Origin of the sequence: Streptomyces sp. NPDC007095, from assembly GCF_040634475.1 — a bacterium.
Lineage (GTDB): Bacteria > Actinomycetota > Actinomycetes > Streptomycetales > Streptomycetaceae > Streptomyces.
In genome coordinates, this window is sequence record NZ_JBEYFS010000058.1 from 1 (window position 1) to 56150 (window position 56150).

A 56150-nucleotide genomic window follows, 5' to 3' on the forward strand; every position below is an offset into this window, starting at 1 on the left:
CCGCCTCGGCATCCCCGAAGACATCCCCGCCTGGCACGAAGTCCTCAACACCGACGCCGCCCGCTACGGCGGCAGCGACGTCCACAACCCCCACCCCGTCAAACCCGAACCCCACCCCGCCCACGCCCACCCCACCAGCCTTCGCCTGACCCTGCCTCCCCTGGCCACGATCTGGCTCCGCCCCGCCTGACGCCTCCGGTGACCACGGCGTCGACGGTCGCGCGTCGGTGATGCCCGCGCGGGGCGGGGCGAGGAAGGTGAGCGCCTCGCCCCGCCCGGTGGTCAGACCGTCGCCGCCCGCAGCGCCTCGGGCAGCTCGCCCTCGTACACGATCCCGAGCGCCTGCGTCGCCCGCGTCAGCGCCACGTACAGGTCGCTCGTGCCGTACCGCGCCGGTTCGACCACGAGGACGGAGTCGAATTCCAGCCCCTTGGCCTGGCGGGGGTCGAGGAGGACGACCGTCCGGGTCAGGTCGGGCTCCTCCCCCGCCGTCACGTCCTCCAGCCGGGCCGCGAGCGAGGTGTGCAGTTCGCGGGGCGCGATCACCGCGAGCCGTCCCTCGGCGGGGGTCAGTTCGGCGACGGCCTTCGCGACGGTGCCGGGCAGGTCGTCCCCGGCGGCGCGCGCCCACGGCCGTACGCCCGTCGAACGCACCGAACGCGGCGGCTCGAAGTCCGGGTGCCGCGCACGCAGGACGCCCGCCGCCACGTCCATGATCTCGGACGGGGTGCGGTAGTTGACGGCGAGGCGCTTGTGCTCCCAGCGGTCCTCGACATAGGGGGTGAGGATCTCCGACCAGGATCCCACTCCGGCCGCCTCCGCGGTCTGCGCGGGGTCGCCGACCAGAGTCATCGAGCGGGTCGGGCTGCGCCGCATCAGCAGGCGCCAGGCCATCGGCGAGAGCTCCTGCGCCTCGTCGACGATGATGTGGCCGAACGCCCAGGTCCGGTCGGCCGCCGCGCGTTCGGCGGCGCTGCGGTGGTCCTCCTCCTCGTGCCGCTCGGCCATCCGCTCGGCGTCGATGATGTTGTGCGCGGACAGGACCTCGGAGTCCTCCTCGTCCTTGTCCTCGAACTCGTAGGTACGGGAGGCGTAGGACACGTCCAGCACACCCTGCGCGTACGCCACCTGGGCGCGGCGTTCCTGGTCGGCGAGGGCGCGGGCCACGCGGTCGTCCTCGCCGAGCAGTTCGGCGGCCTCGTCGAGGAGGGGGACGTCGGCGATGGTCCAGGCCCCGTCGACCGGGCGGCGGATCGCGGCCGCGTCCTCGTCCGGGACGTAACCCTCGGGGTCCGCGAGGAAGTCGGCGACCAGGCTCTGCGGGGTCAGCCGCGGCCACAGCTGGTCGATGGCCGACCAGACCTCGGGGTTCTCGGCGAGGTCGTCGCGGATCTGGGTGATGTCGCTCGGGTCGAGCAGATTCGAACCGTCGAAGGGGTCGGTGCCGATGCGCTCGGCCAGCATGTCGGTGAGCGTGTTGAGGATGTGGCCCTCGAAGTACTCGCGGGCCACGTTGTGCGGCAGCTTCGCCTCACGGGTGCGCTCGCGGGCGACCTGGACCAGCCCGGCGTCGAGCATCAGGATGTCCCGGTCGTGCTCGATCGCGATGACGGGATCGGGCAGCACCTGGCGGCCCTGGACCACGGCGGCGAGCACCTCGGCCATGTCGGCGCGGCCCTTCACCGCGGCGGCCCGCGGGGTGTCGCCGGCGGTCGCCCTGACGCCGGGGAACAGTTCGCCGACGGTCGCGAGGAGCACGCCCGTCTCGCCGAGCGAGGGCAGTACCTCGCCGATGTAACCGAGGAAGGCGGGGTTCGGGCCGACGATCAGGACGGCGCGCTTCGCCAGCAGTTCCCGGTACTCGTACAACAGGTACGCGGCCCTGTGCAGCGCCACGGCCGTCTTTCCGGTGCCGGGGCCGCCCTCGACGACCAGCACGCCCTTGTGCGGGGCGCGGATGATCCGGTCCTGTTCGGCCTGGATGGTCTGCACGATGTCGCTCATGCGCCCGGTGCGCGCCGAGTTCAGCGCGGCCAGCAGTACGGCGTCGCCGGTCGGGTCCTCGTGGCCGGTGCGCTCGTGGTCGCCGAGGTCGAGGATCTCGTCGTGCAGGTCGGTCACCCGGCGGCCGTCGGTGGTGATGTGCCGGCGGCGGCGCAGGTCCATCGGCGTGTGGCCGGTGGCGAGGTAGAAGGGGCGGGCGACCGGGGCCCGCCAGTCGATGAGGATGGGCGTGTGCTCGGTGTCGTCGGCGCGGATGCCGATACGGCCGATGTGATGGGTGACACCGGAGGTGAGGTCGATCCGGCCGAAGCAGAGCGATCCGTCCACGGCGTTCAGCGCGGCGAGCAGGCCCGAGCGCTCGGCGACGAGCACGTCCCTTTCGAGCCTGGCCTGCATGGGTGTGTTGCCCTGCGCGAGCGCGTCGCCGACGGAGGCCTCGGTGTCGCCCCGCAGCACGTCCACGCGTGCGTACAACCCGTCGATGAATTCCTGCTCGTGGAGCAATTCATCGTCGGGAAATCCTGTGGTGCCCTCTGCGTTTGCGCCCCTGTTTGACAATTCCGCTCCCGGCCGGATATACTGTGCCCAGTGAACTTCTCCGCGACCCAATTCTTCTGAAGTCGCGAATCATTCAATATACGCAAAGCAATCCCCCGAGCGCAATTGCCCGGGGGATTTCTTGTCGTTGCGCTGTATATCGGCGAGGTCCGAGCCCGCCGGACAGTCAGAGCACGTCGGACAGCTCCTCCAGCAGCCGGCGCTTCGGACGGGCGCCCACCATCGACTTCACCGGCTCACCACCGCGGAACACCATGAACGTGGGCATCGACAGCACCCGGTAGGCGTTCGTCGTCAGCGGGTTGGTGTCCACGTCCAGCTGGACCACCTTGAGCCGCTCGCCCTCCTCCGCCGCCAGCGCGCTCAGCACCGGCCCCATCTGCCGGCACGGCGGGCACCAGTCGGCCGTGAACTCCACCAGCACCGGGAGCTCGGCGCCGATCACCTCCGTCTCGAAGTCCGCGTCCGTCACCGAAGCCACGCCTGCCACCTTGATCACCGTGTCCGCCCTTCCAGTTCGCATACGGGTTCCGGGCCGCCCGGAACCTCCGCCTCGGCCGCCAGCTCGTCACGCGCCCGCTCGGCCCGCGCCAGCTGCGCGCCGACCTCGGCCCGTACGACCCGCAACTCGTCGATCAGCGCGTCCAGCTCACCCAGCTTGCGCCGGTAGACCGCGAGCGAGGCCGGACAGGAGTCGCCCTGCGGGTGTCCCGCCCGCAGACACTCCACGAAGGGCCGGGTCTCCTCCAGGTCGAACCCGAAGTCCTGCAGCGTCCTGATCTGCCGCAGCAGCCGCAGGTCGTGCTCGTCGTACGTCCGGTACCCGTTCTCGCCCCGCCGCGCGGGCAGCAGCCCCCGCGACTCGTAGTACCGAAGAGTCCGCGTGGTGGTCCCGGCCCGCGCCGCCAGCTCGCCGATTCGCATGCCCCGACGGTATTCCTTGACGCCGACGTCAAGGCAAGGGCGGCAATGGCTTTCGCTCCACCGGTGAGGACAGCACGATCGAGGTCGTCGTGCGCCCCAGCGCGGAGGTCTGTTCCAGGACGTCCTCCAAGTGGATCGTGTCCGCGACGGCGACCTTGAGGATCCAGCAGTCCTCGCCGACGACGTGGTGGACCTCGATGATCTCCGGGCGGGAGATCAGCTCCAGGGTCCTGGGGTGGCGCAGGGTGTAGCCGCCGTGCGGGTTGACGCGGACGAAGGCCTGGATGCCGTAGCCGAGGAGGGGCGGTGAGACATGGGCGCCGTAGCCGGAGACGGCTCCCGTGGACTCCAGCCGTCGCACGCGTTCGGCGACGGCCGCCGGGCTCAGCCGGACGCGCCGGCCCAGCTCGCTGAGCTTGATCCGGCCGTCGCTCTGCAGCAGTTCCAGGATCTGCCGGTCCAGCGAGTCGAAGGCCACCGAACTTGCCCGGGGACGAGCCCGGCCACAACGAGCGGCTCGTGGCCCGCGCCCTGGCTTCGTACGGCGGCGACACGGCGGACGTCCTGGTGGCCACGAAAGGGGGCGCGGGCGACCGGCCGACGGCGGCTGGACGGTGAACGGCTCCCCGCGCCACCTCAAGGCGGCGGCCGAGGCCTCCCTGAAGCGGCTCGGCGTGGCGGCGATCGGCCTCAACCAGTTCCACAGGCCCGACCCCGCCGTCCCCTTCGAGGACTCGGTCGGCGCCCTGCGCGAACTCCTCGACGAGGGCAAGGTCCGGCTGGTCGGCCTCTCCAACACGGACACCGACCAGGTCCACCGGGCCCGCGCGGTCCTCGGCGACCGGCTGGTCTCCGTCCAGAACCAGTACTCCCCCGCGGTACGCGACAGCGACCCCGAGCTCCGCCTCTGCGCCGAGCTGGGCCTCGCCTTCATGCCGTGGAGCCCCCTGGGCGGCATCTCCCGCAGCTCCCTGGACGGCTCCTCGAAACCGGCACCCGAGGGCTTCGCCGCCTTCCACGAAGTGGCCCGCGAGCGCGGTGTCAGCCCCCAACGGATCTGCCTGGCCCGGCTGCTGTCGCTCTCCCCCACCGTGCTCCCGATCCCGGGCTCCGGCCGCCCGGAGACGATCCGCGACCCGGCGGCCGCGGCGGACCTGGTGCTGAGCGCGGAGGAGCTGGCACGGCTGGGCCACTGGACGGCGGACGCGTAGCACCCGTGGTCAGGCGTGCGCGGCCACGCCCGCCGATTCCTCGACCTCCAGGAGCGACGCACTGTGCCGCTCCTCTTCGAACGCCTTGCGTCCGCCGCGCAGCCCGAAGAGGCGTTTGGCGAGGGCGATGTAGAGGACGGCGAGGATGTTGAGGACCAGGGTGGCGATCTTCAAGTAGCTGACGTGCTCGGTGAGTTCGTAGATCTCCAGGGGCAGGAAGGCGGCGGTGGCGACCACCGTCAGATACTCCGCCCAGCGCTTGGCGTACCAGAGGCCGCCCGCCTCGACGAGTTCGATCAGCGCGTACGCGAGGAGCAGTACGGCGACGAGAACGAGCGTGGAGTGCTTGTAGCCGAATGCCTTCTGGACGGAGCCGACCACAGGCGAGTGGTCCAGGTCGTAGTGGAAATGCCTGAAGACAGGCCGGAAGGCATTCAGGTACTCGTTGAAAAGACGGCGGACCGCGTCCTGGCTATTGCTAAATTTCCATACCGCTACGGACACAAGCACGATGAACACCCCGCGCACGGCCCGTTCGATCGCCAGGAAGCGCAGGATGAACAGATCGCGCAGCACCTTGCCGCGCGGCACCAGGGGTGCGTCCTGCGCGGGGCCCGAGCCATGTGGTTCGTCCAGCACGAAGTCGCCGCAGCGCAGACAGCGCCAGGCCTCGCCGAGGCTCGTCTCGGCACGCAGCCGCCGGCGCAGTTCCGGCTCGTCGGGCGCGTACGTCACATGGCCTTTGCGCGCACACGTCCGCCGGTCCCAGTCGATCTTCATACTCCGTGTCCTCCGCAGAACATGCCGCGCCGTGCCGGTCAGTCCGGCACGGCACGGTAGTGCATGTTCTACGAGACGGAGGCCCGAGGGTCACGGTTCCGAGGCGGGCGAGGATGCGCTCAGCGCGTCGCCGCGCCGGTGAGCTCCCGTTGTTCCTGTGCCACCTGCTCCGGGGCCTCCCCCGGGTGCGCACCGCCCCTTCGGGGCAGCAGGACGGCGACCAGCACGGTCCCCACTCCCAGGATCACCGCGCCGATCAGGCTGGTGTGCGCCACCGCGTCCGAGAAGGACGAGCCGACGGCGTCCGCCATTTGCTGCGCCCCGTGGGCGAGCTGGTCGGCCTGCGCCTTCAGCTGCGCGGCCTTCTCGGCGTTCCCCGCGTGCCCCGCCCGCGCGGCCTGGTCGCCGAGCTGCCGGGCCTTGTCACCGATGCCCTGGGCGACCGCGTAGCCCGCGCCGACCGAGTCCTGTGCCGTGGACAGGGCGCCCGCCGGGAGCTTGCTGCCCGCGGTGGCGTCCGAGAGGTGCGAGGAGTACGAACTCGCCAGCACGGAACCGAGGATCGCGATGCCGAGTGAGCCGCCGAGCTCCAGCGAGGTGTCGTTGACGGCGCCGCCGACGCCGAGTTCGGCCTCGAGGAACGCGCCCATGATGGCGTCCGTGCAGGGCGAGAGCGCGAGCCCGATCGCGAGGCCCAGGATGGTGAGGGGCAGCACGAAATCGCCGTACGAGGATGCCGAGTCGACCCGGGTGAGCAGCGCGAGCGCCGCGGTGCCGCCGACCATGCCCGCGGTGACCGTGATCTTCATGCCGATGCGCGGGGTGAGGTACCCGGTGAGCGCCGAGCCGACGAACACGGCCCCGGCGAGCGGCAGCATCCGCACCCCGGTGTCCAGCGCGTCGTAGCCGAGGACGAACTGGAGATGCTGGGTGAGGTAGTAGAAGGCGCCGAAGACGGCCAGGAAGAAGAGGGCGACGGCGAGGTTGGAGCCGGCGAACCGGCGGTGGGCGAAGCGGCGTACGTCGACGACCGGGCGCGGGTGGCGCAGCTCCCACACCACGAAGGCCACAAGGCCGGCACCCGCGACGACCGCGGCGGTCACCGCTTTGACGCCCCACCCGAAGTGCGGCCCCTCGATGATCATGTAGACAAGCGATCCGATCCAGACCACGGACAGCAGGCCGCCGACGTGGTCGATGCGGTGGTGGTGCGCGGCCTTGGACGGCGGCACGAGGACGAGGGCGCCGACGATCGCGAGCGCGGCGATGGGCACGTTGATCAGGAACGTGGACGACCAGCCGTGGTGCTCCAGCAGCGCACCGGCGACCAGTGGCCCGGCCGCGATGGCGAGTCCGGCGGTGGCGGTCCACAGGGTGATCGCCTTCGCCCGCTCCTCGCGCGGGAAGGTCGCGGCAAGCAGGGAGAGCGTCGCGGGCATGATCAGGGCGGCGCCGACGCCCATCACGGCACGGGCCGCGACGACCCCGGTGGAGCTGTCGACGAGCGAGCCCGCGACCGCGCCCCCACCGAAGACGACGAGCCCCAGGATGAGGGCGCCGCGCCGGCTGTACTTGTCGCCGATCGCGCCGAGCAGCAGCATCAGCGCGGCGTACGGGACGGTGTAGCCGTCGATGACCCACTGCAGGTCCGCGCTGGACAGGCCCAGGTCCTGGGTCATGTCGGGGGCCGCGACCGTGAGGGCGGTGTTCGCCATCACGATGATCAGCAGGCTCAGACAGAGCACCAGCAGCGCCCACCAGCGCCGGGCGTAGGGCCGGCCCGTCCCCTCGACCGGTTCGTTCATGACGAGACGCATGACCACGGTCGCCCTTTCTCTCGCACTTCTTGCACACCGACGTGCAATTGCTCAACCATGTGCAATGTACTTCCATGCACACTGATGTGCAAATGAAGGAGGTGGAGCCCTTGTGGAGGGCACGAGTGATCACCTCGCGCGGCTCCGGGGGCGTGCAGAATGGCAGCCATGACCACGGGTAGTGCCAGCCGCGCGGATGCGAACCGCCGCCGCATCCTCGACGTCGCGCTCGCCGAGCTGCTGCGCGACCCTGACGCGTCCATGGACCAGATCGCACGGGCCGCCGGCGTCGTACGGCGCACGGTGTACGGGCACTTCTCGAGCCGCGAGGTGCTGATCAGCACGTTGACCGACGGCGCGGTGGAGGCGGTGGCCGCGGCGCACGCGGCGGGCCGGGGAAGCGGCCAGGACCCGGCGGAATCGCTGGTCCGCTCGACGCTCGCCGTCTGGGAGATCGCCGACCGCTACCGGCTGCTGGTCGCCCTCGCCCAGCGCAGCGTCACGGTCCAGGGCATCCGCGAGCGGCTGACGCCGGTGCGCGAGGCCTGCGCGGAGCTGTTGCGGCGCGGCCTCGACCAGGGCGTGTTCGAGTCCGCGCTGCCGGCGCCCGCACTGGCGTACGTGCACGAGCAGATGCTGTTCGCCCTCATGGAGGCGGTGAACGACGGCCTGCTGGCACCGGAAGAGGCGGGCCGCTCCGCCGCGATCACCATGCTGACCGCGGCGGGCGTACCCGCCTCCAGAGCCACCGAACTGGTGACCAAACTGAGCGATTGAGCTGTTGGGGTTCTTCTTCGCACTTCTCCGGTAAAACACCGGGCGGCCAGGTCTACGGGGGGAGAACCTGGCCGCCCGGCGGCTTGGGGGGACTCATGAGCCCCGTACGGGACCGCGCCCGTCAGGGGCGCGAGGAACTGCGCGACAAGCCACGATCCACACGCGGCCTCCGAACGACCCGCAGCCCCTCTTCCAGCGAAGCGCTTACGCCTTCGCCAGCTCCTTCTCCCCGCCCTGCTCGGGGACCTCCGCGGCGACGTCCGAGACGTCATCCTCGTCGTTGTCCAGCAGAGTCTTCTCGTCGAACGGCAGCTCGCCGGCGAGAACCCGGTTCACCCGCTCCTTGTCGACCTCACCGGTCCACGTACCGATCAGCAGCGTGGCGACCGCGTTGCCCGCGAAGTTGGTGACCGCACGCGCCTCGCTCATGAAGCGGTCGATACCGATGATCAGACCGACACCGTCCACCAGCGCGGGCTTGTGCGACTGCAGACCACTGGCCAGGACGGCGATACCGGAGCCGGAGACACCCGCCGCGCCCTTCGAGGCGACCATCATGAAGAGCAGCAGGCCGATCTGCTGACCGATGCTCATCGGCTGGTCCATCGCGTCGGCGATGAACAGCGAGGCCATGGTCAGGTAGATCATCGTGCCGTCGAGGTTGAAGGAGTAGCCGGTCGGCACGGTGATGCCGACGACCGGGCGGCTGACACCCAGGTGCTCCATCTTGGCGATGAGCCGCGGCAGCGCGGACTCGGACGACGAGGTGGAGACGATCAGCAGGAACTCCCGGCCGAGGTACTTCAGCAGCTGGAAGAGGCTGACCTTGGCGACGAGCTTCGTCAGCGTGCCGAGCACGATGACGATGAAGAGCGCACAGGTGATGTAGAAGCCGAGCATGATCGTGCCCAGCGCCTTCAGCGCGTCCATGCCGGTCTCGCCGATCACGGCGGCCATGGCGCCGAAGGCACCGACGGGCGCGGCCCACATGATCATGCCGAGGATGCGGAAGACCAGCTTCTGGATGTGCTCGACACCCTTGAGCACCGGCTGTCCCGCACGGCCCATGGCCTGCAGTGCGAAGCCCACGAGGAGGGCGATCAGCAGGGTCTGGAGCACCTGGCCCTCGGTGAAGGCCGAGACGAACGTGGTCGGGATGATCCCGAGGATGAAGTCGACGGGGCCCTCGGCGGCGGCCTGGGCCTGCGTGTGCCCGACGCCCTTCACGGCCTCGGTCAGGTGCATCCCGCTGCCCGGGTGGATGATGTTGCCGACGACCAGGCCGATGGCCAGCGCCACGAAGGACATACAGATGAAGTAGCCGAGCGCTAGACCGCCGACCTTGCCGACCTTGGCGGCCTTGCGTACCGAGCCGACGCCGAGCACGATCGTGCAGAAGATGATCGGGGAGATCATCATCTTGATCAGGCTCACGAAGCCCGTGCCGATCGGCTTGAGCTCCTTGGCGAAGTCCGGTGCGGCGAACCCGACGGCGATGCCGAGCACAACCGCGATGATCACCGCGATGTACAGATAGTGGGTGCGGTCCCGCTTGGCGGCGGGTGCGGCAGGTGCCGTTTGGGTGCTGGCCACGGCTGCCCTCCTTGACGACGTCATCGGCATCATCCGGCGTGCGGCTCACGTCCGGCGGAACCCGGTGTGCGGCATGCTCCTGGGGGATCCCAGGGTGCGGCTCACTCGGGGGGATCCCGGGGTGCGGCTCACTCCGGGCGATGCGGTGACTATCTCCCGCCCTGTGAGGGCGGTCACCCTTCCGTTCATTTAGTACATCGAAACAGCGATCCGGCACGCCTCACACACTGGCGTGCCAGTTTCTGAGCATGGGGGATCATGTGAAGCGGGCGTTCAAGTACCGCTTCTATCCGAACGACGCGCAGGCGGCTCAACTGACGCGCACGTTCGGTTGTGTGCGCAAGGTCTACAACCTGGCCCTGCAGGCCCGCACCACAGCCTGGTTCACCGAGCACCGCCGGATCAACTACGTCCAGACTTCCGCGCTGCTGACCGATTGGAAGAAGACCGAGGAGTACGCCTTCCTGACCGAAGTCTCGTCGGTTCCGCTGCAGCAGACGCTGCGGCACTTGCAGGGCGCCTTCACCAACTTCTTCGAGAGGCGCTCCGCCTACCCGCGCTTCAAGTCCCTCAAGAAGTCGCGCAAGTCCGCGGAGTACACCCGCTCGGCTTTCACCTACCGCGATGGCCGGCTGACCTTGGCGAAGATGCAGGAGCCACTGGACATCGCCTGGTCCAGGCCGCTGCCCGAGGGGCAGGTGCCCTCGACAGTGACGGTGTCGCAGGACGGTGCGGGGCGCTGGTTCGTCTCCAGGCTCTGCGAAGACGCCTCAGTGAAGGCACTCCCGGCCGTCAGTGCGGCAGTGGGCGTCGATGTCGGCGTCACCTCGCTGGTGGCCCTTTCGACCGGAGAAAAGGTCACCAACCCGAAGTTCGAGAAGAGGGACCGGGCCAGGCTTTCCCGCGCCCAGCGAGAGCTGTCCCGCAAGGCGGAGGGTTCCAGCAACCGCAGCAAGGCGCGTGCCCGGGTCGCCGGCATCCATGCCCGGATCGCCGACCGGCGCCGGGACTTCCTGCACAAACTGTCCACGCGTCTCGTTCGTGAGAACCAAACGATCGTGATCGAGGACCTCACCGTCCGGAACATGCTGAAAAACCGCACACTGGCCCGTGCGATTTCCGACGCATCCTGGACCGAATTGCGCTCCATGCTCGAGTACAAGACCCAGTGGTACGGCCGCGACCTGATCGCGGTGGACCGCTGGTACCCGTCGAGCAGGACCTGCTCGACCTGTGGCCATCTGGTCGCGAAGCTGCCGTTGAACATCCGGGAATGGACCTGTGCCGCGTGCGGGACTGTCCACGACCGCGACGAGAACGCGGCGAAGAACATTTTGGCCGCCGGGCTGGCGGTGTCGGCCTGTGGAGCCGGTGTAAGACCTCAGCGGAGAACCTCCGGGCGGGCTGTCGGCGCTGAAACAGGAATGCTCCGAAGGAGCACCGCTTAGCGGTGCAGAGTCGGAGATTCCCCCCTGCCTGAAGGGGGGAGAGGCCAATTAGTTCACACTTATATGAACTTCGAACCATCGACGGCGGCGGACGACGGACGTACGGAATACAGGACTCCGAGTGACAGGCAAGGGCAAGGCACACTGATTCCATGCGCCTTCCCCACGTCCCGCGACCCCGCAGCCTGGCCGGCCAGCTCTTCGCCATGCAGGCCGTGCTCATCGCGGTGCTCGTCGCCGGTTACGCGCTGTTCAGCTACGTCAGCGACCGCAGCCAGGCCCAGGACGCGGCGGGCCGCCAGGCCATGGCCGTGGCCCGTTCGATCGCCGACGCGCCCTCCGTCCGCGATGCCATCCGCACCACGAACCCCACCAAGGATCTCCAGCCGTACGCGCTCCAGGTGCAGCGGGACACCGGCGTGGACTTCGTGACGATCATGAACCCGCAGGGCATCCGCTGGACCCATCCCGACGAGACGCTGATAGGCAAGCACTTCCTCGGGCACATCGGACCCGCCCTGCACGGCAAGTCCTTCACCGAGACATACACGGGCAGCCTCGGGGCGTCCGTCCGCGCCGTCACCCCGATCCTGGACAACGGCCGCATCGTCGGCCTGGTCAGCGCGGGCATCAAGGTCGAGGCGATCACGCAGCGCGTGCAGGAGCAGGTGACCGCCCTCGTCGGCGTCGCAGGCAGCGCACTCGTGCTCGGCGGCATCGGCACGTACGTCATCAACGCCCGGCTGCGCCGCTCCACGCACGGCCTGAACGCGGCCGAGCTGAGCCGAATGCACGACTACCACCAGGCCGCGCTGCACGCCGTGCGCGAGGGGCTGCTGATGCTGGACGGGCAGTACAGGGTGGCGCTGATGAACGACGGCGGGCGGGAGCTGCTGGGGGTGACGGGCGAGGTCGTCGGACACTCCGTGGCCGACCTCGGGCTGCCCGCACCGCTCACCGGCGCCCTGCTGTCGGCGGAGCCACGGGTGGACGAGGTGCATCTGACGGCGTCGCGCGTGCTGGTCGTGAACACCTCACCGGTGTCCGGCGGCGAGCGGCGCGGCACGGTGGTCACTCTGCGTGATGTGACCGAACTCCAGTCCCTGATGGGCGAGTTGGACTCCGAGCGCGGCTTCACCCAGGCGCTGCGCTCACAGGCGCACGAGGCCGCGAACCGGCTGCACACGGTCGTCTCGCTGATCGAGCTCGGGCGCGCCGAGGAGGCCGTCGAGTTCGCCACCGCCGAGCTCGAACTCGCCCAGACGCTCACCGACGAGGTGATCTCGGCGGTCAGCGAGCCGGTCCTCGCCGCCCTGCTGCTGGGCAAGGCGGCCCAGGCGAACGAGCGGGGCGTGGAACTGGTGGTGTCGGAGGAGAGCGGTATCGACGACGGGCTGCTCCAGACCGGCCTGCCGGCCCGTGACCTGGTGACCGTGCTGGGCAATCTGATCGACAACGCGATGGACGCGGCGCAGGGGACGGTGGGGGCACGGGTGACCGTCACGGCCTTCACGGACGACTCCGGCCTGGTCCTGCGGGTCGCCGACACGGGCGCGGGAGTCGACCCCGCCCACGCGGAGGCCGTCTTCCAGCGCGGCTGGTCCACCAAACCGGCGGGGCCCGGCGGCCGGGGCCTCGGGCTGGCCCTCGTACGTCAGGCCGTGAGCCGTCACGACGGCACGCTGACGGTGGCGGAGGCGCGCGGGGGCGGGGCGGAGTTCGAGGCGCGGCTGCCGTTGCCTACGGTTACCCCGGGCGCCCCCGCCGAACCCGTGCCGGGGGCCGCCGGAGAACCGGCCCCGGCCACCGCCGAAGGGGCCACCACCGAAGGGGCCGCCGCCGAGCCCGAGTCCGCCCAGCACGCCCTGCCTGGAGGCGACGTATGACCGCCGACCCCATCCGCGTACTCGTCGTCGAGGACGACCCGGTCGCCGCCGACGCGCACGTCATGTACGTGGGCCGGGTGCCCGGCTTCACGGCGGTCGGCAAGGCGCACACCGGAGCGGAGGCGCGGCGCGCGCTGGACCGTACGCCGGTGGACCTGCTGCTGCTCGACCTGCACCTGCCGGACGTGCACGGACTGCAGCTCGCCCGCTCCCTGCGCGCCGCCGGCTATCACGCGGACGTGATCGCGGTGACGTCCGCGCGGGACCTCGCGGTCGTACGGGAAGGGGTCTCGCTCGGGGTCGTCCAGTACGTCCTGAAGCCCTTCACGTTCGCCACCCTGCGCGACCGCCTCGTCCGGTACGCCGAGTTCCACGCGGCGGTGGGCGAGGCGAGCGGCCAGGACGAGGTTGACCGCGCCCTGGCCACCCTGCGCGCCCCGAGCCCGGCCGCCCTCCCCAAGGGCCTCAGCGCGCCGACCCTGGAGCGGGTCACCCGGGCGCTGCGGGACAGCGCCGAGGGCCTGACGGCGGCCGGGGTCGCGGAGTCGGTCGGCATCTCCCGGATCACGGCCCGGCGCTACCTGGAGCACCTGGTGGACGCGGGACGGGCGGCGCGCGCTCCGCAGTACGGGCAGGTGGGGCGGCCGGAGTTGCAGTACCGGTGGGTCAAGGGCTGATCGCGCGGGGCGTCAGCCGTTCGGCAGGATCACGGCGCGGCCCTTCACCTTCCCGGCGTGCAGCCGCTCGTACGCGAGGGGTGCCTCGTCGAGGGAGTACGTCTCGGTGTGCACGGAGACGGCGCCGGTGCGGGCGAGGTCGAGGACCTCGATCAGCTCGCCGCGGGAGCCCCAGTAGGGGGCGTGGACCGACACCTCGAAGGGCAGCGCGCCGAAGCCGACGGGCAGGGCACCCCCGCCGATCCCGACGATGCTGATCTCGCCCTCCACCGCGGCGAGCGCCCCCGCGGTCCGCACGGTCGGCTCCGCGCCGACGAAGTCGAACACGGCCTGGGCACCGATGCCGCCGGTGAGTTCCCGTACCTTCGCCGCGGCCCCGGCGTCGGACAGGACGGTCTCGTGCGCCCCGACGCTCCGGGCGAGCGTGAGCTTGTCCTCGCTGACGTCGAGGGCGACCACCCGCGCCGCGGTCATCGCCCGCAGCAACTGGATGGCGACATGACCGAGTCCGCCCGTACCGATGACGACGGCGGTGGAACCGGGCAGCAGCTTGGGCAGTGCACGCTTGATCGCGTGGTACGGGGTCAGCCCGGCGTCCGTGAGGGGCACGGCGGCGACCGGGTCGAGACCGTCGAGCGGTACGAGGTGACGGGCGTCGTCGACGATCAGGTACTCGGCCATCGCACCGGGCGCGCCGAGCCCCGGCGGGCGGATGCCGAGCTCGTCGGCGCGCAGACAGTAGTTCTCCTTGCCCTCGGCGCACTTGGCGCAGAGGCCGCAGCCCCACGGCCCGTACACGGCGACCGGATCGCCTTCCTTCAGCCCGCTCACCCCGTCGCCGAGCGCGGCGACCGTGCCCGCGCCCTCGTGCCCCAGGGTCAGCGGCAGCGCGTAGGGGAAATTCTCGGCGGGCCAGCTCATCACGGCGATGTCCGAGTGGCAGACGCCCGCCGCGGAGACCTTCAACAGGACCTGTCCGGGGCCGGGTTCGGGATCGGGGACGGTGACGACCTCGGGGGCGGCGCCGATGGTGCGGTACTGGAGTGCCTTCATTCTTCCAACTCCTTCGAAGGGGTCCGCTGGTGGCTCAGACGGCCGTGTAGGCGCCGTCGACCAGGTGGTAGCTGCCGTGGACGAAGGAGGCACGCTCGGAGAGCAGGAAGGTGATCAGCTCGGCGACCTCCTCGGGGCGGCCGAGGCGGCCGGCCGGGTGCAGCGCGACCAGGCCGTCGTACTGGGCCTGCTCCATCTCCTTCAGCAGTGGGGTGTCGATGAAGCCGGGGCCGACCGCGTTGACGCGGATGCCCTTCGGGGCGTACTCGGCGGCGGCGGTCTTCGTCAGTCCCACCACGCCGTGCTTGGCGGCGACGTACGCGGACGAGCCTGCCGAGGCGACCGAGCCGAGGATCGAGGAGACGTTGACGATCGCGCCGCCCGTGCCCGCCGCCTCGATGGCCGGGAGCTCGTAGCGCAGGGAGTGGAAGACACCGTCGAGGTTCGTGCGCACCACACGGTTGTAGGCGTCGATGTCGTACGCGCCGGTGGGCACGACCGGTCCGCCGACGCCCGCGTTGTTCACGGCGAGGTGCAGGCCTCCGAAGGTGTCGACGGCGAAGGCGACGGCCGCCTCGACGGACTCGGGCCGGGTGACGTCGACCGCGACGGCGGCGGCGTGGATGCCCTCGGCCCGGAGTTCGGCGGCGGCCTTCTCGGCGCCCTCGGCGTTGTGGTCGGCGATGACGACGCCCGCGCCGCCGGCCCCGAGGCGGCGGGCGGTGGCGAGGCCGATGCCGGAGGCGGCGCCGGTGACGAGGGCGGCCTTGCCGGAGAACTCGGTGGAGCAGTCGGGGACGAGGGCGCTGGGGGTGGTGAGGGCCATGTCGCTGATCACTTTCCTGATTCGGGGGTGGCGCGGTGGGAGGCCGCGAGGGCGGCCTCTCCCATCAGGGCGTCGTAGGCCTGCTCCACGAGAGCGGCGAGGTCGACGGCGTCCGGGTCGTGGTGGTCGTCGGAACGGTCGCCGGGGTCCACGCCGGAACGGCCGCCGGGGTCCACGCCGAAACGGCCGCCGGGGTCCACGCCGAAACGGCCGCCGGGGTCCACGCCGGAACGGCCGCCGGGGTCCACGTCGGGGTGGTCCGCCTGTCTGCCGCGTGCCCAGGCGCGCAGCGCGGCGGTGAGGACGCCCGCGGCGGCGTCGACGACGACGGCCGGGCGCAGATCGCGGACGTCGTCGACGGCGAGCCGGTCGGCGATGATGCGGACCGACTCCTCCTGGGCGTCGACCCGGATGCGCTCGTACGCGGCGAACAACGCGGGTTCGGTGTCGACGAGGGCGAGCAGCGCGCGCATGCGCGGCCGTATGTGCGAGGCCGGGTTCTCCCGGTCGGCGAGCCAGTCGGCGACGGCCCTGCGGTAGGCGAGGAGCGGGGGTTCGTCGGCGGGCCGGGCCCGCAGGAGGGCGTTGATGCGGTCCCCGTCGCCGCGGACGAAGTCGAGGGCGGCGTCCTCCTTGCCCACGAAGTGGCGGCTGAAGGTGCGGCGGGTGACGTCGGCGCGGTCGGCGACGGCCCCGACGGTGACGTCCGCGAGGCCGCGCTCCAGGATCAGGTCGAGCGCGGCGGCGGCCAGTGCGTTGCGGGTCTGCCGGGCCTTGCGCTGCCGACGGTCCTCGGCTCCGTCCTGAGCCGGGACGGGGCCGGGAAAGGTGTCCTCGTTGACCTTCATGCTCCCGACCGTACCCCACAGATGTCCCAGTGGGACATGAGACCCGGTGAGACTCATGTCCCACTGGGACATCACGGGCCCATCTCGGTGAACGCCGCAAGGTCACGAGCCGCTGCAAGGTCATTGACGTGGACTAGTCCACGCTCTTACGTTCACCGGGCAGACAACTCGGCCACCAATGACGTCGGCCAGTAGGAGGTCGTGCCCGTGCGCCCCACCGCCGCCCCGCTACTCCTCGCCACTCTGCTCACCGCGACCGCGCTCAGCGCCTGCGGATCGGGCTCCGGAAGCGATCCGGACACCGTGAAGGTCTCCTTCAAGCAGTCCACGGACAACTCGATCCGCGTCATGGACACCTACTTGGGGGAGATGAAGAAGGAGTTCGAGAAGGCCAACCCCGGCAAGAAGGTCGAACTCGTCCCGATCAAGGCCCCGGACTCCGAGTACTACACCAAGCTCCAGCAGATGCTGAGATCTCCCAAGACGGCTCCCGACCTGGTCTACGAGGACACCTTCCTCATCAACTCGGACATCACGAGCGGGTACTTGAAGCCCCTCGACCCCTACCTCGACAAGTGGCCGGACTGGAACCAGTTCATCGACACGGCGAAGTCGGCCGCGAAGGCACAGGACGGGAAGACGTACGGCGTCCCGGACGGCACGGACACCCGGGGCCTCTGGTTCGACAAGGGCATCTTCAAGAAGGCGGGCCTGCCCGCCGACTGGCAGCCGAAGACATGGGACGAGGTGCTGGCCGCCGCACGCACCATCAAGGCGAAGGTCCCCGGCGTCACCCCGCTCAACGTCTACACGGGCAAGCCGGCGGGCGAGGCGGCCACCATGCAGGGCTTCGAGATGCTGCTGTACGGGACGGGTGACGGAGCGTCGGACCCCCTGTACGACACGGCGTCGAAGAAGTGGATCGCGGGCAGCCAGGCCTTCAAGGACGCGCTCACCTTCGTGCACACGGTCTACAAGGAGAAGCTGGGCCCCGACGTCTCGGACGCCCTGGACCCGAACTTCCCCACGAACGTCCGCGGTGAACTGATGCCCAAGGGCAAGCTCGGCATCAACCTGGACGGCAGCTGGCTCCCGCAGGACTGGCTGAAGGGCGCGGGGCACGAGTGGCCCGAGTGGTCGCAGAAACTCGGCCTCGCCTACATGCCGACGCAATCCGGCCAGGCCCCCGGCAGGGTGAGCATGTCCGGCGGCTGGACCTGGTCGATCCCCGCCAAGGCGTCCAACCCGGACCTCGCCTTCAAGTTCATCGAGACGATGCAGACCAAGGCGAACGCGCAGAAGTGGTACATAGCCAACTCCGGCATCGCGGTGCGCAAGGACGTGGCCTCCGACCCCGGATACGTGAAGGCGCAGCCCGGCATCAAGTTCTTCACGGACCTGGTCGCGAGCACGCACTACCGCCCCGCGTACCCGGCCTATCCCAAGGTCTCGACGGCCGTCCAGGAGGCCATGGAGGGCGTGACGACGGGTGACAGCTCGGTCGACAAGGCGGCGAGCGCGTACGACGAGGAACTGAAGACGGCCACCGACAACCAGGTGATCAGGAAGTGAGGCTGCGCCGCACCCTGACCCGCGCCCTCCCCCTCACCCCCGCCGTCGCCCTCCTGCTCCTCTTCCTGGCGGGCCCGATCGCGTACTGCGCGTACATCGCCTTCACCGACCTCCAGCTCACCGGCCAGGCGCACTCGTCCTTCGTCGGCTTCGAGAACTTCCGGGCGGCGTTCAAGGACGACGCGTTCCTGAACGCGGTCTGGCTGACGCTGGTGTTCACGGTCCTGTCGTCACTGGTCGGCCAGAACACACTGGGCCTGGCGCTGGCTTCGCTGATGCAGCGGGCGTCGAAGCCGGTGCGGACGGTCGTGGGCGGGATCGTGATCACGGCGTGGGTGCTGCCGGAGGTGGTGGCGGGGTTCCTGCTGTACGCGTTCTTCCGACGGGAAGGCACGCTGAACGCGATCCTGGACCGGCTCCACCTCCCCACCCAGAACTGGCTGTTCACGCTGCCGATCCTGGCGGTGTCGTTCGCGAACGTCTGGCGGGGGACGGCCTTCTCCATGCTGGTGTACTCGGCGGCCCTGAACGAGATACCGAAGGAGATCACCGAGGCGGCGGAGGTGGACGGGGCGGGTGGCTGGCGCCGTATGTGGCACATCACGCTGCCGATGATCCGCCGCTCGATCGGCACGAACCTGATGCTCAACACCCTTCAGACGCTGTCGGTGTTCGGGCTGATCTGGGTGATGACGAGGGGCGGCCCGGGGAACAGGAGCCAGACGCTGCCGCTCTTCATGTACGAGCAGGCCTTCCAGAAGAGCATGATCGGATACGGCACCGCGGTGGCGCTGCTCCTGCTGGTGGTCGGCTCGCTGTTCTCGCTGGTGTACATGCGGCTGCTGCGGACGGAGGTGTGACATGCCGGTCCGTACGACACTGAGGTCCCGCCGCACCGGCCGCCGGCTGGCCGCCGACGCGGGCCTGCTGGCGGTGGCCGCCGCCTTCGCCCTCCCCCTCGCCTGGGTGGTCCTGTCGGCCCTCGACCCGCACGCGGGCCTCAGGGTGAAGGTTCCGGACGGCCTCACGCTGGACAACTTCGACGCGGTCCTGAAACCGGACATCACCTACACACCGCTGCTCAACAGTCTGATCCTGTGCGGGGGCGGGACGCTGCTCACGGTGGTGTGCGCGGCGCTGGCCGCGTATCCGTTGTCGCGGTTCCGCTCGCGCCTGAACCGCCCCTTCCTGCTGACAATCCTCTTCGCGACGTGCCTGCCGATCACGGCGATCATGGTCCCGGTGTACGCGTTGTTCGTACGGGTGAACCTCATCGACACCGTGCAGGGCACCATCTTCTTCTTCGCCGCGTCCCAACTCCCCTTTGCCATCTGGCTGATGAAGAACTTCATGGACGGCGTGCCGAAGGAACTGGAGGAGGCGGCGTGGACGGACGGGGCGTCGTCGCTCCAGTCCCTGGTACGGATCGTGCTGCCACTGATGGGGCCGGGGGTCGCGGTGGTGACGGTCTTCTCGTTCGTGATGATGTGGGGGAACTTCTTCGTCCCGTTCATGCTCCTGCTGACACCGGACCAGATGCCGGCGTCCGTGAGCATCAACGACTTCTTCGGAAATCGGGGGACGGTGGTCTACGGGCAGCTGGCCGCGTTCTCGGTCATCTACTCGACGCCCGTGATCCTGCTGTACGTGCTGGTGTCCAGGCGGCTGGGCGGGGGGTTCGCGTTGGGCGGCGCCGTCAAGGGGTGAGAGCCGGGCCGGTCCCGCCGGGGTGCCTGGTGACCGCGACGGGAAGGGGCGGCGAGGGCAACACCGTATGTTCGTACGATCCGTGATTGTGGCCGAACAGACCGTAGTCACCACCGCCCCGGCCCCATATTTTGTGCGCGTGCAGCGACCGCAAGCCCATCAGCCCACTCCGCCCTTCAACGCTCCGGCCGCCCGCAGACTGCGGGCTGCCCTCGGCATGGGCCCCGAGCACGTCGCGTACGGAATGCGAGCCTCGTACGGGCTGCCGTACGTCACCCCCGACCTCGTCGCGGCCTGGGAGAGAGGTACGACCACCCCCAGCGGTCCCGAACTCACCGCGCTGGCGGGCGTGTTGTGGTGCTCACCGGGTGAACTCATCGGCGCACCAAGGACGTTGCGTGAGCACCGGGTGTCACGCGGGCTGGCCCAGGAGGACATCGCCCGTACCGTCGGCCTCGAACTCCTCGCCTACCAGCGGATGGAGGAGGCCGACGAGTGGCGCGGCAACGACCGGCAGTCGGTCGCCCTCGCCGACACCCTCGAACTGTCGCTGCGGGACTTCATCACCGTCACCGGACGCGACGGCAAGCTGGCCGAGCTGCTGCGCAGCGCGGTGACGACGCGCTGGCAGGCGTACGTCCGTCCGCTCGGGAAGATGATCCCGCTGGACCGGCGCCTCCTGGAGGACGTCCTCCAGGAGATGCACACCGAGTACCAGGGGCAGATGGTCGTCACGCTCAGCTGGAGCGGCGGAGCGGCCGCCGCAGACGCCGACGACTCCGGCCGCGACTTCCTCGACCGGATCGTCGACCACTTCTGGGCGATGCTCCAGAGAAGTACGTGCTGAGTCCGCTCGAACCGAACCCGTACGACCCCAGGCCGTACGACGACCCGGCCGTACGGCCTAGGTGCTGTCGTCAAATTCCCGTCGTCCGCCCGGAGTGGCGGGCCCTGTGGCGTCAGGTGCGTGCTCTCGGCGTGCCGGGCACAGGCCTTCGTACTGGACGTACTTGGGTCTGTGCCTGGTGCGGTGAGAGTGCGTGCATGGCGTCGCGGGGCAGACGGGAATTTGACGACAGGGCCTAGAACACCGACTCCGCCTCGTCCATCCGGTCCTTCGGCACCGTCTTCAGCTCCGTGACCGCCTCCGCCAGCGGCACCATCAGCACATCCGTGCCGCGCAGCGCCGTCATCCGCCCGAAGTCGCCCCGGTGCGCCGCCTCCACCGCGTGCCAGCCGAACCGCGTGGCGAGCACCCGGTCGTACGCGGTCGGGGTGCCGCCCCGCTGCACATGGCCGAGGATGACCGGCTTGGCCTCCTTGCCGAGGCGCCGCTCCAGCTCGTACGCCAGCGCCGTACCGATGCCCTGGAAGCGCTCGTGGCCGAACTGGTCGATGGCGCCGTGGCCGTAGTCCATGGTGCCCTCGACGGGGTGGGCGCCCTCGGCGACGCAGATGACCGCGAACTTCTTGCCGCGGGCGAAGCGCTCCTCGACCATCGCCATCACGTCGTTCGGGTCGAAGGGGCGCTCGGGCAGGCAGATGCCGTGGGCGCCGGCCGCCATGCCGGACTCCAGGGCGATCCAGCCCGCGTGCCGGCCCATGACCTCGACGACCATCACGCGCTGGTGGGACTCGGCGGTGGTCTTGAGGCGGTCCATGGCCTCCGTGGCCACACCTACCGCGGTGTCGAATCCGAAGGTGCGGTCCGTCGACGAGATGTCGTTGTCGATCGTCTTCGGGACACCGACCACCGGCAGCCCCGCGTCCGACAGCATCCGGGCGGCCGTCAGCGTGCCCTCGCCGCCGATCGGGATCAGCACGTCGATGCCGAACTCGCGGGCCATGTCCTGCGCGTTCTCGCAGGCCTCGCGGAGCCGGTCGCGCTGCAGTCGCGAGGAGCCGAGAATGGTGCCGCCACGGGCGAGGATGCCGCTGACCGCGTTGAGGTCGAGGGTGCGGTAGCGGCCGTCGAGCAAGCCCGCGTAGCCGTCCTCGAAACCGATGACCTCGTCCCCGAAATTGGTGACCGCTCGGTGCACGACCGACCGGATCACGGCGTTCAGGCCCGGGCAGTCGCCGCCTGCGGTGAGAACTCCGATACGCATCGTGCTGTGTCTCCTGCTCGCTGCTGGTACGTGTGAGCCGGTCCGATTGTTTCATGAGCCGAAGGGCACCGACGATTCCTTCCTCCCCACCAGGCCGTTTGTCCTGGCGGGCGCCCTATCTACCCTCAGAGGTATTGTCAAGAGGGTTCCGCTCACCCCAGTGGGCCATTTTTCCGAGCCCCGAAACCACCCAGCGCCGCAACGGATGGAGAGCACGCGTGACCCGCAGCGTCTACGTGACCGGGATCGACCGCGGCGACGGCCGCCAGGTCGTCGAGCTGGGGGTCATGGAGCTCCTGACTCGGCAGGTCGACCGGGTGGGCGTCTTCCGTCCACTCGTCCACGACGGCCCGGACCGGCTCTTCGAGCTGCTGCGCGCCCGCTACCGGCTGTCCCAGGACCCGGCGAGCGTGTACGGAATGGACTACCACGAGGCGTCCACGCTCCAGGCCGAGCAGGGCGCGGACGAGCTGGTCTCCACCCTCGTCGACCGGTTCCACCTCGTCGCCCGCGACTACGACGTCGTCCTCGTCCTGGGCACCGACTTCGCCGACACCCAGTTCCCGGACGAGCTGGCGCTGAACGCGCGGCTCGCGAACGAGTTCGGCGCCTCCGTGATCCCCGTGGTCGGCGGACGCGGGCAGACCGCCGAGTCCGTGCGCGCCGAGACGCGCAACGCCTACCGCGCGTACGACGGTCTGGGCTGCGACGTCCTCGCCATGGTCGTGAACCGGGTGGCCCCGGCCGACCGCGCCGAGATCAGCGAGCGGATCGACCACCGTCTGCCCGTCCCCTGTTACGTCCTGCCCGACGAGCCCGCCCTCTCCGCGCCCACCGTCGCGCAGATCACCCATGCCCTCGGTGGCAAGGTGCTCCTCGGCGACGACGCGGGCCTCGCCCGGGACGCGCTCGACTTCGTCTTCGGCGGCGCGATGCTGCCGACCTTCCTGAACGCCCTGACCCCGGGATGTCTCGTGGTCACCCCGGGCGACCGCGCCGACCTGGTCGTCGGCTCGCTCGCCGCGCACAGCGCCGGTACCCCGCCCATAGCCGGCGTGCTCCTCACCCTGAACGAGCGGCCCAGCGACGAGGTCCTCACCCTCGCGGCCCGTCTCGCCCCCGGCACCCCGGTGATCTCGGTGGCCGGGAACTCCTTCCCCACCGCGGCCGAACTCTTCTCCCTGGAGGGGAAGTTGAACGCCGCCACCCCCCGCAAGGCGGAGACCGCCCTCGGCCTCTTCGAGCGGTACGTCGACACCAGCGACCTCCTCAGGCGTGTCTCCGCGCCGAGCAGCGACCGCCTCACCCCGATGATGTTCGAGCACAAGCTCCTCGAACAGGCCCGTTCCGACAAGCGCCGCGTCGTGCTCCCCGAGGGCACCGAGGCCCGCGTCCTGCACGCCGCCGAGGTGCTGCTGCGCCGTGGCGTGTGCGAGCTGACGCTGCTCGGTCCTGTCGACCAGATCCGCAAGAAGGCCGCCGACCTCGGCATCGACCTGGGCGGCTGCCAGCTGATCGACCCGGTCACCTCCGAGCTGCGCGAGCGCTTCGCCGAGAAGTACGCCGTCCTGCGCGCCCACAAGGGCGTCACCGTCGAGCTGGCGTACGACGTCGTCGCCGACGTGAACTACTTCGGGACGCTGATGGTGCAGGAGGGGCTCGCCGACGGAATGGTCTCCGGCTCCGTGCACTCCACCGCCGCGACCATCCGGCCCGCCTTCGAGATCATCAAGACCAAGCCGGACACCAAGATCGTCTCGTCCGTCTTCTTCATGTGCCTCGCCGACAAGGTCCTCGTCTACGGCGACTGCGCCGTGAACCCCGACCCGAACGCCGAGCAGCTCTGCGACATCGCCATCCAGTCGGCCGCCACCGCCGAGCAGTTCGGCGTGGAGCCCCGGATCGCGATGCTGTCGTACTCGACGGGTACGTCGGGGTCGGGTGCCGACGTCGACAAGGTGCGCGAGGCCACCGACCTGGTGCGACTGCGTCGCGACGACCTGAAGATCGAGGGGCCGATCCAGTACGACGCCGCGGTCGAGCCGACCGTCGCGGCGACCAAGCTGCCGGAATCCGAGGTCGCCGGGCAGGCCTCCGTGCTGATCTTCCCCGACCTCAACACCGGCAACAACACCTACAAGGCCGTACAGCGCTCGGCCGGCGCGATCGCCGTAGGCCCGGTCCTGCAGGGTCTGCGCAAGCCCGTCAACGACCTGTCCCGCGGCGCGCTGGTACAGGACATTGTCAACACGGTCGCGATCACGGCGATCCAGGCCCAGACTCCGAGCAGGGCATGACCACCACCGTCCTCCACCCAGAAGGCACCCCCGCAGTGACCGCCACCCGCGTCCTCGTCCTCAACTCCGGCTCCTCGTCGGTGAAGTACCAGCTGCTCGACATGCGCGACAGCAGCCGTCTCGCCATGGGCCTCGTCGAGCGCATCGGCGAGGGCACCTCCCGGCTGAAGCACACGGCGCTCACCACGGGCGAGACCCGCGAGACGATCGGCCCCATCGCCGACCACGCCGCCGCGCTCAAGGCCGTCGCCGAGGAGCTGGCCAAGGACGGCCTCGGCCTGGACTCCCCCGAACTGGCCGCGATCGGCCACCGGGTGGTGCACGGCGGGAAGCAGTTCACCGAGCCCACGATCGTCGACGAGGCCGTGCTCGCCGAGATCGAGCGGCTGATCCCGGTCGCCCCGCTGCACAACCCGGCGAATCTGATCGGTATCCGTACGGCCCGGGCGCTGCGCCCCGACCTGCCGCAGGTCGCCGTCTTCGACACCGCCTTCCACACGACGATGCCGGAGTCGGCGGCGCGCTACGCGATCGACGTGAAGACCGCCGACGAGTACCGCATCCGGCGCTACGGCTTCCACGGCACCTCGCACGCGTATGTGTCCCGGGCGACGGCCGAGCTCCTGGGCAAGGCCCCCGAGGACGTGAACGTCATCGTGCTGCACCTCGGCAACGGCGCGTCCGCCTCCGCCGTACGGGGCGGCCGATGCGTGGACACCTCCATGGGGCTCACGCCGCTGGAGGGACTGGTCATGGGTACGCGGTCGGGCGACGTGGATCCCGCGGTCATCTTCCATTTGACGCGTGTTGGCGGGATGTCCACGGACGAGATCGACACTTTGCTGAACAAGAAGAGCGGCCTGATCGGTCTGTGCGGCGACAACGACATGCGGGAGATCCGTCGCCGTGTCGACGAGGGTGACGAGCAGGCGCGGCTCGCCTTCGACATCTACATCCACCGCCTGAAGAAGTACATCGGCGCCTACTACGCGGTACTGGGCCGGGTGGACGCGATCGCCTTCACCGCCGGAGTGGGCGAGAACGCCGCTCCGGTGCGCGAGGCCGCGGTGGCCGGCCTGGAGGAACTCGGCCTGGCGGTCGACGCCGACCTGAACGCGGCTCGAGGGGACGGGCCCAGACTCGTCTCCCCCGAGGGCGCACGGGTCGCGGTCGCCGTGGTGCCGACCGACGAGGAACTGGAGATCGCCACGCAGACCTACGCACTCGTGGGCGCGTCCCACGACCTCATCTGAGCGGCACCACGCCACCTCGAACGGGCGGCACCGTGCCACCTCACCTGAGCGGCAGCGCGCCCCTTTGTATCTTCCGCCAGACGGAATATTCCGTAGCGAAACAAACCGATAGGATCGCCCTATGCGCCGTTCGAAAATCGTCTGTACTCTCGGCCCCGCGGTCGACTCCCACGAGCAGCTCGTCGCGCTGATCGAAGCCGGCATGAACGTGGCCCGCTTCAACTTCAGCCACGGCACGCAGGCCGAGCACCAGGGCCGCTACGACCGGGTCCGGGCCGCCGCGGCCGAGACCGGCAAGGCCGTCGGTGTCCTCGCCGACCTGCAGGGCCCGAAGATCCGCCTGGAGACCTTCGCCGAGGGACCCGTCGAGCTGGTGCGCGGTGACGAGTTCACCATCACCACCGAGGACGTGCCCGGCGACAAGCACATCTGCGGCACGACCTACAAGGGCCTGCCCGGTGACGTCTCCAAGGGCGACCCGATCCTCATCAACGACGGCAACGTCGAGCTGAAGGTCGTCGAGGTCGACGGTGCCCGGGTCAAGACGGTCGTCATCGAGGGTGGTGTGATCTCGGACCACAAGGGCATCAACCTGCCCGGCACGGCCGTGAACGTGCCGGCGCTGTCCGAGAAGGACGTCGAGGACCTGCGCTTCGCGCTGCAGATGGGCTGCGACATGGTCGCCCTGTCCTTCGTGCGTGACGCGGGCGACGTGAACGACGTGCACAAGGTGATGGACGAGGAGGGCCGCCGGGTCCCCGTCATCGCCAAGGTCGAGAAGCCGCAGGCGGTCGAGAACATGGAGGCCGTCGTCGCGGCGTTCGACGCCGTCATGGTGGCCCGTGGTGACCTGGCCGTCGAGTACCCGCTCGAGAAGGTCCCGATGGTGCAGAAGCGCCTCGTGGAACTGTGCCGCCGCAACGCCAAGCCGGTGATCGTCGCGACCCAGATGATGGAGTCGATGATCACCAACTCCCGCCCGACCCGCGCGGAGGCCTCCGACGTCGCCAACGCGATCCTCGACGGCGCGGACGCGGTCATGCTGTCGGCCGAGTCGAGCGTGGGCGCGTACCCGATCGAGACGGTCAAGACGATGTCGAAGATCGTCGTGGCGGCGGAGGAAGAGCTCCTCTCCAAGGGTCTGCAGCCCCTGGTCCCCGGCAAGAAGCCGCGCACGCAGGGTGGTTCGGTCGCCCGCGCCGCCTGCGAGATCGCCGACTTCCTCGGCGGCAAGGGCCTGGTCGCCTTCACCAAGTCCGGTGACACCGCCCGCCGGCTCTCCCGCTACCGCGCGACCCAGCCGATCCTGGCCTTCACCACCGACGAGGGCACCCGCAACCAGCTCGCGCTGAGCTGGGGCGTCGAGTCGCACGTCGTGCCGTTCGTGAAGAGCACCGACGAGATGGTCGACCTCGTCGACCACGAGCTCCAGAAGCTCAAGCGGTTCAACGACGGCGACATCGTCGTGATGACCGCCGGCTCGCCCCCCGGCGTCCCCGGCACCACCAACATGGTCCGGGTGCACCACCTGGGCGAGAGCGGCCGCACCGCCTGACCCGCGGCCCCCGTACGCCACTGAGGGCGCCTCCTGCGACAGGGGGCGCCCTCGGTGTTCGATGATCACGGGCGGTTCACGGCAGCACGCCGGCCAACCGCTGATACGCCTCGAACTCGCTCCACCGCGGATGATCCGCAAGGAGCGGGGCCAGGGCGCGCGGGGGCGCGAGCAGCCGCCGGATCATCCGGAGCGAGCGCATCTGCGCACGCTCCAGCTCACGCCACCGCGGGGCGAGCCCGGCTGCCTCCTGCGGGCTCATCGGCATGGCGTCCAGCGCTCGTTCGAGCACGGGTCCGGGACCGAACAAGGGGACGCCCTCACGCGGACCCGCCTGCTCCAGCAGCCAGGACCTGAGCCAAAGGTCGCGCAACAGCCATTCGTTGTGCTGTGTGCCGGTCGCGCGCCCGGCGGCCGCCAGCAGGGCCGGCCAGGCCTCGGCGATCGCCCGCCACTGCTCGTCGGTCACCCCGGCCGGGTCCGCCTGGATGCGGGCGGCGAACTGCTGAGCCGCGGCCGTCCACTGGCTCACGGTCCCATCGGCGCCGTCCGTGCCCGACGCCGACCAGCGACGCGCGTGCGCGTCCAGGTCGAGCCGGTCCAGCCCGTCGAAGAGGCCATTCGTCAGAACATCACCCCCGCTGCCGAGAACGCTTCCCTGCCGAGCTGTTGCGCTCCGTTCAGGACTGTGGCCCGGCCCTCCGCGTGAGCGGAGGAACCGGGCCACAGTCCTGTGTGCGGCTCCCGAACGGGTCTTGGTCGTGACCGGCCGTCAGCCGGTCACGTACTGGTGCAGCCCGGGTATGGTCAGCGTGCCGCCGAACTGGCCCGCCTGTACGACCTTCACCTTGGTGAAGTAGATCAGCGGTATGTTCAGCGGCGGCGGGTTGTCCGGGCTGAACGTGATCGGGATCAGGCCGAGCAGGTTGCCGGAGATGCTTTCGGTGTACATCACCGTCTTGCCGTCACGGATGGTGGACGTCGTACCGCTGCCGGCCTGCACGTGGTACGTCTTGCCGGACTGCGTGTCGTTCACCGTCTGGTGCAGGTCGCCGATGTCGGTGCCGTCGGAGATGACGTACTTCAGGACCTTCTTGACGGTGCCGTTGGCGGTCTTCACCTTCACGATGCCCTGGTAGTCCGCGCCCTTGAGGAGCAGCGAACTGGCGTTCAGGTACCAGGGGTCGTCGGGCAGGGTCACCGGGTTGTCGACGCCGCCCTCGGCGTCGGTGGCGACCGGGCAGTCCGCCGCGCTGGTGGTGGAGCTCGCGGACGGGCTGGGGGACGAGGTGGCCGCGACGGTCGCGTCCTTGAGCGCCTTGGTGGTGTCCTCGGCCGCCTTGGTCGCCGTGTCGGTCGTGTCCTTCACGGTGTTCTTGACCGTGTCGGCGACCTTGCCGGTGGTGTCCTTGACCGTGTCGGACGTGGTCTTGTCGCCGGTGTCCTTGGTCGCGCTCGCCGAGGCGGACGCGGAGGCCGACGGCGTGGGGCTCGCGGTGGTGCTCGCCGTGGAGTCGCTGCCGCCGGTGAAGATACCCGTGATCGCGTCGCCGATGGTGCCCAGCAGGTCGCCCCCGCCGCTCGCGGACGCCGACGGGGTCGCCGTCGCCGCGGTGCCGCCGCCACTGCTCTGCGCCGACTTGCTCGCGGACGGCGTCGGCGTGGACCCGGCCTTGTCGTCGGAACCTGAATCCGACGAAGAGGTCTTGTCCGGCGACGAGGACGCGCTGGCCGAGGGGGTCGGCTCCGGCTTGTCGGTGGACGCGGAGGCGCTCGCCGAGGAAGAGGAGGACGCCGAAGGGGTCGGGCTGGCCGACGTGTCCTTGCCGTCCACGGCCTCGACGCACTTCTGGTACTCGTCGGCCGTCAGGCTCTTGGCGGGCGAGTGGTCGTCGGCCTGGGCGAGTGTCGGCGTGAACCCCATCCCCATGAGGACCGCGGTCGGCATCGCCGCGATGGCGACGGCCTTGCCCGCGGGCACGTGGAACCTGGTGAACAGCGGCTTCCTCGGGGCCGCGTGGCGCGGCCCGGTTCTCACCCGGGACTCGTCCACCTCGGTCCCGCGGATCACCTCGTCAGCCGGCACTGTGCCTCCCGTTCGCCCCGTAGGCGGAGCTCATTCCTGACAGGTCCTTCGGCTCGCCCGACTCGTCGGCGACCGCGGGGCCCGCGCTGTCGGCACCGTGCTGGATGCCCGTGGACTCCGGGCTCTGCGGCAGGTGCGGGGTGTTCGGGGTGGTGCCGAGGGCGTCCGGGGCGCCGCCCTCACTCTTGTGCGCCGGCGCACCCTGTTCCTCGCCGGGCTCACCAGGAACCCAGGAGACCGCCATCGCGCCGCCGGTCATGGCGAAGAGGAAGCCGATGAGGAAGCCACCGAGGTTGGACACCGGAATGGAGACCAGCGCGAGCAGGATCGCGGCGACCCCGGCGAAGGTCCGTACGTGCTTCTGGAACCAGAGACTGATGCCCAGGACCCAGAGCAGCACGCCGATGATCAGGGAGCCGGCGCCGGCGGTGGTGGACATCGCCAGCGTCAGATGGCCGATCTGGAGGTTCGCGTACGGGAAGTAGGCGATGGGGAAGCCGCCGAGCAGGATGAACAAGCCGGCCCAGAACGGGCGATCGCCCCTCCAGGTACGGAAGTTCCGCCGGAAGACTTGGAGATAGTGCTCGCTCTGCCCGGGTGACTCGGCGCTCATGGAAACGGCTCCCTGGAACGGCTTTACTGTGTGACGTACGCGCTTGAGTAGTTCACGTACTGCGGGAAAAGGTGGGGCGGGCGGGGCAGCTGCCGGCTCCCCCGCCCGCCCCTGGAGTGCCTAGTAGCACTCCTTGACGCCCTTGGACAGCGACATCTTCAGGCCGCTGAGCTTGAACGTACCGGCGGTGGTCGCCCACGCCGTCTGCTTCACATCGGTCAGGTCGGCCGAGTCGGCCTGCTGGGCGAATCCGTACGGGTTCGCCTGGTCACCCTTGGCAATGCCGGGACCCTTGCTGGCGTCCTTGGCCGCAACACCGATGTCGATGTTGTGGAACACCGCGTCGGCCTGCAGGTCCTCGACGTCGATGTACAGGTTCTCGGCCTGGACCGGCGTGCCACCGCCGCCCGCCTTCAGGACCAGACTGACCGATCCGAGCAGCGGGATGTTCGGGGTGACCACGGACTGGCACATGTTGGTGATCGACGCGGACTTGAACGCCGAGACCGCGACGGGGTGAGCCGTCTTCTGACCGTCGAGGGTGTACCCCGAGTCGATGGCTCCGTACTGCGAGAAGCCTTCTCCGTGGAGCGAGTCCGCCGTCACCTTGAACGACTGACCCGAAACACTGAACGACGCGGCGAGAGCGCCCTGCGCGAGGGCGACACCTATCGCTGCCGTGGCGGCCACGCTGGGCACCATCACGACCGCGAACCGCTTCCATCTGGTCCCGCCACGCACCTGGGACTCCATATTTCCTCCTTCTCGGACGTACATCTCCTGGTCCTGACTGACCCAATGTCGGCGGCTCAGCCGGGCAGGGATGGGAGAAGTGCTACGTCCTCGGGAAGGAGAGCGCCCGTACTCGTCGAGCGCCAACTGCGCCCGACATCACCGGCGATCACCCCCGAGCGACAACCACTGGTCGCGCCTGACACGCATCACGCACAACCTGCTGGACAGGCTCCGCCGAACGGCAGAGACCCCCCTGTCCAAGGGCCGGCGCCACTGCCGCCGCCCCTACTCGGTGGGGACCCTGAAAACCCCTTGACCCGATTGGTTGTCGGGGTAGGGGGAATGGACCGAGCGTCGCCGATCGTGGTGCATTCTCGCCGCCCGCACAAGGGGGTTCGTTACTGGCTAGTAACGGCCGGATAACCGAACAACGACCCGGCGGTATCGGTCGACAACTCTGGGTGGCACCAAGGGGGACGCCAAAACAGTTGATCCATGGACAGAATCCGACAGATCAACGCCCCTGACTTACTCCAAGTAACAGCGGCCGCGTTTACCAAGTTTTGGTAAAGCGCGGCCACCTGCCGCTCTCTCGGCAAATCTTTCACCTGGGCATCACACGCCCCGGCGTTTAGGAACAGGTCAGCACACCGGGCGGAACCCGGTCCGGGAGTCGATCAGAACAGCGCTCTCGCCAGCGCCCGGCGCGCCGCGATCACCCGCGGATCGTCGCCGCCCACGACCTCGAAGAGCTCCAACAGCCTCAGCCGTACGGCATCCCGGTCGTCACCCGCCGTGCGCTGCACCGTGTCGATGAGCCGCCCGAACGCGTCTTCGACGTGCCCGCCCACCAGGTCGAGGTCCGCGGCCGCGATCTGCGCCGGTACGTCCTTGGGCTTCTCGGCCGCGTCCTTGCGCACCTGGAGCGGGTCGGCGCCCTGCACTCGCTGCAACAACTCGGCCTGCGCGAGGCCGAGCCTGGCCTCCGTGTTGCCCGGGTCGTCGCTCAGCACGTTCTTGTAGGCCTGTACGGCACCCCCGAAGTCACCCGCGTCCAGGGCCTGTACGGCGGCCTCCAGGAGCGCGTCGTAGGGCCCTGCCGGCACCTCGTGCACCGCCGGGGCGCTGCCGGGCTCGGCGTCGGGGTCGACGGTCAGGCCGGTGAGGCCGAAGCGCTGCTCGGCGACCTCGACGAGCTGGTCGAGGGTCCCGCGGATCTGCGCCTCTCCGGCCGCACCCTGGAAGAGCGGCAGTGCCTGCCCCGCCACGACGGCGAACACGGCCGGGATCCCCTGGATCCCGAACTGCTGCATCAACATCTGGTTGGCGTCGACGTCGACCTTGGCAAGGACGAACCGTCCGTTGTACTCGACGGCCAGCCGTTCGAGCACCGGGCTCAGTTGCTTACAGGGCTCGCACCACTCGGCCCAGAAGTCGATGACGACCGGAACCTCGGTGGACCGCTGAAGGACATCGCGCTCGAATCCCGCTTCGTCGACATCGATGACGAGGCCGGCGGGAGACACGGCCCCGCCTCCGCCGCCCTGCCTGGCCGCTTCGGCGCGCGCCTGCTCCGCCTTCGCCTTGGCCTCCTGGGCCGCCTTCACCGCGGCGAGGTCGACGACTCCGCTCATGGACATGTTCCGTGGCTGCATGAGTACATCCTCCCCCTTCCTCGCGCACGTGTGAAAAGCGCTGTGAAAGCCGGGCCGCTTTACGACGCGACCCGACTCGATCCGTGCTGTCGGGCACCGGGTCCCCACCCGGCGCCAGTGGTTGCCACCCGTCCACGAGTCACCGTGTACGAGCTTTCGCTACGGCTCGTAGCGTAACTGTCCGGCGGCTCCCCTGTCCGCCATACCCCGGTGATCTCCCTCACGACTTCACACAACCGCCTGATTTGGCCGCCCGGGGCGGCGGATAGGGTCCTGACATGCAGAGTCGCACCACCACCCCCCGCACGGGACGCCCGCGCAGCGCTGCCGCGGACGCCGCGATCCTGAAGGCGACGCGGGCGGCTCTGGTCGAACTGGGCTGGTCCAAACTGACGTTGGGGGACGTGGCGACGCGGGCCGGGGTCGCCAAGACGACCCTCTACCGTCGCTGGGCGGGCAAGAACGAGCTCGTGGTCGACGCGGTGGCCGTCCTCTTCGACGAACTGGAACTCCCCGACCGCGGGAGCCTCGCCGCCGACATCGAGGGCGTGGTGCTTCAGTTCGCGGCACTCCTGAACCGTCCCGAGACCGCGACGGCCCTGATGGCGGTGGTGGCCGAGTCAACCCGTGACGAGCCGCTGCGCGAACGCATCCGCACGTCCATCGTCGACCGCCAGAAGCGGCTCGTCGTGGAGGGGCGGGCCCGCGCCACCGCGCGCGGCGAGCTCCCTGCGGAGTCCGACCCCGAGGTCGCCGCGCGTACGGCGGACCTCATCTTCGACGTGGTCGCCGGGGCGGTGGTGCATCGCACTCTCGTCAGCGCGGAGCCGGCGGACGAGGAGTGGGTCCGCGCGTTCACCCAAATGCTTCTCCTGGGCCTGACCGGCACGACACCCACCACCTGACCCGACTCTCCTCGCCGTCAAACGCCGGACGGGCCGAGGCTTTCAGGGGCGCGGGGAACTGCGCGACAGGCCCCCACGCACCCGCGGACAAAGGACTCCGCCCGGCCGGGGCGTCCGGGGCGGAGCCCCGGGGAGTCAGAAGCCTGCCGGCTCCGTGTACACGCCCCACTCGTCCCGGAGCACGTCGCAGATCTCGCCGAGCGTGGCCTCGGCCCGCACCGCATCCAGCATGGGCACGATCATGTTCGACCCGTCCCGCGCGGCGGCAAGCATCGCGTCCAGCGCGGCCCGTACGCGCGCGTCGTCGCGCCCGTCCCGCCGCACTCCCAACTCCCTTACCTGCTCCCGCTCCACTTCGTGACTGACCCGCAGGATCTCCAGATCCCCGGTCACGGACCCGTGATGGACGTTCACGCCCACCACGCGCTTGTCACCTTTCTCCAACGACCGCTGGTACTGGAACGCCGACTCGGCGATCTCCCCGGTGAACCAGCCGTCCTCGATGCCCCGAAGGATGCCGGAGGTGATGGGACCGATCGGGTGCTGCCCGTCGGGATGCGCCCGCAGCCCCCGCTCCTTGATCTGCTCGAAGATCTTCTCCGCGTCGGCCTCGATCCGGTCGGTGAGCTGCTCGACGTACCAGGAACCGCCCAGTGGGTCGGCGACGTTGGCGACGCCGGTCTCCTCCATCAGCACCTGCTGCGTCCGCAGGGCGATCTCCGCGGCCTGCTCGGACGGCAGCGCGAGCGTCTCGTCCAGCGCGTTGGTGTGGAGGGAGTTCGTGCCGCCGAGAACCGCCGCGAGCGCCTCCACCGCCGTACGGACGACGTTGTTGTACGGCTGCTGCGCCGTCAGCGAGACACCCGCGGTCTGGGTGTGGAAGCGCAGCCACTGCGCCTTCTCCGACTTCGCGCCGTACACGTCCCGCATCCACCGCGCCCAGATCCGCCGCGCCGCCCGGAACTTGGCGATCTCCTCGAAGAAGTCGAGGTGCGCGTCGAAGAAGAAGGAGAGGCCGGGGGCGAAGACGTCCACGTCCAGGCCGCGCGAGAGCCCCAGTTCGACGTAGCCGAACCCGTCCGCGAGCGTGTACGCCAGCTCCTGCGCGGCCGTGGAACCGGCCTCCCGGATGTGGTAACCGGAGACGGACAGCGGCTTGTAGGCGGGGATCTTCGCGGCGCAGTGCTCCATCAGGTCGCCGATGAGGCGCAGGTGCGGCTCGGGCTGGAAGAGCCACTCCTTCTGGGCGATGTACTCCTTGAAGATGTCGGTCTGGAGAGTGCCGTTCAGGACGGACGGGTCGATGCCCTGCCGTTCCGCCGCGACCAGGTACATGCAGAAGACGGGTACGGCCGGTCCGCTGATCGTCATCGATGTCGTGACGTCACCCAGCGGGATGTCCTTGAACAGGACCTCCATGTCGGCCGCGGAGTCGATCGCGACCCCGCAGTGCCCGACCTCGCCGAGGGAGCGCGGATCGTCGGAATCGCGCCCCATGAGCGTCGGCATGTCGAAGGCGACCGACAGTCCGCCGCCGCCCGCGGCGAGGATCATCTTGTAGCGCTCGTTCGTCTGCTCCGCGTTCCCGAACCCGGCGAACTGGCGGATCGTCCACGTACGCCCTCGGTAGCCGGTCGGGTACAGCCCGCGGGTGAAGGGGTACTCGCCGGGCCAGCCGATCCGCTCGAAGCCGTCGTACCTGTCCCCCGGCCGCGGCCCGTACACCGGCTCCACCGGATCGCCGGAGAGCGTGGTGAAGTCGGCCTCACGCTTGCGCGAGGTGTCGTACCGGGCCTGCCAGCGGCGGCGGCCCTCTTCGATGGCGTCAGCGTCCATGCTTCGAATTTACTAGGACGTCCTACTAAATGTCGATGGCAAACCGCCACGGACCACTCCCGTGGCGGTAAGCGTTACGCCTTGACGACCGCCGGAGAGTCCTCCGCGACCTTCGACTCCAGCTCCTGGGTGATCTTCCGCTCCACGAAGAACGCGGCCGTCGGAATGGTCCCCGCGAGCAGCACCCACAGCTGCTTGCCGACCGGCCACTTCGCCTTGGAACCCAGGTCGAAGGCAAAGACCAGGTAGACGACGTAGAGCCAGCCGTGCGCGATGGCGACGACGCGCGTGAAGTCCACGGCACCGTTCATGTGGAACACATACTTGGCGATCACACCGAGGGTCAGCAGGACCAGCAGCACACCGGTGACGTAGGCCATCACGCGGTAGCGGGTCAGCACGCTCTTCTTCATGGGGATGAGCGTAACGACCCCATTTGCGCGATCTACGAGCACCCCCGCTCCGGCGCGCCTCTTTTCTCTGTTCCTCGTCTATTCCTCGTCGAAGTCGCTCGCGGCGATGCGCAGGGGCCGCAGCATCGCGAAGATCTCCGCGCACTCCTCGGAGTCGTAGGCCCCGAGCCCGAAGTCCATCGCCATCAGGTCGCGGGTCGCCGCGTCGCAGACCTCACGGCCCTTCTCGGTGATGGAGGCGAGCGTGCCGCGCCCGTCGTTGGGGTTGGGCCGCTTGTCGACGAGCCCGGACTTCACCAGCCGGTCCACGGTGTTCGTGACGGAGGTCGGGTGCACCATGAGGCGCTCGCCGATCTTGGACATCGGGAGCTCGCCGGCCTTGGAGAAGGTGAGCAGGACCAGTGCCTCGTAGCGCGCGAAGGTGAGTCCGTACGGCTTGACGACCGCGTCGACCTCGGCGAGCAGGATCTGGTGCGCGCGCATGATCGAGGTGATCGCGGCCATGGACGGCACGGATCCCCAGCGCTGCTTCCAGAGTTCGTCGGCGCGAGCGATGGGATCGAAGGCAAGACTGAGCGGCTTCGGCACGGCATAAGACCTTACCCGCCGGTCATATGCTGGTCAGCACTGTCTCGCCTTTCGGTCCCCGAGCCCTCTGCGGCGGGGGTCGCGGCCCCTTCCGTACGCCGCGCCTCCACCGCCAGCAGTACGCAGCAGAGGGTGCCGAGCAGCCCCGCGCCCGCGACCGTCGCCCGCACTCCGGCGAACTCCGCCGCCACCCCCGACAACGCCATCCCCACCCCCTGGACGGTCATCAGCCCGGCGGTGTTCAGGGTCATCGCCCGCCCTCGCAGCTCCTCGGGCACGGCCCGCACGAACCACTGGTCCAGGCCGAGCGAGTACGCGGATCCGGTGCCCGCGAGCAGCAGCAGGACCAGCGACCAGCCGAGGTCCGGCCGCAGGACGTAGCCGACGTACGGCAGCAGGGTGACGCAGACGAGCGGGAGGGCGAGCCGGGTGCGGGTCGCGGGCCGCAGCCTCGAACCCGCGTACAGCTCCCCCGCGATCGTGCCGACCGGCAGGGCGCACATCAGCAGGCCGAGCCCGGCCGATCCGGCGCCGAGCCCGTCGGCGTAGGGCGCGGCCAGCGCCTCCGGCGCGACGGCGAACATCGGCGGCACCCAGAACAGCAGGAGCAGGGCCCGTACGCGCCGGTCGGCGAGGATCCGGCGGGTTCCGTGCAGCGAGTCCCGCACCAGCGCGCCACCGTCACGGGCCCGCGCGGGCCGTCGCCGGGTACCGAAGCGCAGCAGCGTGGCGGAGGTCAGAAAGGTGCACACCGTGATGAGCAGCGCGCCGCGCGGTGACACGACGGTGAGCAGCACGCCGCCGAGCCCGAACCCGGCGAGCAGCGCGCCCTGCGAGACGATCCGCAGCAGGGAGCGGCCCAGTACGAACAGGTCGCCGTCGCCGAGGACATCGGTCAGCGTCGCCGTCCGCGCCCCCTGGAAGAGCGGTGAGACGACGGCGAGCGCGCAGCGCATGGCCAGCAGTACGGCGATGGGCGCGCCCGGCACCACCATGACGGCCACGCAGCCCGCGCACGCGAGGTCGCACACCACGAGGACCCGGCGGGCCGGGAAGCGGTCCGCGGCGCCGGCGAGGAGGGTGCCGCCGACGAGGTACGGGAGGAAGCCGAGCGCGAACGTCAGGGCGCTCATCAGGGGCGAGCCGGTCAGGTCGTAGACCAGGACGGACAGGGCGAGCTCGCTGACCACGAGCCCGAGCAGCGAGCACGCGTGGGCGGCGAAGACGGCGCGGAACTCTCTCACGGCGAAGACACGGCCGTAGCCCGTGGCTCCGGGCACGTTCGGTGAGGTGCTCGACGGGGCGTCGGGTGGCTCGGGCAGCGTCGTCGCGCCCTTCATCTCGGCTTCCGGCATGGGCAACAGCGTGCTCATCCGTCGGCCCGGGCCGTAGAGTTTCGGCTTCAGCCGAATCTTCAGGTCAGATCTTCAGGCCGAATCCTCAGGCCGAATCCCCAGGGGGTGCCGTTCCTTGCCTTCTCTTCTGCACTTCGGGGAGGACGACCTCCTCAACTGCCGATTCGCGGTGTCGCCCCTGTGGGAGACGCAGGAGGCGGTCCGCACGCTCAACCGTCCCGCGCGGCACGGCTACCACGCGCACTGGCTGCGCCGTATCCGCGCGGCCGCCGCCGGACTCGACCTCGCACCGCTGTGGCTGCTGATGCCGCAGCGCGGCTACTGCCCCGACTGGCTCTGCCCGCCCCCGATCGGTCCGGCGGCCACCTTCGAGGAGGAGATCGCCGCGGTCCGCGCGGCCGACCCCGAGGGGGCCCGCGAGGAGGCCGCGAGGTCGCTCGCGGACACTCCAGGCGCCCTCGAATCGTCCCGAGGCCGGGCGCTGTTGAAGGACCCGGCGCGCATGGTCCAGGAGCTGGCCGACCTGATGGAGACGGCCTGGCACGCGCTCGTCGAGCCGGACTGGCCGCGGCTGCGCGCCCTGCTGGAGGCGGACATCGCGTTCCACTCGCGGCGGCTCGCGGAGGTCGGTCTGGGCGGGCTGCTGCCGGAGATAGACCGTCGGTTCGGCTGGCGCTCCCACACGCTGACCATCGAGTGGAAGGGCCGGCACGAGCGGGACCTCGCGGGCCAGGGCCTGATTCTGGTGCCCAGCGTCTTCATCTGGCCGGAGGTGGTCAGTTCCTTCGATCCCCCCTGGCAGCCCACGCTCGCCTACCCCGCCCGCGGCATCGGCGGCCTGTGGGCCGAACCGACGGACCACACTCCCGACGCCCTCGTGCGACTCCTCGGACGGGGCAGGGCCACCGTCCTCACGGCCCTGGACGAGCCCACCACCACAACAGCCCTCGCCCACCGCCTCCGCCTCGCTCCGTCGTCCGTGTCCGCCCATCTCACGGTCCTGCGCGCCGGAGGCCTCCTCACCTCACGCCGCTACGGCCACCAGGTCCTGTACGAGCGCACCCCCCTGGGGACGGCACTCACATCGGCTCCGGAGCGATAGCCCTCCGACGCCCGAGGCGAAGCCGTTCGGACCGGAGGGGCGCCAGGGGGCGGGGCTGAAGAAAGCGTCGGTCAGTTGTGGGGGGTGTGGCGGCGCAGGTGGTGGCGGATGGCTCGTTGGGCGACCGGGCCGAGGGTGTCGAGGGCGGTGACCAGGACGGCCAGTTGTTCCAGGGCGTCGAGGGCGGCCCGGGAACCCTCGGGGTCGACCCCCTCGTACAGCTCGATGCCGACGAAGGACGCGGCGACGGCACGCGCCAGCCCGGCGGGATCGGCGAACTCGCCGAGGGGGGTCGGCGCGAGGACCCGGACCAGGACCCGCTCGATCTCGGTGATCCACAGGTCCAGCCCCGCCGAGGTCGCGGGCGCCAGACGCGCGTCCGTCTGCGCCCCGGCGAGGAGCTGCCCCAGGACGGCGACATGCCCCTCGGCCCGCTCCACCTCGTGCATCTCCCGCCCGAACGCGAGGAGTTCCGTCAGCGACCCGACCTCGGCGAGCCGTTCCCGGTAGTTCGCGACCCGCTGCTCCGCCCCGTACCGGACCGCGGCCGACAGCAACTCGTCCACGGACCCGAAGTGGTAGAAGACGAGTGCCTGGTTGACCCCGGCGGTCGCCGCGATCGTACGGGCCGAGGTCTTCGCGATCCCCTGCTCGGTGAGCGTCCGCAGGGCGCCCTCCAGCAGTTTCGCCCGGGTCGCCTCGCTCACGCGCGCGCCTCCTCGCGGACGGGCCGCAGCCCGGGCCGGACCCCGCGGGTACGGACGTCGGTGTACGTCGCCCGGAAGCTGCCCTCGTAGCCGAAGAGCGGACCGAAGTGCCGGTTCACGACCCGGACTTGGATGTGGAAGCGGCCCGTGGAGTCGTCGAAGGACTCGCGTACCTCGGCGTCGGCGCCGATGAGTTCGGGGACGCGGACGTCCACCGGGCCCTCCCGGAAGCGGTGTTCACCGGAGCGGATCAGCAGGGAACCGTCGGGCTCGGCACGGAAGTGCAGGTCGCTGGCGAGGTGCTGATGCGTGCCGAGGTAGTCCAGGACGCGGTCGCCCTCGGGGCTCAGCACCATCTGGGCGTCGAAGCGGCGGGAGCGGCCGGGCAGGTCGAAGGTGCGCACGAAGCTCACCGTCTCACGGCCGAAGGTGTCGGCGTAGGGCACATTCTCGATCATGAAGGGGACGTTCCGGCCCGCACGCGGGACGAGGATGTTGCGGGTGCCGCCGAGGACGAGGAACGGCTTCACGAAGCCCCTCCCGTGCCAGACGCGGTCCATGACGCCGTGGCCGGTGCACACCTCGCCGCCGGCCAGGCCCACGGAGAAGCGCCGCCGCAACTCGGGGTGGAGACGGTCGAAGTCTGCGCCCATCGCGGTGCGGAAGATGGAGAGTGTCACCGCTGCTCCAGGGTGGCGAGGACGCGCGGGGCGCGGACCCGCGCGATCGGGGTGCGCTGGCAGCGGCGGGCGGCCGGGGTACCGGACAGCGGAGGCGCGAAGAGGGCCAGGAGGGCGGCGACGACGGCCAGTACGGGGGTCGAGTAGAGGGCGAGCGGCGCCAGCGGGCCCGCCGCGTCCACGAGCGCGCCGTACACCGTGCCCGAGCAGGCGGCCAGCAGGACGAAACCGCGCACGGCGCACTCGCCGAGCCAGTGGCGCAGCGCCCTCTCCGGCGTGATGCCCCGCTCCAGCCAGATCCGCAGCCGGTCGAAGGACCAGGCCGTGGCCCAGCCGATGAGGGGGCGGAAGAGGAGCCGGTCGGCCACCGCCCCGAAGCGGCCCCAGCGCGGGCGGTAGTCGTACCCGGTGAGGAAGCGGACGCCGTCGGCGTCGGGGACGTAGCGCCAGTAGCCGCTGCCCTCGGCGAGGAGGGAGAGCGGGTGCGGGGAGGCGAAGCGCAGGGCGGAGGTGCGGGTGCCGTCGGGGCGCTCCTTCTCCCCGGCCGAGACGCCGGTTCCGGCGACCGTCAGGAAGGGCAGCACCCGGGTGGCGTACCGGAAGCGCTGCGGCTCGCCCTCGATGCGCGGGAGGTGGTCGATGGAGGTGAACCTCAGGTCCCAGCGCTGGTGCTGCGCGGGGTCCTGCGTCCGTGCCCACAGGTCGTCGAGATCGCCTCGTACATGTGTCTCCACGTAGAGCCCCATTTACCGAACCCCCAGATCAGTGACCCCTTTTGAGCGATCGCTCAATCAACCGCGCCTGAGATTACCGGGGTTTGAGCGATCGCTCAAACAGTCGGGCGCGAGAAACCCCGGCCCACAGGACCGGGGTTTCGGGTCTTCTCGCCGAAGGCCTACGCGGACAGGTGCCGCTCCACGGTCTCCACCTTGGAGGTCAGACCGTCCGTCACACCGGGGCGGATGTCCGCCTTCAGGACGACGGAGACGCGCGGCGCCCGTGCCTCGACGGCGGCGACGGCGCGCTTGACCACGTCCATCACCTCGTCCCACTCCCCCTCGATGGAGGTGAACATGGCATCGGTGCGGTTCGGCAGCCCCGATTCACGGACGACCCGGACGGCGTCGGCGACGTACTCCCCCACGTCCTCGCCGACGCCCAGGGGCGTCACGGAGAAGGCGACGATCATGAGGACTCCACGACTCCCTCGCGGCGGGCGCGGGAGGCGATGACCGCGTCCTCGGTCTCGCGCCGGAGCTTGCGCTCGGCGAAGAAACCGCCGGTGGGCAGCACGGAGAGGACGAAGTAGAGGGCCGCCGTCTTCTTGCTCCACTTGGTGCGGCTCCAGGCGTCCGCCCAGAAGACCACGTACAGGATGAAGAGGATCCCGTGGATGGAACCCATGACGGGCACCCCGTTGAAGTCCGTGGTCCGCTTCAGCACCGAGCACAGGAGCAGCAGCAGGAAGGAGACGGCCTCGGGGGCCGAGACCAGGCGGAGCCGGCGGAGGGCGGTGGCGGTCTTTATGTCCACGGGTCACCTTCGGTGGGAGATTCGCTTTCGGCGGGGAGCCGCTTTGTGAACGCAAGCACAAGCGTCCACCATTGTGGCACCCGAGCCGGGACACCCCCGCCCCGGGGTCCGGGGCGGGGATGTCCGCTTGGCCCCTAAGGGTCCGCTCAGGGGTCTTGAGCCGCTACCGCTGGAGTGCGCGCCTGAGCGTGTTCCAGCGAGCAGGAGCAAGTGCCCGTGCACGGTGTCGCGCCACACACCTGGAGAGAATCGATGTTCGCGTGTCGAATGCGACACGATCCGTGCCGCCCGGACGCGGAGCGAACGCGGGGGACCAGTGTGCCCAACACCGTTCGGAGCACACGGCTGAGCATGGGTTCTGGCAACAGGACTCACTCCCGCTCAGTCCTCAGGAACGGTGAGATCAACCCGTGGACCCTGTCCGCGTTCCCACCCTGCCGCTACCTTCACCACGTGGCGATGTTCCGACTTCAAGGCAGCAAGGTGCTGGCCGTCGACATGACCGGGGACGCCGTGAAGGCGAAGAACGGCTCGATGGTCGCGTACGACGGTCAGATGGCGTTCAAGAAGCTGAGCGGCGGTGGGGAGGGGATCCGCGGGATGGTGACCCGGCGCATCACCGGTGAGCAGATGACGGTGATGGAGGTGAAGGGGCAAGGGACCTGCTGGTTCGCGGACCGGGCCTGCGAGATCAACCTGGTGAACCTCCAGGGGGACAAGTTGTACGTCGAGTCGAGCAACCTGCTCGCGACCGACGCGGGCCTGCGGACGGGCACGTCCTTCACAGGCCTCAGAGGCGCCTCCCAGGGCAACGGACTGTTCACGACCACCGTCGAGGGCCACGGCCAGGCGGCGATCACGTCCGACGGCCCGGCGGTGGTGCTGCGTGTCAGCTCCCAGTACCCGCTGACGGTCGACCCGGGGGCGTACATCGCGCACCAGGGCAATGTCCGGCAGTCCTTCCAGGCCGGCGTGACATTCCGCACGTTCATGGGCGAGGGCGGCGGCGAGGCCTTCCAGATCCGTTTCGAGGGCGACGGGCTGGTCTACGTGCAGCCCAGTGAGCGCAACACGATCGCGGGGGACCTGTGACATGCCGTTCCGCGAAGTGAACTCCAAGATGATCGAGGCGACGGTCCTGCCCGGCCAGCGCCTGTTCAGTCAGCGCGGCGCGATGCTCGCCTACAAGGGCGAGGTCTCCTTCACGCCCAACGTCCAGGGCGGCCAGGGCGGGATCATGTCGATGATCGGCCGCCGGGTCGCCAATGAGGCCACCCCGTTGATGACCGTCGAGGGCAGCGGCACGGTCTTCTTCGGGCACGGCGGCCATCACATCCAGGTGATCAACCTCTCGGGCGACACCCTGTACGTCGAGGCGGACCGGCTGCTTGCCTTCGACGGCACCCTCCAGCAGGGCACGATGTTCCTCGGCTCGCAGGGCGGGGTCATGGGCATGGTCCGCGGCCAGGTGACGGGCCAGGGGCTCTTCACGACCACCCTCAAGGGGCACGGCGCGGTGGCCGTGATGGCCCACGGGGGCGTGATCGAGGTCCCCATCTCCCCCCAGCGCCCCATCCATGTGGACCCACAGGCGTACGTGGCGCACCACGGTGACGTACGCAACAAGCTGTCCACGGCGCTCGGCTGGCGCGACATGGTGGGCCGCGGCTCGGGCGAGGCGTTCCAGCTGGAGCTGAGCGGCAGTGGTGCGGTGTACGTCCAGGCCTCGGAGGAGAAGCTGTGAGCGCGTACGGGACCCCGGGCGGTCCGGTGATCTACGACCCGATGACCCTGCCGGTCGACGACAACGTCAACAAGTACACCTTCTGCGTGGAGCTCAAGGGGAGCCAGTGGTTCCTGCAGAAGGGCAAGATGATCGCCTACTACGGGTCGATGGACTTCAACGGCATCGGGCACGGCCGGCTGGACCGTCTCGTGCGCACTTCCTTCCATTCGCCTCTGCACGCGAGCGACTGGGTGGTGGCGGAGGGCTCGGGCAAGATGCTCCTCGCCGACCGGGCCTTCGACGTGAATTCGTACGACTTGGACGAGGGCAACCTGACCATTCGCTCCGGCAACCTGCTCGCTTTTCAGCCAAGTCTCGCGCTCAAGCAATCGATCGTGCCGGGCTTTCTGACGCTGATCGGAACCGGCAAGTTCGTAGCGGCCTCTAACGGTCCGGTGGTGTTCATGGAGCCTCCCATCCGGGTGGATCCGCAAGCGCTTGTCGGCTGGGCCGACTGCCCGTCCCCGTGCCATCACTATGACCACGGGTACATGACAGGCCTCATGGGCGGTCTACGTGCACTGACAGGCCTCGGCGGGGCCTCTGGAGAGGAGCACCAGTTCGAGTTCGTAGGGGCCGGCACGGTCCTGCTGCAGTCCACGGAGGTCCTCATGGCCGAGCAGGCCACGGGGGCCGTTCCGCATGAGCCGGGCGTACCCGGCGGCGGCGGGGTACCCGGTCACCAGGGACAGCACGGTCAGCAAGCCGGCACACCGCGTCTTCCCGGACAGCTCGGAGACCTCCAGCGTCGCTTCGGTCTGTGAGCGGTAGTCTGCGGAGTGTGACGTCGAACGCGTGCGCGTAGTCACACCACCCTCACTAGTTCGCCTTTCAACATTTTAGGTAGACTTCACTTATGGAGACCGAGACGGCCACGCGCTGGCTGACCGATGCGGAGCAGTGCGCCTGGCGTACCCACCTGGAGGTCAACAGGCTGTTGACGTACCAGCTCGAAAGGGATCTGCAGCCGTTCGGGCTGACGATGAACGACTACGAGATCCTGGTGAACCTCTCCGAGTCGGAGGGCTTCCGGATGCGGATGAGCGACCTCGCGGCCGCCACCCTCCAGTCCAAGAGCCGGCTCTCGCACCAGATCACCCGTATGGAGAACGGGGACCTGGTCCGGCGCGAGAACTGCGAGTCCGACCGCCGAGGACTGTTCGCCGTCCTCACCGAGCACGGCATGGAGACGATGAAGAAGGTCGCCCCGCACCACGTGGCGTCCGTGCGCAGGCACTTCATGGACCTGTTGTCCCCGGAGGCCCTGGAGGAGCTGCACAAGTCGCTGCGACCGATCGCGGAGCATCTGCGAGGGCAGCGAGGTAAGCCGTAGCGGCTCGGTGAGTGCGGGCCGACCGTGGCCGCGGGTTGTCTGTCGCTGCTGGTTGTCCGTGGCTGGTCGCGCCGTTCCCCGCGCCCCTATGGGGCGCGGGTCGGCTCGGGCGTACCCCTGGGGGCTTCGTGCGGCGCTCTCGCCGCACGAGCACCCTGCACCGAGAGCACGCCCACTGCGACCGCCACGGCTCCCGCGATCGCGAAGCAGAGGCCCAGGGGCAGGTGGCCCACCAAGAGGCCCGCTCCCGCGGTTCCGCCCGAGCTTCCGGCGTTCACCGCTGTGTTGACCCAGGCTCCGGCCTGGGTACGGCGGCCGGGCGGGGCCGCCTCGTCGGCGATCAGGTACGACGTCGTGAGGGCCGGGGCGACGAAGAAACCGGCGCAGGCCATGGCGACAGTCAGGGTGCCGAGGCCTGGAGAGAGGCCCGCGGCCGCCAGGGCGAGGCCCAGGCCGCCCACCAGCAGCGGCAGCCGCACCCGCGCGGGCGTACGCCAGTCGACGGCGCCGTTCAGGACGCCGCCCAGGGCGCTGCCCAGTGACAGTGCGGCGAGCACCCAGGCCACCACGTCGTTCCCGTGATGGCTCTGTGCGGCGAAGGCCATCACCAGAAGTTCGACGGCTCCCACGGACAGGCCGACGCCCGCCGCGACGACGACGGGCTGCAGGAGCGCGCGCCCGTCGCTGAAACGGTGCCGTGAGCGTGCGACGGGCTTCGTGACGGCCGGACGTACGCCCGCCACGGCCGGCGACAGGACGAAGGCGAGGGTTCCGGTCCACACCAGCAGGGCGCAGAGAGCAAGCGCGGCGGCCGGGGGTGCGAACCGGACGACCGCGCCCACCAGCAGCGGGCCCGAGACGAAGAGGATCTCCTCGGCGATGCCGTCCAGGCTGTACGCCCGCTGCAGGACCCGCTTGTCCTCGATGACCTCGCCCCACAGGGCGCGCACCGTGGGGCCGAGGGGCGGCGTGCAGACGCCCGCGGTGACGGCGAGGGCGCCGAGTGCGGGTGCCGGTGTTCCGGGCCGCCAGGCCGCTGTCGCGAAGGCCGCCAGCAGGGTGGCGTAGAGCGAGGCCATCGGGATGAGGGCGCGGCGGGGGCCGTGACGGTCGATCAGGGCCGCCCTCGCGGGCGACAGGAGCACGCTCGTCGCGCCGAACAGCGCCATGACCGTGCCGGCGGCGGCGTACGAGCCGGTGGCCTCGGTCACGCTGAGCATCATGGCCAGCGAGACCATGCCGTACGAGAGTCTGCCGACGAGGGCGGCGGTGAAGGTGCGGCGGGTGTGGGGGATGCGGAAGAACGCGGCGTACGAGGGCCGCGGCGCGGGCGCAGACATGTTCGGGTTCCTCAACAACGAGGCGGAAAGGGTCGCCTGAGTGCCGCGACGACACACCCACCGGTGTGCGTCGCGGGCCTGGGCGGGCCCTATGCCAAGAGGAGGAACATGCGCCTCAACGTAACAGCAGGCACGGGAAGTTGACACCATGTGTGTCTCGCCCCCGCCACCCTTACCCGTCCCATCCCCCGGGGCACTGCGCCCTCTGGACCCCCGCTTCGGCCTGAACGGCCTCGTCCTCGAACGCCGGACGGGCTGAAGACGCGGGCTGACCGGGGTTTGGGTGGGGCATCGGCCCCCAGCCTCGTCCTCACACGCCGGACGGGCTGAAGACCCGGGCCAGGTGGCGGCTTTTGGGGGCGCGGGGAACTGCGCGACCAGCCCCCACCCGCCCGCAGGCGAAGAACACACCCGGGGTCCGGGGGCGGAGCCCCCGGGAACGGGATGGGTCGGGTAGGGGCGGCGGGGGCGAGGAAACCCCTGTCTCAGGCCTCTGTCAGGCCCTCGACCAACGAGTCCGCCGCCCGGTAGGGATCCAGCTCCCCCGCCACGATCCGCTCCGCGAGCGCGCTGAGGCGGCGATCACCATGGAGGTCGCCGATGCGCTGACGCAGCGCCGTGACGGCGATCGTCTCGACCTCCTGGGAGGCCCGGGCGAGGCGCCGCTCGGTCAGTACGCCGTGCTCCTCCATCCAGGCGTGGTGCTTCTCCAGGGCCTCGACGACCTCGTCGATGCCCTCGCCCCGCGCCGCGACCGTCTTGACGATCGGCGGCCGCCAGTCGCCGGGCCCCCGGGACTCGCCCAGCCCGAGCATGTGGTTCAGCTCGCGCGCGGTCGCGTCGGCACCGTCCCGGTCGGCCTTGTTCACCACGTACACGTCGCCGATCTCCAGGATTCCGGCCTTCGCCGCCTGGATGCCGTCGCCCATGCCGGGGGCGAGCAGGACCACCGAGGTGTCCGCCTGGGAGGCGATCTCCACCTCCGACTGGCCCACACCGACCGTCTCCACCAGGATCACGTCGCAGCCCGCCGCGTCGAGGACGCGGATGGCCTGGGGGGCCGCCCAGGCGAGACCGCCCAGGTGGCCTCGCGTGGCCATCGAGCGGATGTAGACGCCGGGGTCGGAGGCGTGCTCGGACATACGGACACGGTCGCCGAGCAGGGCGCCTCCGGAGAACGGCGAGGACGGGTCGACGGCGAGGACACCGACCCGCTTGCCCTGCCGCCGGTACGCCGTCACCAGCGCCGAGGTCGAGGTCGACTTGCCCACGCCCGGAGAGCCGGTGAGCCCGACGACGTACGCGTTGCCGGTCAGCGGGGCCAGCGCCGCCATGACCTCGCGCAACTGCGGGGACGCCCCCTCCACCAGGGAGATCAGCCGGGCCACGGCCCGCGGCCTGCCTTCCCTGGCCTGGGCCACCAGCGAGGAGACGTCCTGCATCACAGCTCCGTTCAGATCCGTTCAGAGTCGTACGCACCGAGGTCGTTCAGAGTCGTACGCACCAGGGTCGTACGGAAAGAGACAACGGCTTCAGGCCTTGGGTACCCGCACGATCAGCGCGTCACCCTGCCCACCGCCACCGCACAGCGCCGCCGCGCCGACCCCGCCGCCGCGCCGCTTGAGCTCCAGGGCCAGGTGCAGCACGAGGCGGGCGCCGGACATCCCGATCGGGTGACCGAGGGCGATGGCACCACCGTTGACGTTCACCTTTTCCGTGGATACGCCGAGGTCCTTCATTGACTGCACGGCGACCGCGGCGAACGCCTCGTTGATCTCGATGAGGTCGAGGTCGGAGACGTCGAGGCCCTCCTTCTTCAGGGCGTGCAGGATCGCGTTCGAGGGCTGGGACTGGAGGGAGTTGTCCGGACCGGCGACGTTCCCGTGCGCGCCGATCTCGGCGATCCACTGGAGGCCGAGTTCCTGCGCCTTGGTCTTGCTCATCACGACCACGGCCGCGGCGCCGTCGGAGATCTGCGAGGAGGTGCCCGCCGTGATCGTGCCGTCCCGGGTGAAGGCGGGGCGCAGCTTGGCCAGCGACTCCACCGTGGTCTCGGCGCGGATGCCCTCGTCCTTGCTGAAGACGACGGCCTCGCCCTTGCGCTGCGGAATCTCCACGGGCGTGATCTCCGCCTCGAAGATGCCGTTCTTCTGGGCGGTGGCCGCACGCTGGTGCGAGAGGGCCGCGATCTCGTCCTGCTCCGGGCGGGCGATGCCCAGGCGTGTGTTGTGCTTCTCCGTCGACTCGCCCATGGCGATGTTCTCGAAGGCGTCGGTGAGACCGTCGTACGCCATCGCGTCGAGCATCTCGATCGCGCCGTACTTGAAGCCCTCGCGGGACTTGGGGAGCAGGTGGGGCGCGTTCGTCATGGACTCCTGGCCGCCCGCGACCACGATGTCGAATTCACCCGCGCGGATCAGCTGGTCCGCGAGCGCGATGGCGTCGAGACCGGACAGACACACCTTGTTGATCGTGAGCGCCGGGACGCTCATCGGGATGCCCGCCTTGACCGCGGCCTGGCGTGCGGGGATCTGTCCCGCCCCGGCCTGCAGCACCTGACCCATGATCACGTACTGCACCTGGTCGCCGCCGATCCCCGCACGGTCGAGGGCGGCCTTGATCGCGAAGCCTCCGAGGTCGGCCCCGGAGAAGGACTTCAGCGAGCCCAGCAACCGTCCCATGGGCGTACGAGCGCCCGCGACGATCACCGAGGTACTGCTGTTCGTTCCAGACATGAGGTGCGATCCCCTTACCGGCTGCACAGCCGAGGAGTGAACGAGGGTTTACTTGAATGTACTGAGCGGTAGGCCACCCGTCATCCGGCAGTCAGTGTGATCGCGCGCACGTTGCGTAACCGCCGTATGAGCGCTGCACTGACTCCATGCTGACGCGAATCGACCACATCGGTATCGCCTGCTTCGATCTCGACGCGACTGTCGAGTTCTACCGGGCGACGTACGGCTTCGAGGTCTTCCACTCCGAGATCAACGAGGAGCAGGGCGTACGCGAGGCCATGCTCAAGATCAATGAGACGTCCGACGGCGGCGCCTCCTACCTGCAGCTCCTGGAGCCGACCCGCGAGGACTCGGCCGTCGGGAAGTGGCTGGCGAAGAACGGCGAAGGTGTCCATCACATCGCGTTCGGTACGGCGGACGTCGACGCCGATGCCGCCGATATCCGGGACAAAGGCGTACGCGTCCTCTACGACGAGCCCCGACGCGGCTCCATGGGGTCACGAATCACGTTCCTTCACCCGAAGGATTGCCATGGTGTCCTGACAGAACTGGTCACTTCGGCGGCTGTTGAGTCACCTGAGCACTGACCTCCGTATATCTGGGCCGGTAGGGTTGGGGGCGGCCGCTGCCATTTCGGGGCGGCCCAGGGCCTGTCCGGCGACGGGCCCTGAGGTCATGCCGTCCTGAGGACGGCGTGGTCAAGGGCCGGGGTCCAGGTTTCGGGGGACGAGCGTCGGGGCGACAGCCCGTGCTCCGCTGTTGATCTGACACCATTCCCCGGGGGCCCCGTTCGGCGGATGGACGGGGTTCGTTTGGAGAGACTTGCGACCAGGGGACGGATGGGACCGCGCAGTGCGGGGCTACGAACGCCAGGAGCGAGAGCCGGCGGCTGACGTCGACCACCTCTCTCGGTTCGAGGCCGAGATGGAACGGCTGAAGACCGAGCGGGAGAAGGCCGTCCAGCACGCCGAGGACCTCGGCTATCAGGTCGAGGTGCTGCGCGCCAAGCTGCACGAGGCGCGCCGCAGTCTGGCGACCCGGCCTGCCTACGAGAGCGGTGGCGACCTCGGCTATCAGGCCGAGCAATTGCTCCGTAATGCCCAGATCCAGGCCGATCAGCTGCGCGCCGACGCCGAGCGCGAGATGAGCCAGGCCCGGGCGCAGACGCAGCGCATCCTCCAGGAGCACGCCGAGCAGGCCGCCCGGCTGCAGGCCGAGCTGCACCAGGAGGCGGTCGCGCGCCGCCAGCAGCTCGATCAGGAGCTGGCCGAGCGCCGTCAGACCGTCGAGTCGCACGTCAACGAGAACGTGGCGTGGGCCGAGCAGCTGCGCGCCCGCAGCGAGCAGCAGGCCCGCCGGCTCCTGGAGGAGTCGCGCGCGGAGGCGGACCAGGCGCTGAGCGCCGCCCGCGCGGAGGCCGAGCGGATCGCCGCCGAGGCCCGCCAGCGGCTGACGAACGACGCCGAGTCGGCCCGTGCGGAGGCGGAGGCGCTGCTGCGCCGGGCCCGCACGGACGCCGAGCGGCTGCTGAACGCCGCGTCGACGCAGGCCCAGGAGGCCACCGACCACGCCGAGCAGCTGCGCAGCACCACGGCGAACGAGTCGGACAGCGCCCGCCGCCAGGCCACCGAGCTGAGCCGGGCCGCCGAGCAGCGCATGATGGAGGCCGAGTCGGCGCTGCGCGAGGCGCGGACCGAGGCGGACAAGGTCGTCACCGAGGCGAAGGAGGCCGCGGCCAAGGCCCTGGCGAGCGCCGAGTCGGCGAACGAGCAGCGCACGCGGACGGCGAAGGAACAGGTCGCCCGGCTGGTCAGCGAGGCCACCAAGGAGGCCGAGACCACCAAGTCCGACGCCGAGCAGGCCGTCGCGGACGCCAAGACCAAGGCCGAGAAGATCGTCGCGGAGGCCGAGGAGACCGCGCGCAGCCTCACCGCCGAGGAGACCGCCTCCCAGCTCTCCAAGGCGGCCCGTACCGCCGAGGACGTCCTGAACAAGGCGTCCGAGGACGCCAAGGCGACCAGGAAGGCGGCGGCCGAGGAGGCCGAGCGGATCCGCACCGAGGCGGAGTCCGAGGCGGACCGGCTGCGTGCCGAGGCGCACGACATCGCCGAGCAGCTCAAGGGCACGGCGAAGGACGACACCAAGGAGTACCGCGCCAAGACGGTCGAGCTGCAGGAGGAGGCGCGCCGGCTGCGCGGCGAGGCCGAGCAGCTGCGCTCCGACGCCAATGCCGAGGGCGAGCGGATCCGCTCCGAGGCCCGGCGCGAGGCCGTCCAGCAGATCGAGGAGGCGGCCAAGACCGCCGAAGAGCTGCTCGCGAAGGCCAAGGCGGACGCGGACGAGCTGCGGAACACGGCCACCAGCGACAGCGAGCGGGTGCGCACCGAGGCCATCGAGCGCGCCACGACGCTGCGCCGCCAGGCCGAGGAGACCCTGGAGCGCACGCGCAAGGAGGCCGAGCGCAACCGCGAGGAGGCCGTCGAGCTCTCCGACACGATCAAGGCGGAGGCCGAGCGGGCCGCCGAGGCGCTGCGCGAGGAGGCCGAGCGCGCCATAGCGGCCCGCCGGACGGAGGCCGCCGAGGAGCTGACCCGGCTGCACACCGAGGCCGAGCAGCGGCTCGCCTCGGCCGAGCAGGCGCTGAGCGACGCACGGGCGGACGCCGAGCGGATCCGCCGCGAGGCCGCCGAGGAGAGCGAACGGCTGCGTTCGGAGGCCGCCGAGCGGATCCGTACGCTCCAGGCGCAGGCCGAGGCGGAGGCGGAGCGGCTGCGCAACGAGGCCGCCGCGGACGCCTCCGCGTCGCGCGCCGAGGGCGAGAACATCGCCGTACGACTGCGTTCGGAGGCCGCGGCGGAGGCCGAGCGGCTGAAGTCGGAGGCCCAGGACAGCGCCGACCGGGTACGGACGGAGGCCCAGGCCGCGGCCGAGCGGCTGGCCACCGAGGGCGCGGAGACGCTGGCCGCCGCCCAGGAGGAGGCCGCCCGGCGCCGCCGCGAGGCCGAGGAGCTCCTCGGTTCCGCGCGCCAGGAGGCCGACCAGGAGCGCGAGCGGGCCCGCGAGCAGAGCGAGGAACTCCTCGCCTCCGCGCGCAACCGTGTCGACGAGGCCCAGGCCGAGGCCGTACGGCTGGTCGAGGAGGCCGACCGGCGCGCGACCGAGATGGTCTCCAGCGCCGAACAGACCGCGCAGCAGGTACGCGACGCCGTGGCGGGGCTGCACGAGCAGGCGCAGGAGGAGATCACCGGCCTGCGCAGCGCCGCCGAGCACGCGGCCGACCGGACCAGGACCGAGGCGCAGGAGGAGGCGGACCGGGTCCGCGCCGACGCGTACGCGGAGCGGGAGCGGGCCTCCGAGGACGCGAGCCGCATCCGGCGCGAGGCGGCCGAAGAGACGGACGCCGCCAAGTCGCTCGCGGAACGCACGGTCTCGGAGGCGATCGCCGAGTCCGAGCGGCTGCGTTCGGAAGCCGCCGAGCACGCCCAGCGGGTGCGCACCGAGGCCTCCGACACCATCGCGAACGCGGAGCAGGACGCTTCGCGCAGCCGTGCCGAGGCCCGGGAGGACGCGAACCGGATCCGTTCGGACGCGGCCACGCAGGTCGACACGCTCATCAACGAGGCGCGCTCCGAGGCGGAGCGGCTGACGAACGAGACGAACGCCGAGGCCGAGCGCGTACGCGCGGAGTCCGTGGCCAAGGCCGAGCGGCTGGTCTCGGACGCGACCGGGGACGCGGAGCGACTGCGCGCCGAGGCCGCCGAGACGGTCGGTTCCGCGCAGCAGCACGCCGAGCGGATCCGCAGCGAGTCCGAGCGGGTCAAGGCCGAGGCGGCGGCGGAGGCCGAGCGGCTCACGTCCGGTGCCCGCGAGGAGGCCGACCGGATGCTGGACGCGGCACGCCGGGAGGCCAACAAGCGGCGCTCCGAGGCGGCCGAGCAGGTCGACACCCTCATCTCGGAGACGGCGTCCGAGGCGGACAAGCTGCTCGCCGAGGCGCAGCAGAGCGCGCAGAAGACCACGGCGGACGCCGAGTCGCAGGCCGACACGATGGTGGGCGCGGCACGCAACGAGGCCGAGCGGCTGGTCTCCGAGGCGACCGTCGAGGGCAACACCCTGGTGGAGCGGTCCCGTGCGGACGCGGACGAGCTGCTGGTCGGCGCGCGCCGGGACGCGACCGCCATAAGGGAGCGGGCGGAGGAGCTGCGCGACCGCATCACCACCGAGATCGAGGAGCTGCACGAGCGGGCCAGGCGCGAGTCGGCCGAGGCGATGAAGACGGCCGGCGAGCGCTGCGACGCGCTGGTGCGGGCCGCCGAGGGCCAGCTCGCCGAGGCCGAGGCGAAGGCGAAGGACCTGGTCTCGGAGGCCAACTCCGAGGCGAGCAAGGTCCGTATCGCCGCGGTCAAGAAGGCCGAGGGGCTCCTCAAGGAGGCCGAGCAGAAGAAGAGCTCGCTCATCGCGGAGGCGACGGAGATCAAGGCCGAGGCCATCCGCGAGGCGCGGGCCGCGGTCGAGGAGGGCAAGCGCGAGCTGGAGGTGCTGATCCGCCGGCGCGAGGACATCAACGCCGAGATCTCCCGTGTCCAGGACGTTCTGGAGGCGTTGGAGTCATTTGAGGCCCCGTCCGCAGGCAAGGACGGTGGGGTCAAAGCGGGCGCTGCCGCCGGCGCAACTCGTTCGAGTGGCAAGTCGTCAGAGGGCTAGCCAGAACCACCCATTCCGTGCTTTGTACGGACCTTTGCCACAGGTTCTGGCAAGCCCTCTGACAGTTAGCCACCCAAAAGGAGTCTCATTCTCCAGATCAAACACGTATCCGCTCGATGACACACCGCTTTGGCCCCTAGGATTCCCCCTATCACCTCACCGGTCTCATTCGACAGGAACCCCATGAGCGACACTTCCCCCTACGGCTTCGAGCTTGTGCGGCGTGGGTACGACCGCGCTCAGGTGGACGAACGCATTTCGAAGCTCGTCTCCGACCGTGACAGCGCTCTGGCCCGTATCACTGCTCTCGAAAAGCGCATCGAGGAGCTCCACCTCGAGACGCAGAACGCCCAGGCCCAGGTCAGCGACGCAGAGCCGTCGTACGCGGGTCTCGGCGCGCGCGTCGAGAAGATCCTCCGCCTCGCCGAGGAGGAGGCGAAGGATCTGCGCGAGGAGGCCCGTCGCGCGTCCGAGCAGCACCGTGAGCTCGCCGAGTCGGCCGCCCAGCAGGTCCGCAACGACGCAGAATCGTTCGCTGCAGACCGCAAGTCCAAGGCGGAGGACGAGGGCGTCCGGATCGTCGAGAAGGCCAAGAGCGACGCCTCCCAGCTGCGCCAGGAGGCGCAGAAGGACGCACAGTCCAAGCGCGAGGAGGCGGACGCCCTCTTCGAGGAGACGCGTGCCAAGGCCGCGCAGGCCGCCGCCGACTTCGAGACGAACCTCGCCAAGCGCCGCGAGCAGTCCGAGCGTGACCTGGCGTCGCGTCAGGCCAAGGCCGAGAAGCGCCTCGCGGAGATCGAGCACCGCGCGGAGCAGCTCCGCCTGGAGGCCGAGAAGCTGCGCACGGACGCCGAGCGCCGCGCCCGCCAGACGGTGGAGACGGCTCAGCGCCAGGCCGAGGACATCGTGGCCGACGCGAACGCCAAGGCCGACCGCATCCGCTCGGAATCCGAGCGCGAGCTGGCGGCGCTGACGAACCGTCGCGACTCGATCAACGCTCAGCTCACGAACGTCCGCGAGATGCTCGCGACGCTCACGGGCGCTGCGGTGGCCGCCGCGAGCACGCCGGCCGAGGACGAGCCGATCTCCCGCGGGGTTCCGGCCCAGCAGTCCCGGTAGGTTCGGGCAGTTTCCGGCAGCACTCCGGCCCGCGCTCTCTTCCCCGGGAGCGCGGGCCGTCGGCGTGCCCCGGAAGGGGCGCGGGGCTGTGACATTCTGCGGCTCCGCCGCGTGGGCGCGACAAGCCACGATGGCGCGGCGGTCGGAGACGGTGAACACCCGGCAAACACACCGGCGCCCAAGTGGCACAGCCCCGGAGCGCGTCCTACCGTGTCCGCATGATCGAGCTAGAGGGGCTGACCAAGCGGTACGGCGAGAAGGTGGCGGTCAACCATCTGACCTTCACCGTCAGACCCGGCATCGTCACGGGGTTCCTCGGTCCGAACGGCGCGGGCAAGTCCACGACGATGCGGATGATGCTCGGTCTCGACCGCCCCACCGCGGGCGACGTGCGCATCGACGGGCAGCACTACGACCACCTCAAGGACCCGCTGAAGTACATCGGCGCCCTGTTGGACGCGAAGGCCATGCACGGCGGCCGCAGCGCCTTCAACCACCTCCTCTGTCTCGCCCAGAGCAACGGCATCCCCAAGGCGCGGGTGGACGAGGTCCTGGACACCGTGGGCCTCACCTCGGTGGCCAGGAAGAAGGCCAAGGGCTTCTCGCTCGGCATGGGCCAACGGCTCGGCATCGCGGGCGCGCTGCTCGGCGACCCGCGGATCCTGATGTTCGACGAGCCGGTCAACGGCCTCGACCCCGAGGGCATCCACTGGATCCGCAACCTGATGAAGTCGCTGGCCGGCCAGGGCCGTACGGTCTTCGTGTCGAGTCACCTGATGAGCGAGATGGCGCTGACCGCGGAGCACCTCGTCGTCATCGGCCAGGGCCGCCTCCTCGCGGACACCTCCATGGCCGACTTCATCGCACAGAACTCGCGGTCGTACGTCCGTATCCGCTCCCCCCAGCGCGAGCGGCTGCTCGACGTCCTGCACGGGGCGGGGATCACGGTCGTCGAGAGCGGCAGCGGGGCGATGGAGGTGGACGGCGCGAAGTCGGAGCAGATCGGTGAGCTGGCCGCGCAGCACCAGATCGTGCTGCACGAGCTGAGCCCCCAGCAGGCCTCCCTGGAGGAGGCGTTCATGCAGCTGACCGCGGAGTCGGTGGAGTACCACGCGCACACCGACGCCCCGCCCCAGCAGTGGGCCGGCGGCTGGAACAAGGAGACCTGAGCATGGCGGCGACCCAGGTCCTCAAGTCCGAGTGGACCAAGATCCGGTCCGTCGCGTCCACCGTCTGGACGCTCGGCCTCGCCGCGGTGGTCACGATCGCGCTGGGCATCCTGATCTCGCTGCTGTCGAAGAACGAGTTCGACAAGATGGGCGAGAAGGACCGGCTCTCCTTCGACCCGACGTTCATCAGCTTCGCGGGGATGACCCTCGGTCAGCTCGCGATGATCGTGTTCGGGGTGCTCGTGGTCGGCAACGAGTACAGCACCGGCATGATCCGCACCTCGCTGGCCGCGGTCCCGCAGCGCGGCACGTTCCTCTTCAGCAAGATCGCGGTGGCGACGGGGCTCGCCCTCGTCGTCGGCATGATCACCAGCTTCGTCGCCTTCTTCCTCGGACAGGCGGCGCTCGGCACGCACAGCGCGTCGATCAGCGACTCCGGGGTGCTGCGCGCGGTGATCGGCGGCGGCCTCTACATGACGCTGATCGCGGTCTTCTCGATGGGTGCCGCGACGATGCTGCGCAGCCCGATGCTCTCGCTCGGCATCCTCATGCCGTTCTTCTTCCTGATCTCCAACATCCTCGGCGCGGTGTCCGCGACCAAGAAGCTCGGCCGCTATCTGCCCGACCAGGCCGGCAGCAAGATCATGCGGGTGGTGACCCCGATCGGCGACGACACCCCGTACGGCCCGTGGGGCGGCCTCGCGATCATGGTGCTGTGGGTGGTCGCGGCGCTCCTCGGGGGCTATGCGCTGCTGAAGAGGCGGGACGCCTAGGTCCTGTCGTCAAATTCCCGTCGTCCGCCCGGAGGGCGGGCCCTGCGGCGTCAGGTGCGTGCTCTCGGCGTGCCGGGCACAGGCCCTCG

At 70.1% G+C, this 56150-nt stretch carries 50 protein-coding genes and 3 pseudogenes; 25 read left to right on the forward strand and 28 right to left on the reverse strand.

Annotation, left to right across the window (positions count from 1 at the left end):
- Window positions 1-190: alpha amylase C-terminal domain-containing protein (locus ABZ656_RS21000; protein WP_360269746.1), on the forward strand; the 190-nt coding region annotated here is incomplete at its 5' end.
- A gap of 92 nt (window positions 191-282) precedes the next feature.
- On the opposite strand, the gene ABZ656_RS21005 is transcribed toward ABZ656_RS21000, so the two are convergent.
- The 4 genes from ABZ656_RS21005 to ABZ656_RS21020 form a co-directional block, all read right to left on the reverse strand.
- The gene (locus ABZ656_RS21005; RefSeq protein ID WP_360269748.1) at window positions 283-2508 is read right to left on the reverse strand and encodes an ATP-dependent DNA helicase; all 2226 of its coding nucleotides are present in this window, start codon (window positions 2506-2508) and stop codon (window positions 283-285) included.
- A 220-nt stretch (window positions 2509-2728) separates the two neighbouring features.
- Window positions 2729-3043 (reverse strand): thioredoxin domain-containing protein, encoded by a 315-nt coding sequence (locus ABZ656_RS21010; RefSeq protein ID WP_095857766.1) that lies wholly within the window; start codon window positions 3041-3043, stop codon window positions 2729-2731.
- Window positions 3044-3057: 14 nt separating this feature from the next.
- Entirely contained in the window at window positions 3058-3486 is a 429-nt protein-coding gene (locus ABZ656_RS21015) for a MerR family transcriptional regulator (RefSeq protein ID WP_101400735.1), read from the reverse strand.
- Between the two features lie 28 nt (window positions 3487-3514).
- On the reverse strand, window positions 3515-3964 hold the full coding sequence (locus tag ABZ656_RS21020; protein ID WP_360269751.1) for an Lrp/AsnC family transcriptional regulator: 450 nt from the start codon (window positions 3962-3964) through the stop codon (window positions 3515-3517).
- Window positions 3965-3969: 5 nt separating this feature from the next.
- Here ABZ656_RS21020 and ABZ656_RS21025 point away from each other — a divergent pair.
- Window positions 3970-4697, forward strand: a pseudogene (locus tag ABZ656_RS21025) (aldo/keto reductase).
- 9 nt (window positions 4698-4706) lie between these two features.
- Here the strand turns inward: ABZ656_RS21025 and ABZ656_RS21030 are convergent.
- Window positions 4707-5477: a DUF2127 domain-containing protein gene (locus tag ABZ656_RS21030; protein WP_101400732.1), complete on the reverse strand. Its 771-nt coding sequence runs from the start codon at window positions 5475-5477 to the stop codon at window positions 4707-4709.
- 119 nt (window positions 5478-5596) lie between these two features.
- Window positions 5597-7294 (reverse strand): MFS transporter, encoded by a 1698-nt coding sequence (locus ABZ656_RS21035; protein WP_360269753.1) that lies wholly within the window; start codon window positions 7292-7294, stop codon window positions 5597-5599.
- Window positions 7295-7453: 159 nt separating this feature from the next.
- Between ABZ656_RS21035 and ABZ656_RS21040 the strand changes: the two genes are divergently transcribed.
- Complete coding sequence (locus ABZ656_RS21040) at window positions 7454-8071, forward strand: TetR/AcrR family transcriptional regulator (protein ID WP_101400730.1); 618 nt, start codon at window positions 7454-7456, stop codon at window positions 8069-8071.
- 204 nt (window positions 8072-8275) lie between these two features.
- Here the strand turns inward: ABZ656_RS21040 and ABZ656_RS21045 are convergent, their stop codons facing one another.
- Window positions 8276-9688 carry a cation:dicarboxylase symporter family transporter gene (locus ABZ656_RS21045; protein WP_101403758.1) on the reverse strand — a complete coding sequence of 471 codons (1413 nt, stop codon included), beginning with the start codon at window positions 9686-9688 and terminating at the stop codon, window positions 8276-8278.
- Window positions 9689-9912: 224 nt separating this feature from the next.
- Between ABZ656_RS21045 and ABZ656_RS21050 the strand changes: the two genes are divergently transcribed.
- The 3 genes from ABZ656_RS21050 to ABZ656_RS21060 all read left to right on the forward strand — a co-directional run bounded on the left by ABZ656_RS21050 (window position 9913) and on the right by ABZ656_RS21060 (window position 13675).
- Window positions 9913-11112 carry an RNA-guided endonuclease TnpB family protein gene (locus tag ABZ656_RS21050; RefSeq protein WP_360269756.1) on the forward strand — a complete coding sequence of 400 codons (1200 nt, stop codon included), beginning with the start codon at window positions 9913-9915 and terminating at the stop codon, window positions 11110-11112.
- Window positions 11113-11264: 152 nt separating this feature from the next.
- A complete protein-coding gene (locus ABZ656_RS21055; RefSeq protein ID WP_360269758.1) occupies window positions 11265-12998 on the forward strand; it encodes a sensor histidine kinase in 1734 nt (577 codons plus the stop codon).
- A complete protein-coding gene (locus ABZ656_RS21060) occupies window positions 12995-13675 on the forward strand; it encodes a response regulator (protein ID WP_101400727.1) in 681 nt (226 codons plus the stop codon). Before ABZ656_RS21055 ends, ABZ656_RS21060 begins: the two co-directional genes overlap by 4 nt.
- 12 nt (window positions 13676-13687) lie before the next feature.
- Here ABZ656_RS21060 and ABZ656_RS21065 read toward each other — a convergent pair whose 3' ends face one another.
- The 3 genes and pseudogenes from ABZ656_RS21065 to ABZ656_RS21075 all read right to left on the reverse strand — a co-directional run.
- Window positions 13688-14728, reverse strand: coding sequence for an NAD(P)-dependent alcohol dehydrogenase (locus tag ABZ656_RS21065; RefSeq protein ID WP_360269760.1), 1041 nt, complete (start codon window positions 14726-14728; stop codon window positions 13688-13690).
- Between the two features lie 34 nt (window positions 14729-14762).
- The gene (locus tag ABZ656_RS21070; protein WP_101403757.1) at window positions 14763-15554 is read right to left on the reverse strand and encodes an SDR family NAD(P)-dependent oxidoreductase; all 792 of its coding nucleotides are present in this window, start codon (window positions 15552-15554) and stop codon (window positions 14763-14765) included.
- 257 nt (window positions 15555-15811) lie between these two features.
- A pseudogene (locus ABZ656_RS21075) lies at window positions 15812-16402 on the reverse strand (helix-turn-helix domain-containing protein); the annotation flags it as partial.
- Between the two features lie 201 nt (window positions 16403-16603).
- Between ABZ656_RS21075 and ABZ656_RS21080 the strand changes: the two are divergent.
- The 4 genes from ABZ656_RS21080 to ABZ656_RS21095 all read left to right on the forward strand — a co-directional run bounded on the left by ABZ656_RS21080 (window position 16604) and on the right by ABZ656_RS21095 (window position 20528).
- A complete protein-coding gene (locus tag ABZ656_RS21080; protein ID WP_360269762.1) occupies window positions 16604-17974 on the forward strand; it encodes an extracellular solute-binding protein in 1371 nt (456 codons plus the stop codon).
- The gene (locus tag ABZ656_RS21085) at window positions 17971-18834 is read left to right on the forward strand and encodes a sugar ABC transporter permease (RefSeq protein WP_360269764.1); all 864 of its coding nucleotides are present in this window, start codon (window positions 17971-17973) and stop codon (window positions 18832-18834) included. The genes ABZ656_RS21080 and ABZ656_RS21085 overlap by 4 nt, the downstream gene beginning before the upstream one ends.
- Before the next feature lies 1 nt (window position 18835).
- On the forward strand, window positions 18836-19681 hold the full coding sequence (locus ABZ656_RS21090) for a carbohydrate ABC transporter permease (protein WP_101400724.1): 846 nt from the start codon (window positions 18836-18838) through the stop codon (window positions 19679-19681).
- A gap of 133 nt (window positions 19682-19814) precedes the next feature.
- Window positions 19815-20528, forward strand: coding sequence for a helix-turn-helix transcriptional regulator (locus ABZ656_RS21095; RefSeq protein ID WP_360269780.1), 714 nt, complete (start codon window positions 19815-19817; stop codon window positions 20526-20528).
- Window positions 20529-20763: 235 nt separating this feature from the next.
- On the opposite strand, the gene ABZ656_RS21100 is transcribed toward ABZ656_RS21095, so the two are convergent.
- Window positions 20764-21789: an ATP-dependent 6-phosphofructokinase gene (locus ABZ656_RS21100; RefSeq protein ID WP_101400722.1), complete on the reverse strand. Its 1026-nt coding sequence runs from the start codon at window positions 21787-21789 to the stop codon at window positions 20764-20766.
- A 218-nt stretch (window positions 21790-22007) separates the two neighbouring features.
- Between ABZ656_RS21100 and pta the strand changes: the two genes are divergently transcribed.
- From pta to pyk, 3 genes are all read left to right on the forward strand, one after another.
- Window positions 22008-24086, forward strand: a complete 2079-nt coding sequence (gene pta, locus ABZ656_RS21105) for a phosphate acetyltransferase (protein ID WP_101400721.1) — start codon at window positions 22008-22010, stop codon at window positions 24084-24086.
- Between the two features lie 35 nt (window positions 24087-24121).
- Entirely contained in the window at window positions 24122-25339 is a 1218-nt protein-coding gene (locus tag ABZ656_RS21110) for an acetate kinase (RefSeq protein WP_101403755.1), read from the forward strand.
- A 121-nt stretch (window positions 25340-25460) separates the two neighbouring features.
- On the forward strand, window positions 25461-26894 hold the full coding sequence (gene pyk, locus ABZ656_RS21115) for a pyruvate kinase (RefSeq protein WP_101400720.1): 1434 nt from the start codon (window positions 25461-25463) through the stop codon (window positions 26892-26894).
- 76 nt (window positions 26895-26970) lie between these two features.
- Here pyk and ABZ656_RS21120 read toward each other — a convergent pair whose 3' ends face one another.
- From ABZ656_RS21120 to ABZ656_RS21140, 5 genes are all read right to left on the reverse strand, one after another.
- The gene (locus tag ABZ656_RS21120) at window positions 26971-27426 is read right to left on the reverse strand and encodes a hypothetical protein (protein WP_101400719.1); all 456 of its coding nucleotides are present in this window, start codon (window positions 27424-27426) and stop codon (window positions 26971-26973) included.
- A gap of 240 nt (window positions 27427-27666) precedes the next feature.
- Window positions 27667-28980 carry a hypothetical protein gene (locus tag ABZ656_RS21125; protein WP_101400718.1) on the reverse strand — a complete coding sequence of 438 codons (1314 nt, stop codon included), beginning with the start codon at window positions 28978-28980 and terminating at the stop codon, window positions 27667-27669.
- Entirely contained in the window at window positions 28970-29593 is a 624-nt protein-coding gene (locus ABZ656_RS21130; protein ID WP_101400717.1) for a DUF6114 domain-containing protein, read from the reverse strand. The genes ABZ656_RS21125 and ABZ656_RS21130 overlap by 11 nt, the downstream gene beginning before the upstream one ends.
- Window positions 29594-29713: 120 nt before the next feature.
- Window positions 29714-30346, reverse strand: coding sequence for a DUF6230 family protein (locus ABZ656_RS21135; protein ID WP_067369161.1), 633 nt, complete (start codon window positions 30344-30346; stop codon window positions 29714-29716).
- A gap of 659 nt (window positions 30347-31005) precedes the next feature.
- Complete coding sequence (locus tag ABZ656_RS21140; RefSeq protein ID WP_101400716.1) at window positions 31006-31983, reverse strand: tetratricopeptide repeat protein; 978 nt, start codon at window positions 31981-31983, stop codon at window positions 31006-31008.
- A gap of 278 nt (window positions 31984-32261) precedes the next feature.
- On the opposite strand from ABZ656_RS21140, the gene ABZ656_RS21145 reads away from it, so the two are divergent.
- Window positions 32262-32888 carry a TetR/AcrR family transcriptional regulator gene (locus ABZ656_RS21145; protein ID WP_101400715.1) on the forward strand — a complete coding sequence of 209 codons (627 nt, stop codon included), beginning with the start codon at window positions 32262-32264 and terminating at the stop codon, window positions 32886-32888.
- Window positions 32889-33023: 135 nt separating this feature from the next.
- Here ABZ656_RS21145 and ABZ656_RS21150 read toward each other — a convergent pair whose 3' ends face one another.
- The 4 genes from ABZ656_RS21150 to ABZ656_RS21165 all read right to left on the reverse strand — a co-directional run bounded on the left by ABZ656_RS21150 (window position 33024) and on the right by ABZ656_RS21165 (window position 37080).
- The gene (locus tag ABZ656_RS21150) at window positions 33024-34724 is read right to left on the reverse strand and encodes a methylmalonyl-CoA mutase family protein (protein ID WP_101400714.1); all 1701 of its coding nucleotides are present in this window, start codon (window positions 34722-34724) and stop codon (window positions 33024-33026) included.
- A 74-nt stretch (window positions 34725-34798) separates the two neighbouring features.
- Window positions 34799-35137: a DUF3817 domain-containing protein gene (locus tag ABZ656_RS21155; RefSeq protein ID WP_075028953.1), complete on the reverse strand. Its 339-nt coding sequence runs from the start codon at window positions 35135-35137 to the stop codon at window positions 34799-34801.
- A 78-nt stretch (window positions 35138-35215) separates the two neighbouring features.
- On the reverse strand, window positions 35216-35725 hold the full coding sequence (locus tag ABZ656_RS21160; protein ID WP_095852549.1) for a MarR family transcriptional regulator: 510 nt from the start codon (window positions 35723-35725) through the stop codon (window positions 35216-35218).
- An 11-nt stretch (window positions 35726-35736) separates the two neighbouring features.
- Window positions 35737-37080, reverse strand: coding sequence for an MFS transporter (locus ABZ656_RS21165; RefSeq protein ID WP_360269770.1), 1344 nt, complete (start codon window positions 37078-37080; stop codon window positions 35737-35739).
- Window positions 37081-37195: 115 nt separating this feature from the next.
- Here ABZ656_RS21165 and ABZ656_RS21170 point away from each other — a divergent pair, with 115 nt between their 5' ends.
- A complete protein-coding gene (locus ABZ656_RS21170; protein WP_101400713.1) occupies window positions 37196-38182 on the forward strand; it encodes a winged helix-turn-helix domain-containing protein in 987 nt (328 codons plus the stop codon).
- 71 nt (window positions 38183-38253) lie between these two features.
- Here the strand turns inward: ABZ656_RS21170 and ABZ656_RS21175 are convergent, their stop codons facing one another.
- The 5 genes from ABZ656_RS21175 to ABZ656_RS21195 all read right to left on the reverse strand — a co-directional run bounded on the left by ABZ656_RS21175 (window position 38254) and on the right by ABZ656_RS21195 (window position 41102).
- Entirely contained in the window at window positions 38254-38889 is a 636-nt protein-coding gene (locus ABZ656_RS21175) for a TetR/AcrR family transcriptional regulator (RefSeq protein ID WP_101400712.1), read from the reverse strand.
- Window positions 38886-39542 (reverse strand): DUF4166 domain-containing protein, encoded by a 657-nt coding sequence (locus ABZ656_RS21180; protein WP_101403753.1) that lies wholly within the window; start codon window positions 39540-39542, stop codon window positions 38886-38888. The genes ABZ656_RS21175 and ABZ656_RS21180 overlap by 4 nt, the downstream gene beginning before the upstream one ends.
- Window positions 39543-39565: 23 nt before the next feature.
- A complete protein-coding gene (locus tag ABZ656_RS21185) occupies window positions 39566-40315 on the reverse strand; it encodes a hypothetical protein (RefSeq protein ID WP_101400711.1) in 750 nt (249 codons plus the stop codon).
- A 149-nt stretch (window positions 40316-40464) separates the two neighbouring features.
- Entirely contained in the window at window positions 40465-40758 is a 294-nt protein-coding gene (locus tag ABZ656_RS21190; protein WP_014176340.1) for an MTH1187 family thiamine-binding protein, read from the reverse strand.
- The gene (locus ABZ656_RS21195; protein WP_101400710.1) at window positions 40755-41102 is read right to left on the reverse strand and encodes a DUF3817 domain-containing protein; all 348 of its coding nucleotides are present in this window, start codon (window positions 41100-41102) and stop codon (window positions 40755-40757) included. Before ABZ656_RS21195 ends, ABZ656_RS21190 begins: the two co-directional genes overlap by 4 nt.
- 272 nt (window positions 41103-41374) lie before the next feature.
- Here ABZ656_RS21195 and ABZ656_RS21200 point away from each other — a divergent pair.
- The 5 genes and pseudogenes from ABZ656_RS21200 to ABZ656_RS21220 form a co-directional block, all read left to right on the forward strand.
- Window positions 41375-41503: pseudogene (locus ABZ656_RS21200) on the forward strand (transposase); the annotation flags it as partial.
- A gap of 58 nt (window positions 41504-41561) precedes the next feature.
- A complete protein-coding gene (locus ABZ656_RS21205) occupies window positions 41562-42194 on the forward strand; it encodes an AIM24 family protein (protein ID WP_075028948.1) in 633 nt (210 codons plus the stop codon).
- A gap of 1 nt (window position 42195) precedes the next feature.
- The gene (locus ABZ656_RS21210; RefSeq protein ID WP_054233194.1) at window positions 42196-42846 is read left to right on the forward strand and encodes an AIM24 family protein; all 651 of its coding nucleotides are present in this window, start codon (window positions 42196-42198) and stop codon (window positions 42844-42846) included.
- Entirely contained in the window at window positions 42843-43652 is an 810-nt protein-coding gene (locus tag ABZ656_RS21215; protein ID WP_060900268.1) for an AIM24 family protein, read from the forward strand. Before ABZ656_RS21210 ends, ABZ656_RS21215 begins: the two co-directional genes overlap by 4 nt.
- 92 nt (window positions 43653-43744) lie before the next feature.
- Window positions 43745-44221: a MarR family transcriptional regulator gene (locus tag ABZ656_RS21220; RefSeq protein WP_101400709.1), complete on the forward strand. Its 477-nt coding sequence runs from the start codon at window positions 43745-43747 to the stop codon at window positions 44219-44221.
- An 86-nt stretch (window positions 44222-44307) separates the two neighbouring features.
- Here ABZ656_RS21220 and ABZ656_RS21225 read toward each other — a convergent pair whose 3' ends face one another.
- From ABZ656_RS21225 to ABZ656_RS21235, 3 genes are all read right to left on the reverse strand, one after another.
- The gene (locus ABZ656_RS21225) at window positions 44308-45561 is read right to left on the reverse strand and encodes an MFS transporter (protein WP_360269773.1); all 1254 of its coding nucleotides are present in this window, start codon (window positions 45559-45561) and stop codon (window positions 44308-44310) included.
- Between the two features lie 485 nt (window positions 45562-46046).
- The gene (gene meaB, locus ABZ656_RS21230) at window positions 46047-47003 is read right to left on the reverse strand and encodes a methylmalonyl Co-A mutase-associated GTPase MeaB (protein ID WP_101400708.1); all 957 of its coding nucleotides are present in this window, start codon (window positions 47001-47003) and stop codon (window positions 46047-46049) included.
- A gap of 90 nt (window positions 47004-47093) precedes the next feature.
- The gene (locus ABZ656_RS21235) at window positions 47094-48296 is read right to left on the reverse strand and encodes an acetyl-CoA C-acetyltransferase (protein ID WP_075028945.1); all 1203 of its coding nucleotides are present in this window, start codon (window positions 48294-48296) and stop codon (window positions 47094-47096) included.
- 146 nt (window positions 48297-48442) lie between these two features.
- Between ABZ656_RS21235 and mce the strand changes: the two genes are divergently transcribed.
- The 5 genes from mce (at window position 48443) to ABZ656_RS21260 (ending at window position 56061) form a co-directional block, all read left to right on the forward strand.
- The gene (gene mce, locus ABZ656_RS21240; RefSeq protein WP_101400707.1) at window positions 48443-48883 is read left to right on the forward strand and encodes a methylmalonyl-CoA epimerase; all 441 of its coding nucleotides are present in this window, start codon (window positions 48443-48445) and stop codon (window positions 48881-48883) included.
- A 265-nt stretch (window positions 48884-49148) separates the two neighbouring features.
- On the forward strand, window positions 49149-53000 hold the full coding sequence (scy, locus tag ABZ656_RS21245) for a polarized growth protein Scy (RefSeq protein WP_360269776.1): 3852 nt from the start codon (window positions 49149-49151) through the stop codon (window positions 52998-53000).
- A 183-nt stretch (window positions 53001-53183) separates the two neighbouring features.
- A complete protein-coding gene (locus tag ABZ656_RS21250; protein ID WP_075028943.1) occupies window positions 53184-54119 on the forward strand; it encodes a cellulose-binding protein in 936 nt (311 codons plus the stop codon).
- Window positions 54120-54337: 218 nt separating this feature from the next.
- Window positions 54338-55288, forward strand: a complete 951-nt coding sequence (locus ABZ656_RS21255) for an ABC transporter ATP-binding protein (protein ID WP_101403752.1) — start codon at window positions 54338-54340, stop codon at window positions 55286-55288.
- A gap of 2 nt (window positions 55289-55290) precedes the next feature.
- Window positions 55291-56061, forward strand: coding sequence for an ABC transporter permease (locus ABZ656_RS21260; protein WP_360269778.1), 771 nt, complete (start codon window positions 55291-55293; stop codon window positions 56059-56061).
- The last annotated feature ends 89 nt before the right edge of the window (window positions 56062-56150 follow it).

Excerpts from the sequence above, each read along its gene's own strand:
- ABZ656_RS21015 (WP_101400735.1), bottom strand. The coding sequence starts at position 3,486 with ATGCGAATCGGCGAGCTGGCGGCGCGGGCCGGGACCACCACGCGGACT.
- ABZ656_RS21030 (WP_101400732.1), bottom strand. The coding sequence starts at position 5,477 with ATGAAGATCGACTGGGACCGGCGGACGTGTGCGCGCAAAGGCCATGTG.
- ABZ656_RS21035 (WP_360269753.1), bottom strand. The coding sequence starts at position 7,294 with ATGCGTCTCGTCATGAACGAACCGGTCGAGGGGACGGGCCGGCCCTAC.
- ABZ656_RS21040 (WP_101400730.1), top strand. The coding sequence starts at position 7,454 with ATGGCAGCCATGACCACGGGTAGTGCCAGCCGCGCGGATGCGAACCGC.
- ABZ656_RS21045 (WP_101403758.1), bottom strand. The coding sequence starts at position 9,688 with ATGACGTCGTCAAGGAGGGCAGCCGTGGCCAGCACCCAAACGGCACCT.
- ABZ656_RS21050 (WP_360269756.1), top strand. The coding sequence starts at position 9,913 with ATGGGGGATCATGTGAAGCGGGCGTTCAAGTACCGCTTCTATCCGAAC.
- ABZ656_RS21055 (WP_360269758.1), top strand. The coding sequence starts at position 11,265 with ATGCGCCTTCCCCACGTCCCGCGACCCCGCAGCCTGGCCGGCCAGCTC.
- ABZ656_RS21060 (WP_101400727.1), top strand. The coding sequence starts at position 12,995 with ATGACCGCCGACCCCATCCGCGTACTCGTCGTCGAGGACGACCCGGTC.
- ABZ656_RS21065 (WP_360269760.1), bottom strand. The coding sequence starts at position 14,728 with ATGAAGGCACTCCAGTACCGCACCATCGGCGCCGCCCCCGAGGTCGTC.
- ABZ656_RS21070 (WP_101403757.1), bottom strand. The coding sequence starts at position 15,554 with ATGGCCCTCACCACCCCCAGCGCCCTCGTCCCCGACTGCTCCACCGAG.
- ABZ656_RS21090 (WP_101400724.1), top strand. The coding sequence starts at position 18,836 with ATGCCGGTCCGTACGACACTGAGGTCCCGCCGCACCGGCCGCCGGCTG.
- ABZ656_RS21100 (WP_101400722.1), bottom strand. The coding sequence starts at position 21,789 with ATGCGTATCGGAGTTCTCACCGCAGGCGGCGACTGCCCGGGCCTGAAC.
- pyk (WP_101400720.1), top strand. The coding sequence starts at position 25,461 with ATGCGCCGTTCGAAAATCGTCTGTACTCTCGGCCCCGCGGTCGACTCC.
- ABZ656_RS21130 (WP_101400717.1), bottom strand. The coding sequence starts at position 29,593 with ATGAGCGCCGAGTCACCCGGGCAGAGCGAGCACTATCTCCAAGTCTTC.
- ABZ656_RS21135 (WP_067369161.1), bottom strand. The coding sequence starts at position 30,346 with ATGGAGTCCCAGGTGCGTGGCGGGACCAGATGGAAGCGGTTCGCGGTC.
- ABZ656_RS21140 (WP_101400716.1), bottom strand. The coding sequence starts at position 31,983 with ATGCAGCCACGGAACATGTCCATGAGCGGAGTCGTCGACCTCGCCGCG.
- ABZ656_RS21145 (WP_101400715.1), top strand. The coding sequence starts at position 32,262 with ATGCAGAGTCGCACCACCACCCCCCGCACGGGACGCCCGCGCAGCGCT.
- ABZ656_RS21150 (WP_101400714.1), bottom strand. The coding sequence starts at position 34,724 with ATGGACGCTGACGCCATCGAAGAGGGCCGCCGCCGCTGGCAGGCCCGG.
- ABZ656_RS21155 (WP_075028953.1), bottom strand. The coding sequence starts at position 35,137 with ATGAAGAAGAGCGTGCTGACCCGCTACCGCGTGATGGCCTACGTCACC.
- ABZ656_RS21165 (WP_360269770.1), bottom strand. The coding sequence starts at position 37,080 with ATGCCGGAAGCCGAGATGAAGGGCGCGACGACGCTGCCCGAGCCACCC.
- ABZ656_RS21180 (WP_101403753.1), bottom strand. The coding sequence starts at position 39,542 with ATGGGCGCAGACTTCGACCGTCTCCACCCCGAGTTGCGGCGGCGCTTC.
- ABZ656_RS21185 (WP_101400711.1), bottom strand. The coding sequence starts at position 40,315 with ATGGGGCTCTACGTGGAGACACATGTACGAGGCGATCTCGACGACCTG.
- ABZ656_RS21190 (WP_014176340.1), bottom strand. The coding sequence starts at position 40,758 with ATGATCGTCGCCTTCTCCGTGACGCCCCTGGGCGTCGGCGAGGACGTG.
- ABZ656_RS21205 (WP_075028948.1), top strand. The coding sequence starts at position 41,562 with ATGTTCCGACTTCAAGGCAGCAAGGTGCTGGCCGTCGACATGACCGGG.
- ABZ656_RS21210 (WP_054233194.1), top strand. The coding sequence starts at position 42,196 with ATGCCGTTCCGCGAAGTGAACTCCAAGATGATCGAGGCGACGGTCCTG.
- ABZ656_RS21220 (WP_101400709.1), top strand. The coding sequence starts at position 43,745 with ATGGAGACCGAGACGGCCACGCGCTGGCTGACCGATGCGGAGCAGTGC.
- ABZ656_RS21225 (WP_360269773.1), bottom strand. The coding sequence starts at position 45,561 with ATGTCTGCGCCCGCGCCGCGGCCCTCGTACGCCGCGTTCTTCCGCATC.
- meaB (WP_101400708.1), bottom strand. The coding sequence starts at position 47,003 with ATGCAGGACGTCTCCTCGCTGGTGGCCCAGGCCAGGGAAGGCAGGCCG.
- ABZ656_RS21235 (WP_075028945.1), bottom strand. The coding sequence starts at position 48,296 with ATGTCTGGAACGAACAGCAGTACCTCGGTGATCGTCGCGGGCGCTCGT.
- mce (WP_101400707.1), top strand. The coding sequence starts at position 48,443 with ATGCTGACGCGAATCGACCACATCGGTATCGCCTGCTTCGATCTCGAC.
- ABZ656_RS21250 (WP_075028943.1), top strand. The coding sequence starts at position 53,184 with ATGAGCGACACTTCCCCCTACGGCTTCGAGCTTGTGCGGCGTGGGTAC.
- ABZ656_RS21255 (WP_101403752.1), top strand. The coding sequence starts at position 54,338 with ATGATCGAGCTAGAGGGGCTGACCAAGCGGTACGGCGAGAAGGTGGCG.
- ABZ656_RS21260 (WP_360269778.1), top strand. The coding sequence starts at position 55,291 with ATGGCGGCGACCCAGGTCCTCAAGTCCGAGTGGACCAAGATCCGGTCC.